This window comes from Shewanella khirikhana, from assembly GCF_003957745.1.
Classification (GTDB): domain Bacteria; phylum Pseudomonadota; class Gammaproteobacteria; order Enterobacterales; family Shewanellaceae; genus Shewanella; species Shewanella khirikhana.
In genome coordinates this window covers 748,546-806,216 of record NZ_CP020373.1, presented here as the reverse complement: position 1 = coordinate 806,216, position 57,671 = coordinate 748,546, and the positions used below count along the sequence as shown (strand labels likewise).

44 protein-coding genes and 1 pseudogene (2 of these 45 only partly in view) are annotated in these 57,671 nt (G+C 55.4%); 20 read left to right on the top strand and 25 right to left on the bottom strand.

The features are described 5' to 3' along the window. The 5 genes from uppS to rpsB all read right to left on the bottom strand — a co-directional run. Positions 1 to 347, bottom strand: the 5' portion of a protein-coding gene (gene uppS, locus STH12_RS03465) for a polyprenyl diphosphate synthase (RefSeq protein ID WP_126166271.1). It extends 454 nt beyond the left edge of the window; the window shows 347 of its 801 coding nt (coding positions 1-347); it begins with the start codon at positions 345 to 347; the stop codon falls past the left edge of the window. Between the two features lie 82 nt (positions 348 to 429). After that, positions 430 to 987 (bottom strand): ribosome recycling factor, encoded by a 558-nt coding sequence (gene frr, locus STH12_RS03460; protein ID WP_126166270.1) that lies wholly within the window; start codon positions 985 to 987, stop codon positions 430 to 432. A 73-nt stretch (positions 988 to 1,060) separates the two neighbouring features. Further along, positions 1,061 to 1,789, bottom strand: a complete 729-nt coding sequence (gene pyrH, locus STH12_RS03455; RefSeq protein WP_126166269.1) for a UMP kinase — start codon at positions 1,787 to 1,789, stop codon at positions 1,061 to 1,063. 69 nt (positions 1,790 to 1,858) lie between these two features. Beyond that, positions 1,859 to 2,710, bottom strand: a complete 852-nt coding sequence (gene tsf / locus STH12_RS03450) for a translation elongation factor Ts (RefSeq protein WP_126166268.1) — start codon at positions 2,708 to 2,710, stop codon at positions 1,859 to 1,861. A 129-nt stretch (positions 2,711 to 2,839) separates the two neighbouring features. After that, a complete protein-coding gene (rpsB, locus tag STH12_RS03445; RefSeq protein WP_126166267.1) occupies positions 2,840 to 3,568 on the bottom strand; it encodes a 30S ribosomal protein S2 in 729 nt (242 codons plus the stop codon). A 314-nt stretch (positions 3,569 to 3,882) separates the two neighbouring features. On the opposite strand from rpsB, the gene map reads away from it, so the two are divergent. From map to STH12_RS03425, 4 genes are all read left to right on the top strand, one after another. Further along, positions 3,883 to 4,683: a type I methionyl aminopeptidase gene (map, locus tag STH12_RS03440; protein ID WP_126166266.1), complete on the top strand. Its 801-nt coding sequence runs from the start codon at positions 3,883 to 3,885 to the stop codon at positions 4,681 to 4,683. An 8-nt stretch (positions 4,684 to 4,691) separates the two neighbouring features. Continuing rightward, positions 4,692 to 7,265, top strand: coding sequence for a bifunctional uridylyltransferase/uridylyl-removing protein GlnD (glnD, locus tag STH12_RS03435; protein ID WP_126166265.1), 2,574 nt, complete (start codon positions 4,692 to 4,694; stop codon positions 7,263 to 7,265). Between the two features lie 27 nt (positions 7,266 to 7,292). After that, complete coding sequence (gene dapD / locus STH12_RS03430) at positions 7,293 to 8,117, top strand: 2,3,4,5-tetrahydropyridine-2,6-dicarboxylate N-succinyltransferase (protein ID WP_126166264.1); 825 nt, start codon at positions 7,293 to 7,295, stop codon at positions 8,115 to 8,117. Positions 8,118 to 8,381: 264 nt separating this feature from the next. Further along, positions 8,382 to 8,729 (top strand): DUF3718 domain-containing protein, encoded by a 348-nt coding sequence (locus tag STH12_RS03425; RefSeq protein ID WP_126166263.1) that lies wholly within the window; start codon positions 8,382 to 8,384, stop codon positions 8,727 to 8,729. Positions 8,730 to 8,838: 109 nt separating this feature from the next. Here STH12_RS03425 and purU read toward each other — a convergent pair whose 3' ends face one another. The 3 genes from purU to STH12_RS03410 form a co-directional block, all read right to left on the bottom strand. Beyond that, the gene (gene purU, locus STH12_RS03420) at positions 8,839 to 9,684 is read right to left on the bottom strand and encodes a formyltetrahydrofolate deformylase (protein ID WP_237158732.1); all 846 of its coding nucleotides are present in this window, start codon (positions 9,682 to 9,684) and stop codon (positions 8,839 to 8,841) included. Between the two features lie 163 nt (positions 9,685 to 9,847). Continuing rightward, entirely contained in the window at positions 9,848 to 11,317 is a 1,470-nt protein-coding gene (locus STH12_RS03415) for a PTS transporter subunit EIIC (RefSeq protein ID WP_126166261.1), read from the bottom strand. Further along, the gene (locus STH12_RS03410) at positions 11,269 to 11,730 is read right to left on the bottom strand and encodes a flavodoxin (protein WP_126166260.1); all 462 of its coding nucleotides are present in this window, start codon (positions 11,728 to 11,730) and stop codon (positions 11,269 to 11,271) included. Before STH12_RS03410 ends, STH12_RS03415 begins: the two co-directional genes overlap by 49 nt. Positions 11,731 to 12,071: 341 nt before the next feature. Here STH12_RS03410 and STH12_RS21400 point away from each other — a divergent pair, with 341 nt between their 5' ends. Then, on the top strand, positions 12,072 to 12,230 hold the full coding sequence (locus tag STH12_RS21400) for a hypothetical protein (protein ID WP_164551134.1): 159 nt from the start codon (positions 12,072 to 12,074) through the stop codon (positions 12,228 to 12,230). A 75-nt stretch (positions 12,231 to 12,305) separates the two neighbouring features. Here the strand turns inward: STH12_RS21400 and truC are convergent, their stop codons facing one another. Continuing rightward, positions 12,306 to 13,115, bottom strand: coding sequence for a tRNA pseudouridine(65) synthase TruC (gene truC, locus STH12_RS03405; protein WP_237158730.1), 810 nt, complete (start codon positions 13,113 to 13,115; stop codon positions 12,306 to 12,308). Continuing rightward, the gene (locus STH12_RS03400; RefSeq protein WP_126169400.1) at positions 13,105 to 13,419 is read right to left on the bottom strand and encodes a YqcC family protein; all 315 of its coding nucleotides are present in this window, start codon (positions 13,417 to 13,419) and stop codon (positions 13,105 to 13,107) included. Before STH12_RS03400 ends, truC begins: the two co-directional genes overlap by 11 nt. 120 nt (positions 13,420 to 13,539) lie before the next feature. Between STH12_RS03400 and STH12_RS03395 the strand changes: the two genes are divergently transcribed. Both STH12_RS03395 and STH12_RS03390 read left to right on the top strand, forming a co-directional pair. Next, the gene (locus STH12_RS03395; RefSeq protein ID WP_126166258.1) at positions 13,540 to 14,553 is read left to right on the top strand and encodes a DUF3549 family protein; all 1,014 of its coding nucleotides are present in this window, start codon (positions 13,540 to 13,542) and stop codon (positions 14,551 to 14,553) included. Beyond that, positions 14,550 to 14,939, top strand: coding sequence for a DUF3301 domain-containing protein (locus STH12_RS03390; protein WP_126166257.1), 390 nt, complete (start codon positions 14,550 to 14,552; stop codon positions 14,937 to 14,939). The genes STH12_RS03395 and STH12_RS03390 overlap by 4 nt, the downstream gene beginning before the upstream one ends. A 2,129-nt stretch (positions 14,940 to 17,068) precedes the next feature. On the opposite strand, the gene STH12_RS03385 is transcribed toward STH12_RS03390, so the two are convergent. Further along, positions 17,069 to 17,371, bottom strand: a complete 303-nt coding sequence (locus tag STH12_RS03385) for an Mpo1-like protein (protein WP_126166256.1) — start codon at positions 17,369 to 17,371, stop codon at positions 17,069 to 17,071. Further along, positions 17,364 to 18,002, bottom strand: a complete 639-nt coding sequence (locus STH12_RS03380; protein ID WP_126166255.1) for a GNAT family N-acetyltransferase — start codon at positions 18,000 to 18,002, stop codon at positions 17,364 to 17,366. The genes STH12_RS03385 and STH12_RS03380 overlap by 8 nt, the downstream gene beginning before the upstream one ends. Positions 18,003 to 18,192: 190 nt before the next feature. Here STH12_RS03380 and STH12_RS03375 point away from each other — a divergent pair, with 190 nt between their 5' ends. After that, positions 18,193 to 18,423 carry a DUF2789 domain-containing protein gene (locus tag STH12_RS03375; protein ID WP_126166254.1) on the top strand — a complete coding sequence of 77 codons (231 nt, stop codon included), beginning with the start codon at positions 18,193 to 18,195 and terminating at the stop codon, positions 18,421 to 18,423. Here the strand turns inward: STH12_RS03375 and STH12_RS03370 are convergent, their stop codons facing one another. Further along, entirely contained in the window at positions 18,424 to 18,780 is a 357-nt protein-coding gene (locus tag STH12_RS03370; RefSeq protein WP_126166253.1) for a DUF3192 domain-containing protein, read from the bottom strand. Positions 18,781 to 18,924: 144 nt separating this feature from the next. Between STH12_RS03370 and STH12_RS03365 the strand changes: the two genes are divergently transcribed. Continuing rightward, positions 18,925 to 19,233 carry a hypothetical protein gene (locus STH12_RS03365; protein WP_126166252.1) on the top strand — a complete coding sequence of 103 codons (309 nt, stop codon included), beginning with the start codon at positions 18,925 to 18,927 and terminating at the stop codon, positions 19,231 to 19,233. Further along, the gene (locus tag STH12_RS03360; RefSeq protein WP_126166251.1) at positions 19,233 to 20,006 is read left to right on the top strand and encodes a Zn-ribbon-containing protein; all 774 of its coding nucleotides are present in this window, start codon (positions 19,233 to 19,235) and stop codon (positions 20,004 to 20,006) included. The genes STH12_RS03365 and STH12_RS03360 overlap by 1 nt, the downstream gene beginning before the upstream one ends. A 68-nt stretch (positions 20,007 to 20,074) precedes the next feature. Here the strand turns inward: STH12_RS03360 and syd are convergent, their stop codons facing one another. Next, positions 20,075 to 20,722: a SecY-interacting protein gene (gene syd, locus STH12_RS03355; protein WP_126166250.1), complete on the bottom strand. Its 648-nt coding sequence runs from the start codon at positions 20,720 to 20,722 to the stop codon at positions 20,075 to 20,077. A 59-nt stretch (positions 20,723 to 20,781) separates the two neighbouring features. On the opposite strand from syd, the gene queF reads away from it, so the two are divergent. Then, positions 20,782 to 21,639, top strand: coding sequence for an NADPH-dependent 7-cyano-7-deazaguanine reductase QueF (gene queF, locus STH12_RS03350; RefSeq protein ID WP_126166249.1), 858 nt, complete (start codon positions 20,782 to 20,784; stop codon positions 21,637 to 21,639). 59 nt (positions 21,640 to 21,698) lie between these two features. On the opposite strand, the gene STH12_RS03345 is transcribed toward queF, so the two are convergent. From STH12_RS03345 to STH12_RS03330, 4 genes are all read right to left on the bottom strand, one after another. Then, a complete protein-coding gene (locus tag STH12_RS03345; RefSeq protein WP_237158729.1) occupies positions 21,699 to 23,009 on the bottom strand; it encodes an FAD-dependent oxidoreductase in 1,311 nt (436 codons plus the stop codon). Positions 23,010 to 23,019: 10 nt separating this feature from the next. Beyond that, positions 23,020 to 23,931: a 4'-phosphopantetheinyl transferase family protein gene (locus STH12_RS03340; RefSeq protein WP_126166247.1), complete on the bottom strand. Its 912-nt coding sequence runs from the start codon at positions 23,929 to 23,931 to the stop codon at positions 23,020 to 23,022. Positions 23,932 to 24,077: 146 nt separating this feature from the next. Then, entirely contained in the window at positions 24,078 to 26,126 is a 2,049-nt protein-coding gene (gene fusA, locus STH12_RS03335) for an elongation factor G (protein WP_126166246.1), read from the bottom strand. Between the two features lie 111 nt (positions 26,127 to 26,237). After that, positions 26,238 to 26,534 carry a hypothetical protein gene (locus STH12_RS03330; protein ID WP_126166245.1) on the bottom strand — a complete coding sequence of 99 codons (297 nt, stop codon included), beginning with the start codon at positions 26,532 to 26,534 and terminating at the stop codon, positions 26,238 to 26,240. A gap of 365 nt (positions 26,535 to 26,899) precedes the next feature. Between STH12_RS03330 and STH12_RS03325 the strand changes: the two genes are divergently transcribed. The 7 genes and pseudogenes from STH12_RS03325 to STH12_RS03295 all read left to right on the top strand — a co-directional run bounded on the left by STH12_RS03325 (position 26,900) and on the right by STH12_RS03295 (position 48,198). Then, positions 26,900 to 27,715, top strand: coding sequence for a transcriptional regulator (locus tag STH12_RS03325; protein WP_237158728.1), 816 nt, complete (start codon positions 26,900 to 26,902; stop codon positions 27,713 to 27,715). Further along, complete coding sequence (locus STH12_RS03320; RefSeq protein ID WP_126166244.1) at positions 27,712 to 35,682, top strand: type I polyketide synthase; 7,971 nt, start codon at positions 27,712 to 27,714, stop codon at positions 35,680 to 35,682. Before STH12_RS03325 ends, STH12_RS03320 begins: the two co-directional genes overlap by 4 nt. 21 nt (positions 35,683 to 35,703) lie before the next feature. Continuing rightward, positions 35,704 to 37,590, top strand: coding sequence for a PfaB family protein (locus STH12_RS03315; protein ID WP_164551133.1), 1,887 nt, complete (start codon positions 35,704 to 35,706; stop codon positions 37,588 to 37,590). A 65-nt stretch (positions 37,591 to 37,655) separates the two neighbouring features. Then, positions 37,656 to 43,430 carry a hotdog fold thioesterase gene (locus STH12_RS03310; RefSeq protein WP_126169398.1) on the top strand — a complete coding sequence of 1,925 codons (5,775 nt, stop codon included), beginning with the start codon at positions 37,656 to 37,658 and terminating at the stop codon, positions 43,428 to 43,430. A 263-nt stretch (positions 43,431 to 43,693) separates the two neighbouring features. Continuing rightward, positions 43,694 to 45,121, top strand: a pseudogene (locus tag STH12_RS03305) (PfaD family polyunsaturated fatty acid/polyketide biosynthesis protein); the annotation flags it as partial. A 368-nt stretch (positions 45,122 to 45,489) separates the two neighbouring features. Next, positions 45,490 to 47,100, top strand: coding sequence for a PKD domain-containing protein (locus STH12_RS03300; protein ID WP_126166241.1), 1,611 nt, complete (start codon positions 45,490 to 45,492; stop codon positions 47,098 to 47,100). A 678-nt stretch (positions 47,101 to 47,778) separates the two neighbouring features. Further along, the gene (locus tag STH12_RS03295) at positions 47,779 to 48,198 is read left to right on the top strand and encodes a hypothetical protein (protein WP_126166240.1); all 420 of its coding nucleotides are present in this window, start codon (positions 47,779 to 47,781) and stop codon (positions 48,196 to 48,198) included. A 390-nt stretch (positions 48,199 to 48,588) separates the two neighbouring features. On the opposite strand, the gene STH12_RS03290 is transcribed toward STH12_RS03295, so the two are convergent. The 4 genes from STH12_RS03290 to STH12_RS03275 all read right to left on the bottom strand — a co-directional run bounded on the left by STH12_RS03290 (position 48,589) and on the right by STH12_RS03275 (position 52,811). Beyond that, entirely contained in the window at positions 48,589 to 49,572 is a 984-nt protein-coding gene (locus STH12_RS03290) for a hypothetical protein (protein WP_126166239.1), read from the bottom strand. A 134-nt stretch (positions 49,573 to 49,706) separates the two neighbouring features. Then, positions 49,707 to 50,375 carry a RipA family octameric membrane protein gene (locus STH12_RS03285; RefSeq protein ID WP_126166238.1) on the bottom strand — a complete coding sequence of 223 codons (669 nt, stop codon included), beginning with the start codon at positions 50,373 to 50,375 and terminating at the stop codon, positions 49,707 to 49,709. An 883-nt stretch (positions 50,376 to 51,258) separates the two neighbouring features. Then, positions 51,259 to 52,257: a lipid kinase YegS gene (locus STH12_RS03280; RefSeq protein WP_126166237.1), complete on the bottom strand. Its 999-nt coding sequence runs from the start codon at positions 52,255 to 52,257 to the stop codon at positions 51,259 to 51,261. A 185-nt stretch (positions 52,258 to 52,442) separates the two neighbouring features. Further along, positions 52,443 to 52,811: a hypothetical protein gene (locus STH12_RS03275; protein WP_237158727.1), complete on the bottom strand. Its 369-nt coding sequence runs from the start codon at positions 52,809 to 52,811 to the stop codon at positions 52,443 to 52,445. Between the two features lie 307 nt (positions 52,812 to 53,118). On the opposite strand from STH12_RS03275, the gene STH12_RS03270 reads away from it, so the two are divergent. Beyond that, positions 53,119 to 55,149: a glycoside hydrolase family 97 protein gene (locus STH12_RS03270; RefSeq protein ID WP_126166236.1), complete on the top strand. Its 2,031-nt coding sequence runs from the start codon at positions 53,119 to 53,121 to the stop codon at positions 55,147 to 55,149. Positions 55,150 to 55,372: 223 nt separating this feature from the next. Here the strand turns inward: STH12_RS03270 and STH12_RS03265 are convergent, their stop codons facing one another. From STH12_RS03265 to STH12_RS03255, 3 genes are all read right to left on the bottom strand, one after another. Continuing rightward, complete coding sequence (locus STH12_RS03265) at positions 55,373 to 55,930, bottom strand: YfaZ family outer membrane protein (protein ID WP_164551132.1); 558 nt, start codon at positions 55,928 to 55,930, stop codon at positions 55,373 to 55,375. 257 nt (positions 55,931 to 56,187) lie between these two features. Continuing rightward, a complete protein-coding gene (locus STH12_RS03260; RefSeq protein ID WP_126166234.1) occupies positions 56,188 to 56,793 on the bottom strand; it encodes a histidine phosphatase family protein in 606 nt (201 codons plus the stop codon). Positions 56,794 to 57,009: 216 nt separating this feature from the next. Further along, a complete protein-coding gene (locus STH12_RS03255; RefSeq protein WP_218567770.1) occupies positions 57,010 to 57,321 on the bottom strand; it encodes a winged helix-turn-helix transcriptional regulator in 312 nt (103 codons plus the stop codon). 175 nt (positions 57,322 to 57,496) lie between these two features. On the opposite strand from STH12_RS03255, the gene STH12_RS03250 reads away from it, so the two are divergent. Next, positions 57,497 to 57,671, top strand: partial view of a glutathione binding-like protein gene (locus STH12_RS03250; RefSeq protein WP_126166232.1) — the 5' portion only. Its footprint extends 530 nt past the window's final position; the window shows 175 of its 705 coding nt (coding positions 1-175); its start codon is at positions 57,497 to 57,499; its stop codon lies off the right edge, out of view.

Sequence of the window (57,671 nt, the reverse complement as noted above, 5' to 3'; positions counted from 1 at the left end):
ACCCCATTTTGGTCGAGCAACTTGAGTTCACGGCGCAGCACTGTGAAAAACAGTTCCATCAGCAGGCTGACTTCGGTATCTGGCCTGCGCCAGTTCTCACTTGAAAATGCAAATAGAGTCAAAGACTTGATGCCAAGCTGGCGCGCGGTACTTACAGCGCGGCGCACCGCCTTCACCCCTGCCTTATGCCCCATCACCCTGGGTTTGCCCTGAGCCTGCGCCCAACGGCCGTTACCGTCCATGATGATTGCGACATGTCGTGGCAGGGACTGATTGACCAGTTCAGAGACCTCTTGAGGCATAGACTCTGTGGTCGGTTCAGCGGTAATTTCCCTGTTGGAAGACATCGATATACAACCCTATAAATAAACAAACGCCGTGTAGTATACCTCTACACGGCGTCTTAACTCTAGCGTGGAGTCCGGAGGCTTAGACCTCCATCAACTCCGCTTCTTTGGCAGCCAGGATTTCGTCGATCTTTTTGATGTGCTGATCGGTGATTTTCTGTACTTCGTCTTCGCTGCGACGTACATCATCCTCGGTGCACTCTTTGTCTTTTTCCAGCTGCTTGAAGTGAGAGTTGGCATCGCGGCGTACGTTACGTACGGCTACGCGGCCCTGCTCGGCTTCGGCGCGAACTACCTTAACCAGATCGCGACGACGCTCTTCGGTCAGCGGTGGCAGCGGGATGCGGATGGTGGCACCGGCAGACATAGGGTTCAGACCCAGATCTGAGCTCATGATGGCCTTTTCAACCGCCTGGATGGCACTACGGTCAAACACGTTTACCGCCAGGGTACGTGCATCTTCAATGCTGACGTTGGCCACTTGCTTGAGTGGGGTCATAGTACCGTAGTAGTTGACATGGATGGTATCCAGCAGGCTTGGGTGAGCACGGCCGGTACGTACTTTGGCCATTTGCGCCTTGGTGGATTCAACACACTTGCCCATGCGCTCCTGAGCGTCTTTTTTGATATCTTCAATCACGATAAATGTCCTTTTCGGTCATTAAGGAAGCTGAGGCATGCTGCAGCTCCCCAATTGTACTCAAACTTGTCACTTATTTTTTGATGATGGTGCCTTCACCTTCTTCACCCATGATAACACGGCGCAGGGCACCGGGCTTGTTCATGTTGAAGACCAGAATAGGCATGTCATGGTCACGGGCCATGGTAAAGGCCGACAGATCCATCACTTTCAATTCTTTGTCCAGAACCTCGGCGTAGGTCAGTTCATCGTACTTCTTCGCCTCAGGATCTTTCATTGGGTCGGCAGAATAGACGCCGTCAACCTTGGTGCCTTTTAACACGACATCGGCTTCAATTTCAATGCCTCGCAGGCAGGCTGCCGAGTCGGTGGTGCAGAAAGGATTACCGGTACCGGCGGCAAAAATCACCACGCGTCCGGACTTGAGCAGGCTGATAGCTTCGGCCCAGTTGTAACGGTCACACACACCGTTCAGGGGAATTGCAGACATCAGACGGGCATTCACATAGGCACGGTGCAAAGCATCACGCATCGCCAGGCCGTTCATCACAGTCGCCAGCATACCCATGTGGTCACCCACCACGCGGTTCATACCCGCCTTGGCAAGACCTTCACCGCGGAACAGGTTACCGCCGCCAATCACTACGCCAACCTGGATACCCAGTTCCACCAGTTCCTTGATTTCCTGAGCCATACGATCCAGTACGCTGGGATCGATACCGAAGCCCTCTGAGCCCATCAGGGCCTCACCACTTAACTTAAGAAGAATGCGACGAAATGCAGGTTTTGGATTGGTGCTCATGATTTTTGTCCTGGTTATAACAAGACCGCAGCGGCTGCTGCGGTCTTGGGGTACTTACCTAAGTGGCGATTAAGCCTTCTGAGAAGCAGCGATTTGCTTGGCCACTTCGGCCGCGAAATCTTCTTCTTTCTTCTCGATACCTTCACCCACTTCCAGGCGGATGAAGCTAGAAACAGAAGCGCCTTTCTCTTTCAGGAATTCGCCAACAGTCTTCTTAGGCTCCATGATGAATGGCTGACCGGTCAGAGATACTTCACCGGTGAACTTCTTCATACGGCCTTCAACCATCTTCTCAGCGATGTCTTTTGGCTTGCCTTCGTTCATGGCGATTTCCACCTGAACTTCACGCTCTTTGGCAACCACTTCAGCAGGAACGTCTGAAGGGTTTACGTATTCAGGCTTGGAAGCCGCAACGTGCATGGCCAGGTGCTTCAGAGTTTCTTCGTCAGCTTCACCGGTCACAACCACACCGATACGGTCGCCGTGACGGTAAGAGGCAGCGTTGGCACCGTCGATGTACTCAACGCGACGAACGTTGATGTTTTCACCGATTTTGGCAACCAGAGCAACACGAGCTTCTTCGAACTGAGCTTTCAGATCTTCAACGGTTACTTTACCGGCGGCAGCTACGTCCAGAACTTCGTTAGCGAAAGCCAGGAAGTTAGAGTCCTTGGCAACGAAGTCAGTCTGACAGTTCACTTCCAGCAGCGCAGTGAAACCAGCACCCTGCTTGATCAGGATGGTACCTTCAGCAGCGATGTTACCGGCTTTCTTAGCAGCTTTGGCAGCACCACTCTTACGCATGTTATCGATAGCCAGCTCGATATCACCGTTGGTCTCTTCCAGAGCTTTTTTACAATCCATCATGCCGGCGCCAGTGCGCTCGCGCAGTTCTTTAACCAGGGCAGCAGAAATTGCCATTGTTAAATTCCTCTATAGATAGTCGGCAATCACTTGCCGAGTCAGCAGGTATGAAACAGGGGCCCACGGGCCCCTGTTAACCAATCATAGATCTTGGTTAATAAGGGAGATGAAACTCATCACGCCTTATTATTCGGCTTCTACGAAACCGTCTTGCTCAGCTTGTACAGCCAGATCCTGACCACGGCCAGACTTGGCAGCAGTAGCAGCAGCTTCGGTGTACAGGCGGATAGCACGCATAGCGTCGTCGTTACCAGGAACGATGTAGTTCACGCCATCAGGAGAAGCGTTGGTATCAACAACGGCAACCACTGGGATGCCCAGGTTGTTGGCTTCTTTGATAGCGATGTGCTCGTGGTCGGCACCGATCACGAACAGAGCATCAGGCAGACCGCCCATGTTCTTGATACCGCCCAGAGACTTCTCAAGCTTTTCCAGCTCGCGAGTGCGCATCAGAGCTTCTTTCTTGGTCAGCTTGTCGAAAGTACCGTCAACAGACTGGGTTTCCAGCTCTTTCAGACGCTTGATTGACTGACGAACGGTTTTCCAGTTGGTCAGCATGCCGCCGAGCCAGCGGTGGTCAACGTAGTACTGGTCACAAGAAACAGCGGCTTCTTTGATAGCTTCGCTAGCAGCGCGCTTGGTACCAACAAACAGGATTTTACCTTTCTTGGAAGCTACGTTGCTGATGAAAGCCAGAGCTTCGTTGAACATTGGTACAGTGTGCTCGAGGTTGATGATGTGTACACCGTTGCGGGCACCGAAGATGAATGGCTTCATCTTAGGGTTCCAGTAACGGGTCTGGTGACCGAAGTGAACACCGGCCTGGAGCATGTCGCGCATTGAAACTGTAGTCATTTTGAATACCTTAAAAGTAAAAAAGGGGTTCTACCTCCACGTATCCCATGACCTCGACCCCTGACCTGTTGACCAGAAGCACCCCGAGGCATGTGTCGACACGTGTGCGATTTAGTATTTACAGATTAGCCATGTATAATGGCCGCCATATTTCACTCACCACTGCCCAGGATTTCCCGCCGCAGTGATTTTGAGAGTCAAACATAACGGCGCGCTTTATACCATAATTCCGGCCAAAGCACAAATTTTTGCAGGCCAAATTTGGCAACCAAGCGCCCCGAATTCCCTGTGATACTAGGTGAGATAACAACTGCATGAGTATAGTCATCAAGACGCCCGCTGAAGTAGAAAAAATGCGCGCCGCCGGCAAACTGGCCGCCGAGGTGCTGGAAATGATCGCCCCCTTCGTCAAGGCAGGCGTCAGCACCAATGAGCTGAACGACATTTGTGCCAAATACACCGAAGAGCAAGGCGCCATCTCCGCGCCGCTGAACTACCACGGTTTCCCCAAGTCCATCTGCACATCGGTAAACGAGGTGATCTGCCACGGCATTCCGTCTGACTATGTCCTCAAAGACGGTGACATCCTCAATATCGACATCACAGTCATCAAAGATGGCTACCACGGTGATACCTCCAAGATGTTTTTCATCAGTGAAGTGTCTCCCAAAGACAAACGCCTGTGCCGCATCGCCCAGGAAAGCCTGTACGCCGCTATCCGCAAAGTACGCCCTGGCCTCAAACTCGGTGAAATCGGCACCACCATCGAAAAAGTCATCAAGGGCGCCAAGAGCGGCCTTGAAAAGTACAGCATCGTCCGTGACTACTGTGGCCACGGCATTGGCGCCACCTTCCACGAAGAGCCGCAGGTTGTTCACTACAAAAACAGCGACAACACTGTGCTGCGCCCCGGCATGTGCTTCACCATCGAACCGATGATCAACGCCGGTCGTCACCAAACCGTACTGGATAAAGATGACGGTTGGACTGTGACTACCATCGACGGCAAAAACTCTGCCCAGTGGGAACATACCCTGCTGGTGACCGAGACCGGGGTGGAAGTTCTGACCCTGCGCAGCGAAGAAGATTTTCCCCGCGTAATCAATCACAAATAAGGCACGCCATGACGACGGCTCAGCAGGCCAAGGCGTCTTTGCAGGCGCTGAATCAGCAACTGGCGCTGGCCTTTTCGGCCCGCGAAAACGTGGTCGAACTGGTACGCCGTCGTTGTCTGGGGGTGGATGAGCTGCTTATCAGCGCCTGGGAGCACCATGGCCTGGGCAACTATCCGGTGGCGCTGATTGCCGTGGGTGGTTATGGCCGTGGCGAGCTGCACCCTCATTCAGATATCGACCTTTTGTTTTTGGTCGACGAAAAACTGCCCAAAGAAGCCGAGTTCGTGCTCGGCTACTTTATTGCTTTCCTGTGGGACGCAGGCCTTGAAATCGGCCACAGCGTACGCAGCGTCAAGGAGACCCTGTCTCAGGGGCGCGGCGATATCACCATTGCCACCAACCTGTTGGAAGCCCGTTTTCTGGCCGGCCACGAGCCGTTGTTTGACGAGCTTTACGATGCCATCCGCACCGAAGACTTCTGGCCCTCGAGCGACTTTTTTGTCGCCAAACGCGACGAGCAGCAAGCACGTCACACCAAGGCCAGTGCGTTTGATTTGGAACCCAATGTAAAAAGTTGCCCCGGTGGCCTGCGCGACATTCAGACCGTTGCCTGGGTGGCCATGCGCCACTTCAATGCCTCACGGCTCGAAGAACTGGTCGGCCACGGTTTTCTTGAACCCATAGAGCTTGAAGAGCTGCTTGAGTGTCAGCAATACCTCTGGCAACTGCGCTTTGCGCTGCACATCGCCTCAGGCCGCGATGAAAACCGCATGCTGTTTGACCTGCAACGTCAGGTGGCCCAGCTGATGGGGTATGAGGATGACACCCAGCTTGCGGTAGAGCAGATGATGAAGCTCTACTACCGCACAGTACGGCGGGTGATGGAACTTAACGAGATGCTGCTGCAGCTCTTTAAGCGTGCCACCCTCGGCCACATCAAAGCGCTGGAAATCGTGCCTATCAATGATAACTTCCAGCGTCGTGGTGGCTTTATCGAAGCATTGGCCGAGGAGCCATTTGGCAAGCCCGAAGACATCATGGGGCTGTTTTTGCTGATTGCCCGTAACTCCAATATCCGCGGCATCTACGCCCCTACCCTGCGCTCGATGCGCCAGGCCCGCAAGGCGCTGACTCAGCCTTTGATGGAGTACGGCGAGTGCCGTCAGGTGTTTATGGAGATCCTGCGCCACCCGCGCGGGATTTCGGCGTTTTCACTGATGCATAAACACGGCATCCTCTCGGCCTATCTGCCTGCCTGGCGCGCCATCGAAGGTCAGATGCAGTTTGACCTGTTCCACGCCTACACGGTGGATGAGCACACCCACAGGTTGCTGCTCAATATCGAACGCTTCTCACAACCTGAGCAGAAAGATGAGTTTCCGCTTGGCTCTGTGCTGATAAACCAGCTGCCGAAAAAAGGTCTGCTGGTGCTTGCGGCCATTTTCCATGATATCGCCAAGGGCCGTGGCGGCGATCACAGTAAGCTTGGCGCAGTGGACGCACTGGCATTCTGTAAGGCCCATGGCCTTAACGACCACGACGGTCGTTTGGTGAGCTGGCTGGTTGAAAACCATCTGGTGATGTCGGTAACTGCCCAGCGGCGGGATATTTCCGATCCGGACGTAGTAGCAGACTTTGCCGGTAAGGTGCGCGATGCAGTGCATCTGAGTTACCTTTATTGCCTCACGGTGGCCGATATCTGCGCCACCAACGAAAAAACCTGGAACAACTGGAAAGGCTCGCTGCTTCGGGATCTGTACTTCTCGACCCAGCGGGTGCTGGCCCGCGGCACCGAAAAGCCAGTGGATATCCGCGCCCGGGTGCGGGAATATCAGGCCAAGGCCAAAAAAGAGCTGCTGCGCCGCGGCGTGAAAGAGAAAGATCTCGATGCGCTGTGGGCCAGATTCAAAGCCGACTACTTCCTGCGTCATCAGCCAAGCCAAATCACCTGGCACGCCGAAGGCATTTTAAAACATCGCCAGGACGAGCCTTTGGTGCTGATTTCAAAACACACCACCCGCGGCGGCACCGAGCTGTTTGTTTACTGCAAAGACAGGCCCAAGCTGTTTGCCACCGTGATGGCAGTGCTGGATAACAAGAACATCAACGTTCACGACGCCACCGTAATGACGTCCAGGGACAACTATGCCCTCGACAGCTTTGTTATCCTTGAGCAGGATGGCGAGCCTTTGACTCAGCTGTCCCGGATCCAGAGTATCCGCAAGGGGCTTGAAAAGGCGCTTTCGAGCGAAAATCCCAAGCCGCCGAAGTTTCGCAAGCTGTCCAGAAAGATGAAACCTTTTAATGTACCGACACAGGTCAGTTTTCTGCCCGGTAGCCGTCATGGTACAAGTATGATGGAACTCATCGCGCTGGACATGCCGGGCCTGCTGGCCCGGGTCGGCGACATTTTTTACCGCTGTGAAATCACCCTGCTGGCTGCCAAAATCACCACCATCGGTGAACGAGCGGAAGACTTTTTCGTGCTGCAAACCCGAGAAGGTCAGGCCCTCAGCGAGACTGAACAGCAAAAACTCCGGGAAGCGCTGGTTGGCGCCCTGTCCCAGAGTGCGATTTTTTAACCCTTTACTACACACGGGAGATCCCAAATGGAGGCTTTACGCCAGCGTATCGAGGCGGCTTTTGAAGCTCGCGCAACCATCACCCCTAGCAGTGTCGATCCCAGCATCCGCGCCGATGTAGAGACTGTGATCAATATGCTCGACAAGGGCGAAGTCCGTGTGGCCGAGAAAATCGACGGTCAGTGGCATGTTAACCAGTGGCTGAAGAAAGCCGTGCTGCTGTCATTCCGCATCTTCGACAACGGCGTTATTGAAGGCGCTGAAACCAAGTACTTCGACAAGGTACCCATGAAGTTTGCCGACTACGACGAAGCACGTTTTCGTGCCGAGGCCGTACGTGTGGTGCCACCTGCCGCCGTGCGCAAGGGCTCTTTCATCGGTAAAAACACCGTACTGATGCCATCTTACGTAAACCTTGGCGCCTACGTTGACGAAGGCACCATGGTTGATACCTGGGCCACCGTTGGCTCCTGTGCTCAGATTGGTAAAAACGTGCACCTGTCCGGCGGCGTAGGCATTGGCGGCGTACTCGAGCCACTGCAGGCCGGCCCAACCATCATCGAAGACAACTGCTTTATCGGTGCCCGCTCTGAAATCGTAGAAGGCGTGGTAGTGGAAGAAGGCTCGGTGATCTCCATGGGCGTTTACATCGGCCAGAGCACCCGCATTTACGACCGTGAAACCGGCGAAATCCACTATGGCCGTGTACCGGCAGGCTCCGTGGTGGTATCAGGCACCCTGCCCTCAAGCTGTGGCAAGTACAACCTGTACGCCGCCATCATAGTGAAGAAAGTCGACGAGAAGACCCGCGGCAAGGTGGGGATCAACGAACTGCTGCGCATGGTTGACTAACACGCGCACAATCTAAAAAAAGCAGGCTTAGGCCTGCTTTTTTTATTGAAAACTTATCCACCGCAACGTAATGGCGGTGCATTACATCACGCCGATTTCAAGCGCTTGCAGCAATGGATACAAAAGTGTCCCCCTTCGATGCATCCCAGTGTCAATCAGCGGTGGATAGTCACACACAGATACAGAATGACATACTTTTGGTATCGATTTTGTGCAAGGAGAGGGCTGTAATTCAGGGGCGTCTGTACAACGAGGAGAGTACTTATGAAAACGCAGCATGTCCTGACCGCCCTGGCACTGGCAACCGCTTGTTTTGGTGCGTCGGCGGCCATGAGCCCCAGTGTGGAAAACGCCCTGATTGCCGTATGCAAAGCGGGTATGAGCAATAATATGGTTCGCTTTTACGACACCATGAAAGACTACCGCATCAATGAACAGCGGGTTTTTCCCCGATTGGTGTGTAATGGCGAGAGTTTCCACGAATTTGCGCTGTCCCACGGTGCCGACCGCACAGCAAAGCGCATTGCCCACTATCTACCCGGGCAGGTAACCATTAAAGATTTGGCTATGACCGGCGCCGACGAGCGCATATACGTGAGCTTCACTGAATGAGCGTTGATACAATATAGACCGCACAGTTGCACTCTGAGTAACAAAAAGGCGCCATGGATCACGAAGGCGCCTTTTGGATTTATGGATTTATGGATTTGTGCTCAGCAAATCAGAACACTACCGTCTTATTGCCGTACACCACTACTTTGTCGGCAAGCACCAAGCCCAACGCCCGGCTCAGCACGGTTTTTTCAACGTCACGGCCCGCACGCGCCATTTCCAGCGCACTGTAATTATGATCTACGTGAATAACATCCTGCTTGATGATGGGTCCTTCATCGAGGCAGTTATTCACAAAATGCGCCGTGGCACCGATGATTTTCACGCCGCGCTCCCAGGCCTGCCGATAGGGATTGGCACCGATGAAGGCTGGCAAGAATGAGTGATGAATATTGATGATGCGGTTTGGATACTGGGCCACAAATTCCGGGGTCAGTACCCGCATAAATTTGGCCAGTACCAGATAATCCGGCGCATAGGGTGCAATCACCTCAAACAGCGCGGCCTCATGCTGATGGCGGTCAAGCCCTTCATGGCTGACAAAATGATAGGGAATATCAAATTTTTCAGTTAACTGGCGCAGGTTATCGTAGTTACCCACCACGGCGGCAATGTCCACATCCAGCGCGCCATAGTAAGCCTTCATCAGCAGGTCGCCCAGGCAGTGCGCCTCTTTGGTCACCATGACCACTACCCGCTTGCGGCCACCGGGCTTAAGCACGGTATGGTTTTGCTGTGGCAGCACATCATAAAGGGCCGACAACAACTTAGGCTCTTCAAAATCGCCCTCAAGTTCGGTGCGCATAAAGAAGCGCCCCTCGGTGTTATCGACGAATTCGTCATTTTTGATGATATTCAAACCATGGTCAAAACAAACCCCGGTTATCTTGGCTATCAGCCCCTTGGCATCGGCACAATCGGTGATAAGTACTCTACGTTGCAGCGCTTGCGACACTCTGCGTTCCCCCAATCAAAGACACATAGCCCATGAGCATGCCACAGGCAGGCGCCAAACAGCAGAATTCACTTAATAAATTTGATTGATGGTTAAATCATCGGGAGGGAATAAACAAATCGGGAAAAAAACCGCCTGGATATTGCCGAAACACCAACAAGCCCTAGTTTCGACTATCCAGATAACGCTGCAGCAGCTTGCGTAAGGTCTCGGCCTTGGTACCGAACACCACCTGAACGCCACTGCCGACAACAATGACTCCTTTGGCGCCGAGGGACATCAGCCGGGCCTTATCCACCTGCGAAGGGTCAAGCACGCTAATTCGCAGCCGCGTCAAACAGGCGGAGAGGTCAGTGACATTGGCGCTGCCCCCCAGAGCCGAAATCATCGCCAGCAGATTGCGCTGCTGGCCGGTATTGGCTTCAAAACGGCCCGGGGTCTTTAAGTTAAACGCCAGAATGCAGCCTCGAAACAGTACGTAATAGACCACAAAGGTCAGTGGCCCCAAAAACCAGAACCAGTGGATATTACTCGACTGGGGCAACAGGAGCACAAAGTCCACCAGCCCGTGGGAGAACACCACGCTGTGGTGCACATCCAGCAAAATCGATGCGCTGTAGGCAAGGCCGGTCAGCAGCGCATGCAGCAAATACAGCAGCGGCGCCACAAACAAAAAGGCAAATTCCACCGGCTCGGTAACGCCGGTAAGCCAGCTTGCGGCGGCGGCCGACAGCATCACCCCGGCCACCCGGTTGCGCTGCTCTTTGTCGGCGCAGCGCCAGATAGCCAAAGCAGCCGCAGGCAGGCCCCACATCTTGATAAGGTAACCGCCGGCAAGGTTGCCCGCGGAAGGGTCGCCAGCAAGATACCTTGCCATTTCGCCGCGAACCAACTCATCCCCTACCTGATACTGCCCAACCTCCAGATAAAAGGGCGCGTTCCAGATATGGTGCAACCCAAGGGGGAGCAGCAGCCGCTCAATCATGCCGTAAAACCCAAAGGCGATGGCGGGCTCCTGATACACAGCCCAACTGGAAATGCGTTCGATAAGGTGCTCCAGCGGCGGCCAGATAAAGGCAAGCATCATGGCCAACATCATCACCAGTGGGATCATGATAAGGGGCGCACTGCGTCGTCCTTCAAAAAATGAGAACACGGCTGGCAATTTAAGCCGCTCACTGAGGCGCACCGCAATGCAGGTGACCGCCCCCACCGCCATACCACCGGCAATACCGGTATCTATGGTCGGCATGCCCCACACCACCTGAGTGGGCAGGTGGTACACCTTGGCAGCGGCTGCCAAAGTCGACAGCAGCACGCCGTAACCGAAGGCGGCGGAAAACGCAGCAATGCCCTGGTCGCGGCAAAAACCTATGGCGACCGCAATGGCAAACAGCATCGGCATGATATCGAAAATCAGCTTGCCGACGCTCAGCATCAGCACATTCAACGCATCGGGAATAAAGGGCAGCGGATTGGTGGCAAGACCAATCATGACCCCGGCGGCAGGCAAAATGGCAATAGGAATAAGCAGCGTCTGCGACAGACGCTGGGCGAAGCGAAACCAGTGCCGATTAAGTCGGCTTAAGCGGCCTGGCCGCTCTGAACCTGCTGATGCCACTGCGACAGCCATGTTTTGGCCTCTGTCTCCGGTTCCATGGTTTCCATTGCATCGATACGCAGCAGCGGCAATACAGCCCTGGCGCCGAGTTCGGCAAAGAGTTCGTTGAGCTTTTCACCGGCACCGCAAAAATCGGTATAGCTGGAATCACCCAGACCTATCACGCTGTAATTGAGCGAAGGAAGGTAAGGCGCCTGCGACTTGAGGCGGAAATACCAGGGCTGGATATCATCGGGCAAATCGCCGCTGCCGGTGGTGGACGACACAACAATCAACAAACCGGCTTCAGGGGTGAATGCAGATAACTCGTGGGCCTGCCACAGCCGCGGCTGGTAGCCGAGCGCTGTTAATTCATCTGCGAGCGTTTCGGCCACAAACTGGGCGCTGCCGTAAACAGTACCAAAAACCAGATCCACATGCTTCATCCGAAGACTCCCTCCGCGCTTATTTTACATTTTTCAATCATATGGCGCTCAACATAGGGGATCAGGCATAAGCCATGCAAGACTTTTCGCCCCAGTGAACTGACGGCAGCTCACCAACCGTTGTCGCAAAGTTGCCCCTGCCGGGGGCAACTAATGTCACAAATAAACCGCACTTTTTACCGGACTATTACTGGTCACTTTAGCAGCTTTCGTGGTACCTTGAGACCGAGTTCTGCTTTCACTCCCCGTGCAGACCTGCCGCGGCAAGTCATTGGGGCAGAAAAGGATGCTGAGAGCGGCGAACACCAGGGACGGGGAGCCGTGCTACGGGAAATAACGCCATGCAACCAAGCTGCCGCAAAAAGCAACACAGGGCCTGTAAACACAGGCGAGGCCAATATTTTCAAAGCCAGCGGCTGTGGCCCGATATGCCCCATACTCAGGTAGCCGGTTTTGTCAGCCTGGCCGAACTGAAAGCCCGGATAAAAAATCAGGGCTGATCCCAGCCAAAATCGCATAGTCCGCATAGTCAGGCAGTTACGAAAGAATCAGGCGGTTACGAAAGAATCCGGCAGTTACGCAATAATCAAAGGTGAGTCCGGTGACAGACTTGCCTCATCCCAGCCAAGCCCCTCAAAAATGCTGAGCCACTCGGGCTCGAGTTCCGTTTCTATTGCCAACGGCAGTCCTGTCAGTGGATGAGTAATTTCCAGCCGCTTGGCAATCAACCACAGCCGGTTTACTCCAAAATGCTCCCTGAAGAAGCGGTTTTGTTTGCCATCACCGTGGGTGGTGTCGCCCACAATGGGATGACGCAGATGCGCCATATGGCGTCTTAACTGATGCTTGCGCCCGGTTTGGGGCTCAAGGTGCATCAAGGCAAAACGGCTACTCGGGTAACGCCCCGATGAGTAAGGGATTTCACTGTTCAGCAGCGGCCGGTAGGCGGTGATGGCATCCTGGGCCGGTTTGTCAGGGTCGACATCTTTATCGGCCAGCTCATCCAGTTCCTCTTTAAGCGGGTAATCCAGCAGTCCGGCTTCATGCATATTGCCACGCACCAGCGCCAGATAGTGCTTGCGAATACTGTGGCTGGCGAACTGACCACAGAGGTGATTTGCCACAGCGCTGGACTTGCCAAACAGCAGCACGCCAGAGGTTGGACGGTCGAGACGATGCACCGGAAACACATGGCAACCCACTTTATCCCGGGTCAGCTGCATCGCAAACCAATGCTCCTTACGGGCAAGATAGGTGCGATGCACCAGTAAGCCCGCAGGCTTGTGGATAGCCACCAGCGCCTCATCTTCGTATAGGATTTCAATCTCGGGGGCGATATCAGCAAAGGCAAGCTCGGCGCTACCGGGTGGAACATCATGCTGCATTGACGGCGTCATCCAATCGGGTAATTACAGAAATTAACTCAGCAAATTCAATCTGCTGGCCCCATACATGTTCAGCCATTGGCGCCAGTGCCATGGCTGGCAGTGGCTGGCCGCTTTCAACCAGCGCGGTGAATCTGGGCAAAAAAATAAACTGCAACCAGGCATCAAAGCTCATGGTGTCGCAGCAAAAAGGTGCTGTGCTTGCCAGGGCTTGTGGCTCAGGCGCTTCCGAGTGCCACAGCCCCGCCCGGTGCAAAGCATGCTCAAGCTCATTCAGCAACAACAAAACAGACGTATAAGGCATAAGGGCAAACCACAATGAAAACGGCAAGTGTACCATCTTGAGCTGCTTATCCCTATAATGGCGCCTTTGCGAATTTACTCTCCGTCAACCGGCGCAACATACAGCAAGGGCCGCAGTCTCATGGCAGAAATCACCAGCATCAGTCAGTTTCTTTCTACCGCCAAAACGCAGTTCCAGGTTTACGACCTTGGCCGCCGGGTTCAGCATATTGATGCCATGGCTTTTGCCCAAATTGAAGCCTTACAAGCACCCTACCCTTACCCCATTCAAGGTCATGCCAAGATGGCCCTGGTATTCTGGGATGCCAGCGAGCAGCATTTTGTCTGGTTTATCAGCTTGCCTCTGGACGAGCGCGGCCTGTTGAGCCCAGCACCGCGCAGTCAGTTTATTCGAATGATTTTGGAAGCGCTTGGTCAGGATTTGACCCGTACCCTGAGTGAGGAAGAGCAGCAGAAGATGGCCAACCATCCTTTCAGCTTCAAGCCCACCCAGGAAAAGCTGGCGGTATTTAACGCCTTAGTGCGTCGGCATCTGGGCCGCCCGGCCTCGGCGCAGTATGAGTTTGCGGCACAATATTTAAGCGGCCAACTGCCCGCTGAGCACTGGCCAAATGTAGGCTTTCAGGGGCTTGCTGATATCAGTGTCAGGCTGTCTGAACTCGATCACGAGACGATGGTAGTCCGCTCACTGAAGGGGGCTCCTGCCGAAGTGCAAATCGCCCTGTGTCAGTGTCTGGAACATGTGCTGATCCCGGAGGCGGTGACTGAGGCACTGCTGGAGGGGTTGGCAGAGCATAGAGATGCACGGCAGATTTTTTTCCTGCGCGCCCTTGGCAGCCAAGCTGATGCATCGATTCAAGCCGTGACACTGCTGGCAGCCAAAAAACTGCTCACTGAAGAAGTGCTGGTGTGCATTGCCGGTCGCAACTGGCTGGCGCTGCGGGATGACAACTGTCGCAAAACCTTCCTTGAAGCCCTGGCTCTGACACAACAAGACTTTTTCAATCAAGTCTTTGCTGATATTGTGGCTATCCCGGCGCTGCGCACTGCGATGCTGACGGCCATTCGGGACCCCAATCGCAGCGATGCCCTGTCCCGGGCTATCGGTGGACTGTTCAAGGCGACCAAATCATGATGACAGATTTGCTTTTACTTCTTGGTGTTGCCCTGGTGGCGGCTTTTTTCTGGCAGCTACGGCAAATGGCTGAGCTGGCCAGATTGTTTGCAGAAAAGGAGTGCAAACGCCAAAAGGTGCAGCTGCTGGCGGTGGCACAACTGAGTGCCAGGCCCACGCTGGGTGCCAGCACAGGTATTGGCTGGAAGGCAACATACCTGTTTGAGTTTTCAACCGACGGAATCAATCAATACCCTGGTCATATTCAGATGCTGGGTAAAAAGATCCAAAAGATTGAATGGCCTATTTTTCCTGAGCCCGAGTGGCATGAGGCTCCTACGGCGAGGGGATCACTTGGCGGCGGCTGTGGCTCGAAGAGCAGTTGCAATTCCGGCAGCTGCCGATAACAACATCAAGCGGGCTCAGGCCCGCTTTTTTGTATCTACAGTCCTTATCTACTACACATAGTGAGGCTTAGGAGCTGCTCCCAGGCACGGAGTAGTAGCAAACTTATAAGCAGATAAGTGCCGACAACTCACGGGCAGAAATTCACTGCAGACCAAGCAGCTTTAGCACCACAACATCCATGCACTGGCAGCGACGTATAACAGATAAGTACCGACAAATTGCCGGCAGAAATTCACTGCAGACCAAGCGGCTTTGGTACCACAACATCCATGCACTGGCAGCGACGCATAACAGATAAGGCGCAGAAATAAGAAAGGGTGCGGCTCTTTCGAACCGCACCCATCTGTTTCTCTGTTAAGCCATCCAGCTATTGTTGTGCTCCCTGCACCATCCATGCGTATGAGTCGCGTCCTGCGTCGTCCTTGTCTTTCCCTTGCTTGTCCCTGTACTTGCGTACTTTCCTTCTCACCCGGTTATCCCTTGACCGAGCCTGCTCCATCCGTGAGCGTGTCCTTCATTCATCCCTGATGAGTATCCATACTCAACAATCCATGTCTTGCGCCATCCGGGGCACGTAAACTTTCCTTCCTGGAGAGTTCTGGCTTCCTTTGCCGCTGCTCCGACATCCTGTCGGCACATCCTGTCGGCACATCCTGTGATAATCTTCCCTGGCTGATACTTCCTGTACCAGTTCCCCCTTTCCGTGGAGGAGTCCTGTCGTCATCCTGACTCAGCATCCTTTGCCGTTGTCTGTCCTTCGACAATTTGAATTCTACGGTAAGTGCCGAAACCTTGTTGCTCAAAAATCACACTGAATTTACATCTGCCAATGTAATCCACGACACATTCAACCATAAGTTGTTGTATATAAATGGATATAACCTACTCGGACGAGATGTAGAGCAAAGGTTAATCCCTATGTCTTACGCAAGATGTGAGAAATGTCTCACACGGGTTGTAGCAAAGCTGACAGGCTCTCGAATCTCGTCGGCAAATTCGCCGTTAATCCCAGCGAAAGCCCGCTCCTTTGGCAACTTGCAGCCTTCAAAGTTCTTAGGCGTTAACCGTACGAAGTATCAAGTTTGCAACAGCTTGACTCCTCAGTCTGCACTCCCCCTGTTTACCCAAGGATTTGCCCGCTTTAGTCCAGTGCTTATGTGCCTGTGACCGGCTGTACTCGTACAGCTTTGTCGATATCACCGATACACTCTCATGCGCGATGTAAACAACCCAGGAGAGAAATTCAGACATGGGCAGACCCCGGGCTTTTTGCTTTGGCGCTTTGGCGCTGTGGAGTTTTGGAGCTTCTGTACTTCTGTGCTTTAGCAATTTGGAAACCCTAGGCAGCAAAGCGCGGGTGTCTTTGTACTGATGAGCCCAGGAGGTTAAGACAAGGCAGATAGAGCCGACATCACACTATGCCAATCAACGGCCGTTACAGCGTAGGAAGTTTGAACATCACAGAAAAGAAAAAGGGCGCGTCTCTTAAGGCGCGCCCCATTTTTACCTTGTTAGCCATCCCGCTAATTTGTGCTCCCTGCACCATCCTTGCGTCTGTATGCGTCCAGCATCTCCTGGCTTCCAGCATCTTGTCCCTGTACTTGCGTACTCAATCCTTTGACCGGCCACTCCATTGTGCCGAACCGGCTGCATCCATGAGCCCTTTCCTGAATCGCATCCTGCAAGCTGATCCCTGCGTTACTGACTCCCTGTACCGATACGTCCGTTATCGGTAGATGTTCATCCTGAACCTGTCCTGTGCCGTCCCTGATGTCATCCTGACTAAGGCATCTTGCCTTGTCCTATCAGCCTTGATCTCCCGAACGTCCTGCCGGGAAGCGGAGCCGTCACTGGCTCCCGAAAAACTGACCATCCTTGTCATCTTTGCCGTCTTTCCCTCGACTGCAAATACAGTTTACCAAAGGAGGACTACTTTAGAGGTATTACAGAATATTTCTGTTTGTAAGCACGAGGTCGATTGAGGAAGGAAATTCAGGAATGAATTTGATTTAATTACACTTTTACACTTTGATGCAGAGCGAACACCCGTTATCTTTTCATGTTGTCCTACAGTGCGTGTGAGATATATCTCACACGCACTGTAGGACAAACGGTAACCGGTAAAATCTTACCGCCTTTTGGCGGTGATAAACTGCCACCACATCAGCCAATCGCCCAAAAAACTGTACCAGGGATATCGGAAGGTAGCTGGGCGATTCTTCTCAAAAACAAAGTGGCCAACCCAGGCAAAACCGTAGCCAATCAGGGGCAGCATCCACCACAGTCCCCAGTTACCGCTGATGAGCAAATACCCGAGCGTCGCCAGCACCAGCGAAGACCCCAGATAATGCAACGCCCGGCAACGGGGATCTGCGTGTTCGCTCAAATAATAGGGATAAAACTCCCGAAACGATTTAAATCGCTCAGGCATAGTGTTGCCTGCGGTAAAACAGCAGCTCTCCGTCAACCTTTCCAAGGCTGAGAGGGCCCAGGCTTTCGAATCCCTGACTGACGAAGAGATGCTGATGCGCATCCTGGCTGACAAACACACCAATTCCATCAAGCTCAGGTTGATCGTCACACCAGGACTGCACCGCTCGCAGCAGTTGTGCGCCATGGCCTTTGCCCTGCTCGCTGGGAGCCAGTGCGATAAACTGTAAAATGCCGCAGGCTTTGCCCGGCAAATGCTCCACAATACTGGCTTCTTTTTTCAGCATCATCTGGGTGGACTGCCAGCCGGTTCCCAGCAGCATTTTCAGCCGCCAGTGCCAGTTTTTGGCTTCGCCAAGGCCCACTTGCTGTTTAACCACACAGGCCACACCGATAAGACGTTCTTCATCGAACCATCCCACCAAAGTCTGTTCCTGTTGCCACAGCTCGTTCAGTTCTTCACGGATTGCGGCACGCAATTTCTGCTCGTAAGACACCTTGTCTTCGTGTCCGAGCGCCTGCATAAAAAAGGGGTCATCGTGGTAGGCGTTGTAGAGAATGGACGCCGCTACCCGCAGGTCTTCTGCGGTAAGATAAACGGCTTTGTAGCTGTCCTGAGTCTGGTTTTCCATTATTGTTATTCCTTGATCCAGATCAAACCTTACCCAATGTAGCAATCCACACAAAAAGTGCAATTATTAATCAGAGTTGCCTTTTGTCCCCCGCCAATCAATGATTAATACAGCAGGCAGCACAAACACTGAATAGAGTGGATCAGTCGCTGTTGGTCAGCTAACGAAAGGAAATTCAGGGGGATAACGCATGGACACCACACCGGTGGATTTAGGCCATTTATTCGAACAGCTCGGGCTGGATAACACCGAGCAGGCCATCAACGAGTTTATTGCATCACATCAGCTGGCAGCCGCCGACACCATCTGGCAAGCCAGCTTCTGGAGTCCGGCGCAGGCTACTTTTTTAAAAGAAGCGTTGGAAGCCGACAGCAATTGGTCAGAGCTTGTCGACCTCCTGGATACCCAGCTCAGGAAGTAATTATCCTTTGGCCAGGGCGGTAGCGCCCCATCCGACCAGACGGTCGTTGTGGAAAACCACCGGCGTGCACTCTTCCTTGGTAGTGGTGCCGTCACCATGAATGCGATTGGTACGGAAGTAAAACACCTGCACCTCCTTGCCATTGTCACTCCATGCCTCGTGGAAGTCGGCACGGCCCATCAGCGTCAGTGCATCAGCCTTGGCCATCCCCAGCGACAAACGTGACAAGTGCTCGCGGTTTTGCTGCTCAACTTGCTGCCAATCCTGATAAGCATCGTTGCCATCCTTCACATTCACCACACATCCACCCAGCGCCAGAGTCGTGGCCAATACTGCACTTAAATAAACCGCTTTCATTCCTTTCTCCTTATAGTAAGGGCTGTGATAAAATCACCGCCATTGAGGCCGGATTACAGCAAAAAGCAGGCCAAAACATAACTAACTGAATATTAATGACTTATCAAATCACCCTCTGAGTGTGGTTGAGGAATTTCACCAATTATGAGTCAAATCGAACAGGTACTTGCGGCCGCGCGCATGCTGGAAGAAAAGGGCCAGGAGCCCAGCATCGCCCTGATAAAGGCCAATTTGCCGACGCCATTGCCACTGCCTGTTATCGTAAAAGGGCTGCAGCAGTTCAAAAACCTGTCTCAGGACGAAAAGGCCAGACTGCAGGCCGTACAGATGCTGGCAAAAACAACCGAAACGCCCGATGAACTCACCGCCCTTACGCTGCGTGTTACCGAGCTTGAAGCCCTGTGTCAGACCCTGGCAGCCAGGCTTGAGCGTCTCGAAGGGAGCGGTAACTGATGTTCGTCACCGAAGTGCGATTTGAGTGTTTTGCCGACACCACCCTCAGCGCCGCCCAAGGTGCGATTAACCATTTGCTGGAAGCCTGGCGCGCCAATGGTCAGGTGCTGGGCCGCGAATTTGCGGTGAGTTTTCACGAGGGTGAGTTTCGTGCCAGGCTGATGCTGCCTGCGCCGGACAGCCTCGCCAACCGCCACAACAGCCCCTGGGCCAAGGCCGCATTAAAAGCGCTGACCGATGCCAAGCTGTTGCCTCCACGCGAAAAACTGCAGGGGCAGGACATCAATGCCAACGAGAGCTTCGAAGGCGAGTCCAGCTGGCAACTGCTGTACACCAGCTATGTGCACATGTGCTCGCCGGTGCGAAGCGGTGATAATCTGCTACCCATTCCCCTGTACCAACTGCCCGCCAGCTTTAATGGCGATCATAAGCAGCTCATTCGTTGGCAAACCGAATGGCAGGCCTGTGATGAACTGCAAATGGCCTCAGGCACCAAGGCTGAATTTGCCGCACTCGAGGAAATCAGCACCACAGAAAGCGACCTGTTTCGCCGTGGCTGGGACTTGCGTGGCCGGCTTGAGTACCTCACCAAAATCCCCACCTATTACTATCTGTATCGGGTAGGCGGAACCAGTTTGGCCAGCGAGCGGGAACGTCCCTGCCCCCGCTGTGGCAGCCACGAGTGGCGCCTCGATGAGCCACTGCTCGACATGTTCCACTTTCGCTGCGAGCCCTGCCGTATTGTGTCCAATCTTTCCTGGGATTATCAGTAACGGGCCTGCGTCAACGCAGTCACGCTCAATAAATAAGGCGCCCAAAGGCGCCTTATTTCATCACGGCTTCAGCGGCCAACAAGATTGCGCCACATGCGTTTCATGCTGGCGAAAATACCTGGATGATCGGCAATCATTGGCTGCGGCTCGACAAACACGCTTGGCGGTGCAACCCGGGGGCTTAACTTAGCGATAAACTCCGCCAGGTTATCTGCCAGACGCTCATGGGGCACATTGCCCGCCACTTCTCGCCAAACGCTGCCATCGTCGTTATTTACGGTCAGCATTTCTTCATCATCGCCAATCAGGCCAACAAACCAGGTTTGCCCCTGCTTAAGCTGCTTTTTCATCATCAGATGCCCCAGCAGATTTTGCTGCAAAAGCACAAAGTCATCTTCACTCCAGGGCTGGATCAGCTCGCCTTCCCCCCACGGAGAATCAAACTGCAACGGGCCTGCAAAGCCGTGGCCGTAGAAATCATTGATATCGCCATGAAGCTCAAACTCCATCGCATGGCTTAAATTGTCGAAGTTAGCAGCCGCTTCCCGCGACGCCCATTGCCACATCACGGGCTCATCGCTGTCCAGATCCTGCCCGTCAACCAAACAGGGCGATGGTCGACCATGGGCATAACAACGGGGTTGCTCCCCCAGCCCGTCCAAAAACGCCTGGGCGTAGGATTTATGAAATTTTGTCAGAGCTGCCAGACAAGACACTTAAGAACCGTCCAAATTAGGGTATAATGTGCGCCTATTTTGACACGGAAAGATGTTTGATGACACGAAATCACGATCCCTATAGCGGGGCCGCCGAGCTTGCGGGGCTGACTCTGGGTCAGGCTACCGAATATCAGGCCGAGTACGCTCCTTCGCTGCTGCAAGGGGTTCCCCGTAAACTCAATCGGGATGCCATCGCCCTCAGCGGCGAACTGCCTTTCCACGGCACCGATCTGTGGACCGGCTATGAATTGTCCTGGCTCAACGCCAAAGGCAAGCCCATGGTGGCGCTGCTTGAACTGCAATTGGACGTCAACAGTGAAAACCTGATTGAGTCCAAGTCATTCAAGCTGTATCTCAACAGTTTCAATCAGACCCGTTTCGAGTCCATTGAAGCTGTGGCCGAAACCCTGGAAAAAGACCTGGCAGCCTGTGCCAAGGGCCTGGCCAAGGTGAAGGTGATTGAGCCCAAGCAGTTTGGCCTTGAGCGCATCGTTGAGCTGCCCGGTACCTGCATTGACGATTTGGACATCGAAGTCGAAGACTATGAATTCAACCCTGATTATCTGAACGACAGCACAGACGACAAGCAGTTGGTGGCGGAGACCTTAAACTCCAACCTGCTGAAGTCCAACTGCCTCATTACCTCCCAGCCCGACTGGGGCAGCGTGATGATCCGTTATCAGGGGCCGAAAATTGACCGTGAAAAACTGCTGCGCTATTTGATTTCCTTCCGCCAGCACAATGAATTTCATGAGCAATGTGTCGAGCGGATCTTCACCGATCTGAAGCGCTACTGTGGTTGCAGCAAACTGACCGTGTTTGCCCGCTATACCCGCCGTGGTGGTTTGGATATCAATCCGTTTCGCAGTGACTTCGAGCAGTTGCCGGAAAACAATCGTCTGGCACGCCAGTAAGATTAAACCCCATCAAAAAACGCAGCCAAGGCTGCGTTTTTTATTTCCGTGGCAGACGGCTAACCCACAGCCGCGAGTCTGGATGCCAGGCGCTCGCCAAGACTCATCAGGGTCAAGCTTGGCGGCACCCCCCAGGAGCGCGGGATAACCGAGGCATCGCAGACATAAAGCCCTTGCAGTTCAGTCTCAAGCTCGCTGTCGACCAGTTTGCCAATGGCAGCGCCGCCACCCGGATGCGCCGCAAAATGATGGCTTTTAAATACATTGTCTGCGCCTGCCGCTTTCAAAATGTCCGTTGCCAGCGCCACGCCCTGGCTGAATTTGGTTTTATCTTGCTCCGTCAGCGGCTTATTCAGCCAATGTTTGCCAATACGGCCACCTAAGTCATCACGAATTTTCACCATGATGCTTAAGGTGTTGCCATGACTTGAAAGCTTATCGAGCCTTCCCATTTGAGCACAAAAGGCCTGAAACAGCGGCTTTGGCAGCGCCAGATCGGCAAGGGATACCCCGGCTTGATGCAGGTACATCCCCTGGGTCATGGGCACTTCACGGCCGCTGGCGCCTATGTCCCCGGCAATTGATGCAGGCAAGCTTCCCATCACCGCAATTACAGGGTCAACAAAGTAGCCGCGGCCTGCCTCGCTAAAGCCTGCCTGCTGCAACAGCTGGACTGAGCCTATGCCGCCCGCGGCCAATACCACCTTCGGAGCCTTCAAGCGCACACTGCGGCCCGCCTGGCGACATTCAACACCTGTGACTTGTCCATTCTGCTGCAATATCCGGGTGACTTTGGCATTGGCATGCAAAACGGCACCAAGCTGCGCCGCCTCATGGGCAAAATCCCTCGCGCTCCACTTGGCGCCGTATGGGCAGCCATAGCCGCAGCGGTGGCAATCGGTACGGCAAAGTGCTGGTCGGATAAGCTTTTCCAGCTTCTGCCATGACTGCCCGAGAGAAGCGGCCCCCTGGGCAATACGTTTTGCCAGCGGGCCAATCAGCTCATCCGGCAACAAATGCGCAGGCAAAAGCGAACGTACCCTGGCCACATGGGGCTTAAGATCAATGCCATAGTCGTTAAACCAGTCGGGCGGGTCCATGATGGTGGCGAAATTGATGGCAGAGCTCCCACCCAGGGTGATAGCCCGCAGCAACAGCGACCCGTCAGCGTGGAAAAACGCGCCCTTACCGGGCACAGCCGCCATGGCCGCCATTTGCGAAAAACTGCCGTTAAGGGGCGCCTCGCTGCCCCACTCCAGCAGACATACCTTAAGGCCGCGCTCGGCAGCCCCACGGGCAACGGACGCACCGCCGGGGCCGGAGCCCACCACCAGCAAATCAAACTGAGATACGTTTTCCTGGCTCGTCACAGGTGCAGCCTCACCGCTCATTCAGCATGGTATTGACACCTGCATGGGATGCATCGCTATTCGCTACATCCTGCAGCAGGCTCTGCCATTGAGGTTGGGCAAGGGTTAACCTGCACCGCCGCGGCGTTGGGGTCGCCAGGGTGTAAGCCAGTCTGAACTCTGAATCGATTTGGCCCACCGCCGACTGCCAGTGCCATTTCGCATAGGGGGCCATTTGGGTTTCGGCACTCGCCGCCATGTTCGAATCGGTGCTCACTTGCGTTTCAGAACCAGTGAAGCGCTGAACTTCAAGCCCATCTTGAAAACGGATGAAAGCGCCGTCCGGACAGCACTTTGCAGTCGCCAAGTCGAAACCAAAGGTTTTCAGGCCTTCTGCGAGCCCCTTGCCGGTGGCTTTGATGTAGGACTCTTTCAGCGCCCACAAATCAAAAAAGCCGTCCCGTTTGGCGTCGGCGGCAAGACGCTCGAGATACTGCTGCTCAGGGGCCGAAAAATAATGGCGATAAATGGCGTCGATATCCGTGTTGGCGCGGTTACGTTCTATGTCGGCACCAAGCAGCAGCTCAGTTTCATTAAGCGTCGAGGCAATCAGCAGATAATCACCACTGTGACTTAAATTAAACTGGATGCCCGCCTGGGTTAATGAAGGTTTGCCCTGGGGGCCGTAGTCGAATGTCAGCGACGCGGGATGCTGGCCTGTTCGCCTTGCAAGCTCAGCCCTTAAGCAAAGCCGCACCAGCAATTGCCGCGCAGCCAGCCCTGGCAATCTGGCCCTTTGGCTGCGCTCATGCTCATCGGCGCTGAGCCAATGCAGATAAGGAGCAAGGCAGGCGTCAAGCTCCCCGGGTGACCCATCGAGTGGTGGCAGGGCTATCAGGGTCAGTAACAGGTTGATTTGCAGAGCATCTGAGTCAGCAGACATCCAAAGGCCATAAGAAGATAACAATTGCCCTTATTGTGGCAAGCTTTGCCCGGATCCCCAAGCGCGAAACGCTCAGCCATAAAAAAGCGGCGCATGGGTTAACCATAGGCGCCGCAAAGGTTTTGGGAAGGAACCGAATACTGCTGTTAATCCTCTTTATCTTCGATAGTGCGCAGCAAGCTTTGTTGCACTGCCGGCGGCACTATGTCGTAGCGGGCAAAACTCAGGGTAAATTCGCCCTCGCCCGAGGTCATTGATTTAAGCCGGGTAGCGTAGTTGTCCACTGTCGCCAGCGGCGCTTCGGCCATCACCCGCACCTTGCCATCGCGTCTGGCTTCGGTACCGCAAACCATGGCACGGCTGGAGCTGAGATCGCCTGTGATGTCACCCACGTCCTCGGCACTGACCAGAATATCCATGGCTACCATGGGCTCCAAAATCACCGGACTTGCCTGCAAGAAGGCATCAAAGAACGCCTTTTTACCGGCCATCACAAAGGCAATTTCCTTGGAGTCCACGCTATGGTGCTTACCATCAAGCAGGGTGACCCGCACATCTTCTACAGGATAGCCGCCGAGGCGACCGACCTTCAGCGCCTCACGCACGCCCTTTTCAACCGCAGGAATAAACTGAGTCGGTACAGAGCCGCCCACCACTTTGGAGACAAACTCAAAGCCCTTGCCCCTTGGCAGCGGTTCGACGGTCAGCTCCACTTCGCCAAACTGGCCGGCACCACCGGACTGTTTCTTATGGCGATAACGGGCGGTGGCCGCCTTGCACACGGTTTCGCGGTAAGCGACCGCTGGCTTACAGGTATCCATGTCGACCTTAAACACACTCTGGGCTTTTTCGAGCGCAATTTGCAGGTGCAAATCACCCAGGCCACTCAATACCGTCTGGCCCTCGGCCTCGTTTTGGGATACCGCCAGGCTTGGGTCTTCAGCAATTAACTTAGCGAGCACTTCAGCAATTTTTTGCTCATCACCACGGCGCTTGGGCGACACCGCCAAACCGAAAATGGGCTGTGGCAGCTTAAGCTCCGGCAAGTGAAATTCGTCTTCATCGTGGCTGTCGTGCAGCACCGAGCCTACTTCCAGCTCGTCAATTTTACACAGAGCGCAAATATCACCCGGCACGGCGGTGCCCACTTCGGCTGTTTCGGCGCCCTGTAACTTCAGGAGGTGTGCCACTTTTACCTGCTTGCGATCACCGCCGATAAAGAGCTTCATGCCACTTTGCATGGTGCCCTGATACAGACGGAAGACTGCAACCCGGCCAAAATAAGGGTCTATCCCGACGCGAAATACCTGCGCCAGAACGTGATCATCAGCCTTTTGCGTAACATCAACCGGCGTGGCGCCCTCGCCAAAACCGCGCACAAACTGTGGCGGATTGGCTTCCAGCGGGCTTGGCAGCAACTTCACCATCAGCTCAAGCAGGGAGGCTATACCCACTTCCTGCTCGGCGCTGGTGAAACACACAGGCACCAGATGCCCCATCCGCAGCGCGGTTTCCAGCGGTTCGTGCAGCTGCTCAGCACTGAGCATTTCGCCCTGCTCCAGATACAGGGTCATCAGCTCTTCGTCTTCTTCGAGTACAGTGTCCACCAGCTCATCACGGGCAGACGAGGCAGAGGAGAACAGCGTCGGACGGTTTTCTTCACAGTGCAGGTAGCAATCGACCACATCATTGCCATCGGCCGATGGCAGATTGACCGGCAGACAACGCGGACCAAAGGTGGTTTGCAGCTCTTCGATAATAGCGGGCAAACGGTCGAGGTGGCCGTCGATATGGTTGACGCACACACACACGACCTTGCCCTGAGCGCGGGCGGCCTCGAAGGCGCGGGCGGTTACCGGCTCAATACCGGTGGCAGCATTGACCACCAGCAGCACAGACTCTACCGCCGGCAGCGGCAACAGTGCGCGGCCAAAGAAATCGGGCAGTCCAGGGGTGTCTATCAGATTAATGTGGTGAGCGTCGAAATCGAGATTGAGGAAGGATGGTTCGAGACTGTGTTGGTGGGCTTTTTCCTGGGCAGTGAAATCAGCATGATTTGTGCCCTTATCCACCCTGCCACGTTGACTTATCGCCTTGGCGCCATAGAGAAGCGCCTCGAGTAGCGAGGATTTGCCCGCTCCGGTATGCCCAAGCAGGGCAAGGTTGCGGATCCTCGCGGTCTGATACTCAGCCATAACGGCCTCCTTGTGTCACATTTTATCCGGGTACACACGCAGTATAGAACCGACAAAGGAGGCTAATTTTGACAGCGGTCACAAGTTCAACCGACTCGAGATACTAATCCGCTATTTTACTTCTTCGGGTACGGTATTGCGGATCACATCATCAACATAAGTTTGCGCGCTCTCTTGCTCTTTTTCCCGCTGCTTTCGGGTCGTACAACGCTTTTGCGGCAAGTTGGACCCTGTCACTTTCACTACATCACATCTGTAGCCAGCTTTGTCCATAGCTTCTTTTCTTTGTTCGGCCAGCTGAATTTCTTCATCGGTCAACTTGGCATCACTGGAATTCGCACATCCCAAAAGCTGCGTTGACGTCAATAAAAGGCCGATGATTATCCCATTCCGTCTTGATACAAACATAATTCCTCTCCATAGAAAGTTGTTCCAGCGCCAGCAAGTCGCCAGCGCAAACCCCAATAGCAACACATAAAATTTTCATTTACAACAAATCAAACAATTAGAAACAATTAGTATTAAGCAACCAAACCCAGTCCCGCCTGATTGTATCTTTTGCCATCCTCAGGTAATCTGCTTCCCCATTGACTGAGGTATCCCCAACCGGGCGTATTTTGGGTTAGCTGCCATCTCGCAGTACTGCCGCCCCGGTTCCGCCAGTTTGTATCTGTTTGCTGCATGACGATGCCCACGGATGCACTCTTGGCCACAGCATACGGATACACACCCTCTTTAAGGATAAAAAACAGCAATATGGGAAGTCAGGCCGCGTGAGTGCGGACAAAGTCAAAGGCGCCGCCAAGGGTGCCCGCCACCGCAATGCCACTACCACGGTGGAGATGCGCCGTTTTATTCAGGAGTCACCGCTGCCGGTGGCTGAGCTTGCCCGTGTGCTCAACATTACCCCGGCAACAGTCCGAAAGTGGAAAAACCGCGCCACAGTTACCGACAGCTCCAATCTGCCCCATCACCTCAACACCACCCTGACACCGGTGCAGGAATACGTGGTGGTAGGCCTCAGGTATCAGCTCAAACTCACCCTGGATAAGCTGCTCGAAGTCACCCAGCGCCATATCAATCCTAATGTGTCCCGCTCAGGCCTCGCCCGCTGCCTCAAGCGCCACGGCGTCTCCCGCCTGGGTGATATCACTCCCAACGAATCGCTGCCGGAAAAGCACTTCGCCAGCCTGCCGATTTGCCGTGATGCCGGTACCGAGCGCTACACCCTGAACAGCCACACCCTGGCGCAAACCCTCAAACTGCCGGCGGAAGACGAGCAAACCGTGGTGCAAATTGAAGCCATGCATGTGCCACTGGAGGACGAAGGCTCCTTCTCGGTACTGATTGGCATGGCGCCCGCCCACGACTGGGTTTATGTGGACATCTACCCCGACGAGCGCGGCGATGCCGACATCGAGGCCGCCGACCGTTACATCACCCATGTGCTGCACCATGGACCCTTCAGGCTCAGGAAAATCCTGGCCCGTAACTATCAAACCTTTCTGGCGCGCTTTCCCGATGCAAAGAGCGCCAAAAACCGTAAAAAGTCGCCGCCAAACCCGGCGCCCACAGGAGTTGCCCCATGAGCGAGTCCCAGACTCACGACGCCAAGGATCTGCGCCTTAACAAGCGTCTCAAGGACACCCCCATCGCCATCGTTGGCATGGCGAGTCTGTTTGCCAACAGCCGCTATCTGAACGAGTTCTGGGATCTGATTGTCGATAAAATCGATGCAATCACCGAGGTGCCCGCCGATCGCTGGCAGGTGGACGACTACTTCGACAGCGACAAAAAGGTCGCCGACAAGAGCTATTGCAAGCGTGGCGGCTTTATTCCCGAAGTGGATTTCAACCCGATGGAATTCGGCCTGCCGCCCAATATTCTCGAGCTGACCGACAGCGCTCAGCTTTTGTCACTGGTGGTGGCGAAAGAAGTACTGGAAGATGCCGGTATCGGCGAAGGCTCGGGCCATGACCGCGACAAAATCGGCATCACCTTAGGCATAGGCGGCGGCCAAAAAATCAGCCAGAGCCTCAATGCCCGCCTGCAATATCCAGTGCTGAAAAAGGTGTTTCGCGAGAGCGGCTTAAGCGACGCTGACAGCGAGATGCTCATTAAAAAGTTCCAAAGCCAGTACATCCACTGGGAAGAAAACTCCTTCCCGGGCAGTCTGGGTAACGTGATTGCCGGGCGCATTGCCAACCGCTTCGATTTGGGCGGCATGAACTGCGTGGTGGATGCGGCCTGTGCAGGCTCCCTCGCCGCGGTGCGGATGGCGCTGACCGAGCTTACCGAAGGCCGCGCCGACATGATGCTCACCGGCGGCGCCTGTACCGACAACTCCGCCTACATGTACATGAGTTTCTCCAAAACTCCGGCCTTCACCGTGGATGAGAAAATTAAGCCCTTCGATGCCGACTCCAAAGGCATGATGATTGGCGAAGGCATCGGCATGATAGCCCTTAAGCGCCTGGAAGATGCCGAGCGCGACGGCGACAAGATTTACGCTGTAATCAAAGGCGTAGGCGCTTCAAGCGACGGTAAATTCAAGAGCATTTACGCCCCGCGCCCCGAAGGTCAGGCCAAGGCACTGCACCGCGCCTACGATGATGCCGGTTTCCCCGCCTACACTTTGGGTTTAATGGAAGCCCACGGCACAGGCACAGCCGCAGGCGATGTGGCCGAATTCGGTGGCCTGAATATGGTGATGTCCAAAGGCAACGACGAGCGCCAGCACATTGCCCTTGGCTCAGTAAAATCCCAGGTGGGCCACACCAAGTCCACCGCGGGCACCGCGGGCCTTATCAAGGCGGCGCTGGCACTGCACCACAAGGTGCTGCCGCCCACCATCAACGTGGTCAAACCCAACCCGAAAATGGCGATAGAAGAGTCGCCGTTTTATCTGTCCACCGAGCCGCGCCCCTGGATGCCGCGCCCCGACGGCATTCCACGCCGCGCTGCTGTCAGCTCCTTCGGCTTTGGTGGCACCAACTTCCATCTGGTGATGGAAGAATACCAGCGCGATCACGCACGCACGCCCTATCGGCTGCGCACCGCCCCCGTGCCATTGCTGTTTGCCGCTCCCAGTGTGGATGCCCTGCTTGGCGAGCTTAAATCCTTAAGTCTTGAGCTGGGCAGCAGCAATGAGCGCTTCGAGTCGCTGGTGGCTCCTTATACCCTCAAGGGTGAAACCATTGATGCCAACTGGCCCCGCCTTGGCCTGCTGGCAGCAAGCACCCAGGAGCTCAAAGACAGCCTGGATGAGGCCATCGGCAAAATCAGCGCTGGCGCAGCACACTGGCGCAGCCTGGATATGAGTTTCAGAGCCGCCGCCATGGACAAAAAGGCCAAGGTCGCAGCCCTCTTTGCCGGACAAGGCAGCCAGTACCTCAACATGGGCGGCGAGCTGGCCATGCTCTACCCCGAGATGCGCGCCGAGTTCAGCGCGGCTGATGCCGAATTTGCCCGCCGCGGCTATGCCGGTCGCCATGGCTTTGGTGAGTTATCAAGCCTGGTGTTTCCTATCCCTAAGTTCAATACTGAGGCGCGCAAAGCCGATGAAGCGGCGCTCACTAACACCCGCTTCGCCCAAAGCGCCATTGGCGCCGTGAGCCTGGGTCAGTTTGAAATATTAAAGGCCGCCGGTTTTAGTTTCGATGCGGTGGCAGGCCACAGCTTTGGCGAGCTCTCAGCCCTTCGCGCCGCCGGCGTTATCGATAAAGACAGCTACTACCGACTTGCATTCGAGCGCGGTGATGCCATGGCCTCGGTGCCTGAAGGCAAAGATGCCGGCACCATGGCAGCGGTTATTCTGCCATCGCCCCAGCACAGAAATGTGCTCGACAAGCTGCTTGAAAAAGACCCGGCCGTGGTCATTGCCAACCACAACAGTCCGACCCAACTGGTGCTGGCAGGCCCCACAGAGGCCGTAAAGGCCCTGGTGTCCAGCCTTGCGGCTGAGGGCATTCGTGCCATCGAGTTGCCGGTGTCCGGCGCTTTCCACACTCCGCTGGTCGGCCATGCCCATGCGCCCTTCGCGGCCGCCATCGATAAAGAGCGCTTCATTGATGCCAAGGCCACCCTGTACGCCAACGCCTCCGGTGACAAACGGCCGCTGGATGGCAAAAGCCTTAAGCAAAGCCTCAAGGCGCAAATGCTGGAGCAGGTACAGTTCGAGTCGCAAATCGAGAGTCTGTACCGCGACGGCGTGCGGGTATTTGTGGAGTTTGGCCCCAAGAACACTTTAAGCCGTTTGGTGGAAGCCATCCTGGGTGAGCGCAGTAAAGACTGCCTGATTGTGTCCCTCGATGCGCAATCGGCGCAATCGGCTGGCAGCCACCGTGCCGACAGCAAACTCAAGCTGGCGGCGTTGGAGCTGGCACTGGCCGGCTTTGCCATCGGCAACCCCGACCCGTACCGCGAGCACCTGTCCCACAAACCAACGGCCAAGTCAGCGCTGACCATAAAACTCAGCGCCAGCAACTACATAAGCCCGGCTACGGCCGAGCGTATGGCCGCCGCCCTCAAGGACGGCGAGGTCAGCAAACAAATTGAAATCGTAGAGAAAATCGTGGAAAAAACTCAATACGTCGCGGCGCCCGCAACCCAGGCTGGAGCACAGGCTCCAGCAGTTCAAGCCCCTGTTGGCCAGGCGCCGCAAGTGACCCAAGGCGGTCTGGATGCCCTGTTTGCCGCCCAGCAGCAATTGGCCGCCCTGCACCAGCAGTTTTTGGCCATTCCCACCCAATACGGTGAAGGGGTGCAGGCGCTGATCCAAAAGCAGCTGGAGCTGGCTGCCGCCGGTCAAAGTGTACCTGCCGCCACCGAGCGGGCGCTGGAGCTGTTCCACCAGCACCAGGCGGAAACCTTACGTATTCACACCGAGTTTATGCGCACCCAGGCAGCCAGCAGCGAGCAGATGCTGCGCTCCCTTGCCGGTCAGGCATACCTGCCGTCAAACGTTGCCGCTGCAGCTGTAAGCGCTGCGCCTTTAAGCCCAGTGCCTATAAACACAGCGCCGGTAAACACTGCGGCCGCAGTGATGCCAGCGGCAACTGCCCAGAGCGCTGCTTCGGCTCCAGTCCAGAGCACAGCTACTCAAGTACAGAACATGTCGACACCAGGCACTGTTCAGACGCAGGTTCAGGCTCAGACGACAGCCACTGTGCAAACAGCGCAGGCCGCCGGCACAAATGCGGGCACGAACATTCAGCGGGTCATGCTGGAGGTCGTCGCCGAGAAAACCGGTTATCCCACCGAGATGCTGGACCTGTCCATGGACATGGAAGCCGATTTGGGTATCGACTCCATCAAACGGGTAGAAATTTTAGGCACAGTACAGGACGCCCTGCCGAGCCTGCCGGAGCTGGATGCCGCCGCCATGGCTGAGTGCCGCACCCTGGCCAATATCGTTGATTTGATGCAAGCGAGCTTGCCTGCCAACGCAAACGTTTCTGTCCCTGTTCAAGCCCAGCCCCAGGTTCAAGCTCAGGCTGCTGCGCCAGCGCATCAAAGCGCTGCGGCGGACATCACTCAGACCATGCTCTCCGTGGTGGCCGACAAGACAGGCTATCCGGTCGAGATGTTGGATTTGGCCATGGATATGGAGGCGGACCTGGGTATCGACTCCATCAAACGGGTAGAGATTTTAGGCACAGTGCAGGACGCCCTGCCAAGCCTGCCGGAGCTGGACGCCGCGGCCATGGCCGAGTGCCGCACCCTGGCCGACATCGTCAATCTGATGAGCGCCAGCCTGCCTGCGGCAACTGCAACCGCAGTAACCGCCGAAGCACCACAACAGCAGAGTCCTGCAGCTGACGTGACTCAAACCATGCTGGCCGTGGTGGCCGACAAGACGGGTTATCCCGCCGAGATGCTGGATTTGGCCATGGACATGGAAGCAGATCTGGGTATCGACTCCATCAAGCGGGTGGAAATTTTAGGCACAGTGCAGGACGCTCTGCCAGGCCTGCCGGAGCTGGACGCCGCCGCCATGGCCGAGTGCCGCACCCTGGCCGATATCGTCAACCTGATGAGTGCCAGTCTGCCGCTTGGGACTGAGGCGGCTGCTCAAGCGCAAGCTCCCGTATCAACGCAAGCCTCTGGCTCAACGCAAGCCTCTGGCTCAACGCAAGCTTCAGGCTCAACGCAAGCTCATGCTTCTACTCAAGCTCCAGTTTCAAATGGCAGCGCGCAAACGGCACCTGCTGCGGCTGATATCACCCAGACTATGCTAGCCGTAGTGGCGGACAAGACTGGCTATCCCGCAGAAATGCTGGAGCTGTCGATGGACATGGAGGCAGATCTTGGTATCGACTCCATCAAGCGGGTAGAAATTTTAGGCACTGTGCAGGATGCCCTGCCGAGCCTGCCTGAACTCGACGCCGCCGTGCTGGCAGAATGTCGCACCCTGGCCGATATCATCGGCTGCTATAGCGCGGCGCCGCAAACGGCACAGGAGCCAGCGGCTGCCGACGCAACAACCGACACCGCAGCTGCAATTACTCAGCCTGTTGAAGCTGTTGTAGAAACTACAGAAAAAACGGCAGCAGAAACGGCAGTAGAAGTGCCTGCAGCAGAGAAAGACTTCAGCGAGCAAACCGCTGCGCTGATGGCCGCTGTCGCCGAAACCTTCCAGCCCGAGGCCATCATTGCAACCGATGCCCTTGCGCCTGAAGCATCCGCCCCAGAAGCCTTAACTGAAGCCTCAGCAGCTGCAGACGCGGCAACCGAGGTCGCCACCGCTGACGTATCAGCGCCAATCCCTGCGCCCAGCCCACAGCAGGTGCTGGACACCATGCTGAGTGTAGTGGCCGAGAAAACGGGCTATCCGGTTGATATGCTTGATCTTGCCATGGACATGGAAGCCGATTTGGGTATCGACTCCATCAAGCGGGTGGAGATCCTTGGCACAGTTCAGGACAGATTGCCGGGCCTTGCCGAAGTGGACGCAGCCGCGCTGACCGAATGCCGCACCCTGGGGCAAATCGTCGATACCTTTTCCCTGCCGAGTGAATTCTCAGGTCAGGCAGACGAGCAAACCGCACTGGAGCTGGCACCGCACACGGGGGTCAGCCTAAAAAAGCTGCCAGCGGCAGATAGACTCGAGGCCGACTCGGCTTCCAGCCTGTTTGCCGCCAATGGCCGGGTGATCATCCTCGATGATGGCCACAACGCCGGTGTGCTGGCTGGTCGCCTGTCAGGTAAAGGGCTTGAGGTGACCGTAGTGCGGGCCAAGGCCCTCGCCACCCAGTCGGTGCTGGATGCCAGCATCGCTGCCCAAACCCTGACCGATGACAGTGACGAAGCCGTTGCCGAGCTGGTGCGCTCCGTGGGTGAAGTCTCAGCCTTTATTCACCTGCAGCCGCAAGACATCGCTGAATCAAAAAATGAATCAAAAAATGCGTCGAAGAGTGAGCAAGCTGACGACTGCTATTTCAGCGATGCCGCCTTTGCCAAGGTGTCACTGGCCTTCCTGTTTGCCAAACATCTGGCCGCCGGCTTTAGCGCAAGCAGCGACAAGCGCCGCGCCTTTATTACCGCCGCACGTATGGACGGCAAACTGGGTCTTGGCGATCGCCCCTTCGAGCTCAATCAGGCGGCGCTGTTTGGCCTGACCAAAACCCTGGCTCATGAGTGGCCCACGGCCCATTGCCGCGCCCTTGATGTTGCGCCCGAGCTGGACGCTGCGGCCCTGGCCGATGCCGTTATCGACGCCCTCTATGGCGTGGACAATGGCAACAATGCTGAACTGGAATGGGGGATCAGCTCAGAGGGCCGCTTTGGCTTAATTGCCAGCGAACTGACTGAAAATCATCCCAAAACCAGCTTAAACAGCACAGATAAAATACTGGTGACCGGGGGCGCGAAAGGGGTCACCCTCGATTGTGCCCTGGCGCTTGCCAAAGAAACCGGCGCGCACTTTATTCTGGCGGGCCGCAGCAAGGCACTGCCAGCAGCCGAGTTTCCATCCTGGGCCAGAGGGCTGGATGCCAAGGCCCTGAAACAGGCGGCGATCCAGGAGCTGCTGGCCAGCGGTAAGCGGCCACTGCCCAAAGATGTTGAGGCCATGATTGCGCCGCTTATCAGCGCCATCGAGATCCAAAACGCCGTTCAACGTTTCGAAGCCGTTGGCGCCAGCGCCGAGTATCTGGCTCTGGACGTTTCAAGTGCCGCTGCGGTTGAGCAAGCGCTGTCGCCTATCCAGGCGCTCGCCCCGATTACCGGGCTTATCCACGGCGCCGGAGTTCTGGCCGATAAACTCATTCAGGACAAAAACCTGGATGAACTGAACCGGGTAGTTGGCACCAAGGTCGGCGGGCTCAGTGCCCTGCTGGATGTGCTTAAGGATCTGCGTCTGGTGGCGCTGTTCTCTTCGGCCGCCGGTTTCTACGGTAACAAGGGGCAGAGCGACTACGCCATGGCCAACGAAGTGCTGAACAAGGCCGCCCATCGTTTGGGCAACAGCGGCAATCGCCGCGTGGTGGCGTTTGACTGGGGTCCATGGGACGGCGGCATGGTCAACGAGAGCCTGAAAAAGATGTTCACGGAGCGTGGCGTGTATGTGATCCCGCGGGATCTTGGCGCCAACCTGTTTGCCGAAGCTGTGCAGCGTCGCAGCGCCTGCCAGATTTTGGTGGGCTCCAGCATGCAGGGCTCTGGCAAGGCTGGCGATCAGCAGGCGCCCTCGGCAAAAAAGCCTGATGGGCACAGCGTCAGTATCGGCTGCAGCATACAGCGCCAGGCATTGGGGATCCTCGCCGATCACCAACTTGGCGGCAACAGCGTTCTGCCCACCGTCTGTGCCCTGAATTGGATCCGCCGCGCCGCCAATAGCAGCTTCCCACAGCCAGACAATGGCTGGCAGATTGCCGACTATCGCCTGCTCAAAGGGGTGGTATTCGACAGCGATGAGAAGCAGCTGACCTTAACGCTGACTACCACTGAGACAGGCCTGAACGCGCAAATCGACTCTGATGGCCGTCCTCAGTACCAGGCCAATCTGAGCCTTGGTGTTGCGGGCACTGAGTCCAGCATCCCAGCCACCGACAAGGCCATCAGCGCCAAAAAGCCGGTTATCACAGGCAGCCAGCTGTACCAGGACGCCAGCCTGTTCCACGGCCCGTCGCTGCAGGTCATAGGTGATGTGCAACGCTTTGATGATTCAGGTCTTTATTGCAGCTATGCCCTGCCGCTGCCATTCAGCGCTGATACCGATGCCGATTATGCCGAGCTTGCCCAGCAGGATGCGCTGTTGCAGGCGCTGCTGGTGTGGGCGCGGCTTAAGTATGATGCAGCCAGCCTGCCAGCCAGCCTTAGCAAACTCACCCAACAGCGGGTGATTGGCCACGGTGAAACCGGCCATATCCGTCTGTGGGTGAAAACGCACTCAAGCCGTCAGCTCAGCGCCGATGTGGCACTCTATGATGGCGCGGGCAAGCTTGCCTGTGCCATGGAAGGCGCCAGGGTGACTATCAGCAAGTCGCTGGATAAAGCCTTTGCCAATGGCAGCAAGGGCACTGAGACTCAGGCTGCCAAACCAGCCAAGGGGTAATCGAAGGGACTGATGACGGATATGAGCACCGACAAACACACTCAGGAAACACCCAAACCGCTGCGTCTGGCGCTGTGTCGATTGGCGAAACTGCCGACAGGCATTGCCAGTTGCAGCGACGCCGAGCCGGACTGGCAAGCGCTGGTCAGCGCTGCTGCCACTGGCCCGGTATCCCTTGGCACCGACACCAATCTGGTGCTGATGCCGGCACTGGATGCCGCCAAAGCCCATCTGCACCCGCTGGCGCTGCTGCAGGGGCTCGGCGCCGGTAAGAATGCCATACATCAGGCGCTGACACAGGCCGGACGCACGCCCGCCGAGGCGGAAATTCTGTTTGATGCCCCAAGCCTTGAGGCTGTCATCAAGCACGCCGAATTGCTGGCGGGCCGCACTCATCCTGTGTATGGCGGCTATTGGAGCCACCCCCGCTATCAGGCGCGGGTACTGGCACTGGTGGGTAACCCGTCCCAGGCTGCAAGTCAGACTCTGGTTCTGACTCAGGGCTCCGCCCGCACGGCCCTTGGACTGAATGGCCACGAACTGCCCTGGCTGTTGCCACTGGCACTGCCGGGCAGCGATTGGTCGGCCATTCAGCGCCGCCTGACCCAAATTCAGGCCGAGCTTGGCGCGGTCGATTCCACCGAGGCACTGGAAGCGCTGATAGCCAATGCCTTCGATGAGATGACCCCGGGCTGCCGCGCGCTGGTATTGGTGGGACAGGATGCCAAAGCCCTTGCCGCCGAAGCTGCGAGCCTGTCCTGGCGCCTTGCTGAAAGCCTGCGTGACGATATTGAGTTATCGACCCCGGCAGGCAGCGTGTTTTCGCCCAATCCCGCAGGCCCAGCCGGGCTTGCGTTTGTCTACCCCGGCGTCGGCACCGCCAGCGCTGAAATGCTCGACTCATTGCACCTGCGTTTCCCCAAAGTGTTCGACGCCCTCGATGAAGCCTGTCGCCAACATGGACTCAGCGGCCTTGACGGCGTGCTGCTGCCACGGGAGCTGGGTGACAGCCCGAGCCTGGCCGAGCTTGCGGTATCCGGCGTTGGCGCCAGCGTACTGATGACCCGAATTCTCGAAGAGGAGCTTGGGATTAAGCCTGCGATCACCCTTGGCTATTCCATGGGTGAAGCGGCCATGGTCGCGGCCCAGGGCCTGTGGCAAGACCCCTTCGCCATGGTGGGTGACACCCTGGCAAGCCCGCTTTTCAACGACGCAATTTCCGGGTCTCTCAGCGCGGTAAGAGGCCAGTGGAAGCTCGCCAAAGAAGCCAACATCAAGTGGAAGAGCCTGGTGCTGAGAGTTCACGCCAGCGATATTCGCCCACTGCTGCAAGACTTCCCCAAGGTGGCAATCGCCATCGCCCAGGGGCCCAGCACAGTGCTGGCAGGCGATGAGACTGAGCTTAAAAAGCTATTGAAACAGCTTGGAAAACGCGGGCTCGACACCAAGCTCGTTACCGCCATGCATACCCCTGCCGCCAAAAAGATTGAAGCAGCCCTTGGCGAGTTCTACCAGCGTCCCCTTGCTGAGGCTCTGCCCTCACAGTTGCCGCTGATGTTAAGCGCCGGCGCAGACAAGCTTGACGCCAATGCCGACAGCATCGCCGCCGCTATCGCCGCCACCTTTGCCAACGAGCTTAAGTTCGATGAGCTTATCGTGCGCGCCTACAAGGCCGGTGGCCGTATTTTTGCTGAAGTGGGCGCCGGACGCGAAGCCAGTGGCATAGTGCAGGCCATTGGCGATGACAAGCTGATGCGCCTTACGGCTCAGCCCACCGATGGCCAGCAGGGCAAGGCACTGCAAAAGCTGCTTGCCCGCCTGATTGCCCACGGCATTCCGATGAATTTATCCCGCCTGCGCCCTGTCGATACCTCAGCGCAGCGCACCGCCCAAGAGACAACACCTTGAGCCATAAAACCAAAAATAACACCCGGCAGACACACTCAGTAGCCTGCCCCATTGCCGTGGTTGCCATGGCGGGCCGCTTCCCGGGCGCCGAGAATATCGATGCCTTTTGGGAACTGATAAAAGCTGGCCGCGATGCCCACACCCAGTTAAGCGATGCCAAACTGGGCGCGCCCGTGGCCGCCTACCTTGGCGAGCAGGGTCAAAGCGATCGCTTCTACTGCGATAAGGGCGGCTATGTTGACGGTTTCCGCTTCAGCCCCGAGGGCTTTGCCAAACCTGCCGGCGACATGGCAGCACTTGCAAGCCAGCTCGATGAACATCAGCTGTGGGCGCTCGATGTAGCCAAACAGGTGAGCCTTGGCGTCAAGCTCGATGCCAGTCGCACCGGGGTTATCATGGGCACCCTGTCGTTTCCGACCAGGGCCTCCAACCGCGCCATGATCCCGCTCTATCACCAGCGGGTCGAGCAGGCGCTCAAACAAAGGTTACCGGGCTTCCCCACGCTGCAGCCCTTTAATGCAGAAAGCCAGGGCGCAGCAGCCCCCTGGCAGCAGGAAACCGCCGCCGATGCCTCGGCCATGATTGCCGAGAGTCTGGGCCTTGAAGGGCCACAGTTAAGCCTCGATGCCGCCTGCGCAAGTTCGGTGTACGCCATCAAGCTTGCCTGCGATTACCTTGCCACCGGCAAGGCCGACCTGATGTTGGCTGGCGCTGTGAGCGGTGCCGACCCCTTCTTTATCAGCATGGGCTTTTCAATTTTCCACGCCTTCCCCGAAGCCGGGTTTTCGGCGCCGCTGGATAAAAACACCGGCGGTCTCTTTGCCGGAGAAGGCGCAGGCATGCTGGCGTTAAAGCGCCTCGATGATGCCATCCGTGATGGCGACACAGTTCACGGCATCATTCGTGGTGTCGGCCTGTCCAACGATGGCCGCGGCCAGTTTGTGTTAAGCCCGGCCAGCAAAGGCCAGGTCAAAGCCTTCGAGCGCGCTTATGATGACAGCGGTATAAGCCCGGCCGAAGTGGAGGTTGTCGAGTGCCACGCCACCGGCACGCCACTTGGCGATAAAGTCGAGCTGAGTTCCCTCGAGCAGTTTTTCGAAAAGCATCTTGATGGCAGCGCGGCCCCCAAGATTGGCTCGGTAAAATCCAACCTGACCCATCTGCTTACCGCCGCAGGCATGCCCGGCATCATCAAGCTGATGCTGGCAATGAAGCACAAGCTGCTGCCACCAAGTGTGCGGCTGCAAAGCCCCATTTCATCCCCTAATGGCCTGTTTGGCGAGGCACAAATCCCGGCTGAATGCATAAGCTGGCCGCAAAAAACCGGCAACAGCGCGCCGCTGGCAGGTCTGTCGGTGTTCGGTTTTGGCGGCTGTAATGCCCATTTGGTGCTGGAGTCCCCCGATGCTCTGACCGAGGCTAATGCAGAATCTGCCGCCGTATCCTCCATACTCAGCGCCCCGCAAGCATTTGAAATCTCAGGCATTGGCGCCCACTTTGGCAAAGCAGACAGCCTCAAGGCGATTAACAGCTTGATTGCTGAAGATAAAACCGCGCTTATCCCCCTGCCCGCCACCCCCGGCAAGAGCCGCTGGAAAGGGCTTGAATCGCTGGTAGCAGACGGCTCCAGCGCGCCAGAGGGCGGCTATATCGACAGTTTTGAGCTGGATTTCCTGCGCTTTAAGCTGCCGCCTCACCCCAATGACAGGTTGGTGGCCCAGCAGCTGTTGCTGATGAAAGTGGCCGACGAGGCTATTCGCGATGCCAAACTCGCCCCCGGCAGCAATGTGGCCGTGCTGGTCGCCATGGAAACCGAGCTTGAGCTGCACCAGTTCCGCGGCCGGGTGAATCTGCACAGCCAGATTGCCCAGAGCCTCGAGGCTGCGGGCATCGCACTTTCAGATGATGAATACAGTGCGCTTGAGAAACTCGCCATGGATGCGGTGCTGCCGTCAGCGAGCCTGAATCAGTACACCAGTTACATCGGCAATATCATGGCCTCGCGGGTCGCAAGCCTGTGGGATTTCAGTGGCCCCGCCTTTACCATTTCGGCGGGCGAGCTGTCGGTGGCCCGCGCCATCGAAGTGGCGCAAAACCTGCTGGCAAGCACTGACTCACAGCTGGCCAACAAACTCGATGCCATTGTGATTGCCGCAGTCGACCTCTCCGGCTCGGCCGAGAAAGTGCTGCATCATCAGGCCGCCCTGAAAGCGATGGGGCTTGCCCCGGGTGAAGGCGCAGGAGCTTTGGTGCTGAAAGCCAGCACTGATACATCACCCGGCACATCATCGCAAAGCTACGCCACCCTTGGCGCCCCGGAATTTGTCGAGGCCGATGCGCTGGACCACAGCTGTTTGATTGAACACAGCCCAAGCGTGCGGGGCGGCTACCCGCTCAAGGCTCCAAGCGCCAGTGCGCGCCTCGGCCACAGCTTTGCCGCTGCCGGTATGGCAAGCCTTATTCACGGCCTGCTGAACATGCAGCAGGGCAAACTCGGCAGCGCCAGGGTGCTGCAGGATGGTGAGCGCCACAGCGCAGTGCTTGGCATGAGCCTAAGCGAGTCGCAGCGCCTTTTGCTGCAGCAGCGCATTGAAAATGGCATAGCCAGTGGCTCAGGTACTGGTACAGAAAAGAATGGTGCTGGAAGCAATGGTGTTGCAAAGCCCCAGACCTGCAGAACCCTTATTCAGCAAATCAGCCTGGGCGGGCGCGACATCGCCCAGCATATTTTAACCGCCGAGCTGCCCTTCGAGGCCGACATTCGCGCCAAGCTGGCCCATGCTCAGGCCACCGCGCCCGTATCAGATAACCTAAGCCCGGCTCAAACAGCCCCTGCTCATAAACTAATGAACAACCAATCTGAGAATAACGCCCAATCCATGGCGCCAGGCCCGCAGGCTGTTGGCAGCCCAGCCCTTGCCAGCCCGTCTCTTGGCACCCCAGCCCTAGGCAATCAGCAGCTAAGCGGCCCAAGCGTGCAGAATCATCTGGCGGCCCTCGAAGCCCATCAGGCATTTTTGCAAAGCCGCGAGGCCGGGCTTAAACTCGCCCGCGCCCTGATGGCGGGCAGCTTTAGTGAGATAAGCAGGGGTGAGATAAACAATGCCGCCATCGCTGCGGCGGTGAGCGAGAATAAGCCGCTGCAAGTTAGCTTGCCGAAGGTGGAGATCAGTCTGCCCAAGGTGGAAGCGAGCCTGCCCAAGGCCCAGCTGGCAACACCAGCCGCAGTTGCACAAAAGCCGCTTAGCCAAGCGGCACAAAAAACAGTAAACCAAGCGGCACAAAAACCATTAAGCCAAGCGGTGAAAGACTGCATCTGGGATTATGCCGATTTGGTTGAGTACGCCGAGGGCGATATCGCCCCTGTGTTTGGCCCCGATTACGCCATTATCGACAGTTACAAGCGCCGGGTACGACTGCCCACCACAGACTATCTGCTGGTGTCGCGGGTGACCAAACTCAATGCCAAGCTTGGCGAATATAAGCCAAGCACCATGACCACCGAATACGATATCCCGGTGGACGCGCCCTATCTGGTGGACGGCCAGATCCCCTGGGCGGTAGCGGTGGAATCGGGTCAGTGCGATCTGATGCTTATCTCCTTCCTCGGCATCGACCTTGAAAACAAGGGCGAGCGGGTTTATCGCCTGCTGGACTGCACCCTTACCTTCCTTGGTGACCTGCCCCGTGGAGGCGATACCCTAAGGTACGATATCTCCATCAATAACTACGCCCGCAACGGCGACACCCTGCTGTTTTTCTTCTCCTACGAGTGCTTCGTGGGCGACAGGCTTATCCTCAAGATGGATGGCGGCTGCGCCGGTTTCTTTACCGACGCCGAGCTTGCCGACGGCAAAGGGGTTATCCGCACCGAAGATGAAATCAAACAGCGCAGCGCCGCCATGGCCAATCCACGTAGCTTCACGCCGCTGATTGCCTGCGATAAAACCCAGTTTGGTTACGATAAGGTGTCGCGGCTGCTCGCCGCCGATGTGGCGGGCTGCTTCGGTCCAAGCCACGATTTGGGCTTCCATCAGCCATCCATCTGTTTTGCTTCTGAAAAGTTTTTGATGATTGAAGAAGTGAGCAAGGTGGATGTCAGCGGCGGCGCCTGGGGCCTTGGCCTTATTGAAGGCCATAAGCAGCTTGAGCCGGACCACTGGTATTTCCCCTGTCATTTCAAAGACGATCAGGTGATGGCAGGCTCACTGATGGCCGAAGGCTGTGGTCAGCTGCTGCAGTTTTACATGCTGCACCTGGGGCTGCACAAACTCACCAAAAATGGCCGTTTCCAGCCATTAAAGGATGCGCCGCAAAAGGTGCGCTGCCGCGGTCAGGTACTGCCCCAGTCCAATCGCCTAAGCTACCGCATGGAAGTCACCGACATAGGCCTTACCCCCTCCCCCTGGGCCAAGGCCAATATCGAAATCATCCTCGACGGTAAAGTGGTGGTGGACTTCCAAAACCTGGGGGTAATGCTCAAGGAAGATGAGGATTGTCATCGTTATGGCTCCGCCAGAGATAACACTGCCGCTAATGTGAACAAGGCACTGCTCGAAGGCCGTCAGGCATCCATCGATGCGCCGCTGATGACCCATGAGCCAGACTTGAGCGCCACGCCAATCAAAGGGGTGGTGCCGGTGAAGCATATCGAAGCGCCGCTGACGACAGACAATTCAGCAAAATCGGCAAATCGCTCCCCGGATTCAGTGCCCTTCACCCCCTGGCACCTGTTCGAGTTTGCCACCGGCAATATCGAAAACTGCTTCGGGCCCGAGTTCGCCGTGTACCGTGGCCTTATTCCGCCGCGCACCCCCTGCGGTGACTTGCAGCTCACCACCCGGGTGGTGGAAGTTAACGGTAAGCGCGGCGATTTCAAATCCCCTGCATCCTGCCTCGGCGAGTACGAAGTGCCACCCAAGGCCTGGTATTTTGCCGAAAACAGCCATCCGGCGCGCATGCCCTACTCCATTTTGATGGAAATCGCCCTGCAGCCAAACGGCTTTATCTCGGGCTATATGGGCACCACCCTGGGCTTCCCGGGGCTTGAACTGTTTTTCCGTAATCTCGATGGCGAAGGCACGCTCATTAAAGACATAGACCTTCGCGGCAAGACCATCAGCAACGACTCGCGCCTGTTAAGCACAGTGATGTCCGGCACCAATATCATCCAGACCTTCAGCTTTGCGCTGGCGGCAGACGGTGAGCCCTTCTATGAGGGCAAGGCAGTGTTTGGTTACTTCAAGGCAGAGGCGCTTACCCACCAGTTGGGGCTGGATAACGGCAAAATCACCACGCCCTGGATTGAAGAAAAGAACCTCAGCCCCGACATCAGCTATAAGCTTCGCGACGACAGCTGCGCCCTGTATCGGGCCGCCCCCGGCAAGCCCCATCTGCGCCTGCCCGGCGGCCGCCTGAACTTTGTCGACAAGGTGGATATCGTTCGCGGCGGCGGCAAGGCGGGCCTTGGCTATGTGTACGGCGAGCGCACCATTGACCCAAGCGACTGGTTCTTCCGCTTCCACTTCCATCAGGATCCTGTGATGCCGGGCTCTTTGGGGGTTGAGGCCATTATCGAGCTGCTTTCAAGCTTCGCGCTGGATGCGGGTCTTGGGAATGAGTTTGCTAATCCGCGCTTTAATCACTGCCTAAGCCGTGTGAAGTGGAAATACCGTGGCCAAATCAGCCCGCTAAACAGGCAGATGTCGCTGGAGCTGCACATCACCGCCGTTGAAAGGGAAACAGGCCGCGTCACCCTCACGGCCGACGCCTGGCTTGCCAAAGATGGCCTGCGCATTTACGAAATCAGCGACCTGGCGCTTGCCATTGAAGAAGCCTGAGGGGCGATGAATACGCCAGCTAAACCGCAAATTTACAAGAATAAACACGGCGCTTCGGCGCCTAAAAGAGAGTACAGATGAGCACAGCCTTTAACTGGCCATGGGCCATAGACCAAGCCTCGGGCATAAGCCATGTGGACGCCTTCAAGTCGGCATTGCTTGAGCTGAATAAGCCCCTGTATGTGGCCAAATTACCCGGTGATGAGCTTTGCCTCAGCCACGAGGCTGCAGCGGCTCAACCCGACCAAGGCCGAAAGCCTGGGCTACTGCCGGTTGCCGCCTTTGCCGCGCCCTTTGCCGCCACCGAGCTTGGCAGTGAGGATTTTCGCCGCTGCCACGGGGTAAAATACGCCTACTACGCCGGCGCCATGGCCAATGGCATTGCCTCGGAAGAGTTGGTAATTGCGCTTGGTAAAGCAGGCATCCTGTGCTCCTTTGGCGCCGCAGGTCTGGTGCCCGCACGGGTTGAAGCCGCCATCAAGCGCATTCAGGCCGAGCTGCCCCATGGCCCCTACGCCTTTAACCTCATCCACAGCCCCAGTGAACCTGCGCTGGAGCAAGGCGCGGTGGAACTCTATTTAAAACACGGCGTACACACGGTAGAAGCCTCGGCCTTTTTGGCGCTGACCCCGCACATAGTACGCTACCGCGCCGCAGGCTTAAGCCGCGATAAAGATGGCAATATCGTCATTAAAAACAAAGTTATCGCCAAAATCAGCCGCACCGAGGTCGCGAGCCACTTTATGAAGAGTGCGCCGAAAAAAATGCTCGATGCCTTGGTAGCCGAGGGCCATATCAGCGCCGAGCAGGCCGAGCTTGCCCTACTGGTGCCCATGGCCGATGACATCACCGCCGAAGCCGACTCCGGCGGCCACACCGACAACCGCCCGCTGGTGACTCTGCTGCCCACCATTCTGGCGCTCAGAGACGAGCTGCAAGCCCAGCACGCCTTTGCCACCCCCATCCGCGTCGGCGCTGGCGGCGGTATAGGCACCCCGGATGCGGCGCTGGCGGCCTTTAACATGGGCGCGGATTTTATCGTCACCGGCTCCATCAATCAGGCCTGTATCGAGGCCGGTGCCAGCGAACACACCCGAAAGCTGCTGGCCACCACAGAGATGGCCGATGTGACCATGGCTCCTGCCGCCGACATGTTCGAGATGGGCGTGAAGCTGCAGGTGGTCAAACGTGGCACCCTGTTCCCGATGCGCGCCAACAAGCTGTATGAGATTTACAGCCGCTATGACAGCATCGAGGCCATTCCAGCCGATGAGCGTACCAAGCTTGAAGCCCAGGTGTTTCGCGCCAGCCTAGATGATATCTGGCAAGGCACGGTGGAGCACTTTATGGCCCGAGACCCAAGTCAAATTCAGCGCGCCGAGGGTAACCCGAAGCGCAAGATGGCGCTGATTTTCCGCTGGTATCTGGGGCTATCCAGCCGCTGGTCGAATACCGGCGAGGCTGGCCGCGAGATGGATTATCAAATCTGGGCAGGCCCAGCACTGGGGGCCTTTAACGGCTGGTCGAAGGGAACTTACCTTGATGATTACCGCGAGCGCCGCGCAGTGGATTTGGCGCTGCACCTTTTGACCGGTGCGGCCTATTTACATCGGGTAAATAGCCTCAAGGCACAGGGCGTTGTGTTACCTGCTTCGGTGGCACGCTATCGACCTTTGGACCCTCTAGCCTAAGGCGGAGGCTTTTGGCAGCTATGCCCGTTGCCAGCCAAGCTAACATACGAAAACCAGCCATAAGGCTGGTTTTTTATTCCCAATACCTCTATCAGCTTAGGTTCCCGGGACTGTGGCAACCCCTGAATTAAACCAGCAGCCATAAAGAGCAGCAAATAAGTAGATTAAAGGACAAATCCAACAACAAGCCCACCCAATACAGCACCATCAACCAGAAAAAGAGAAATAAACGACCTAAAAACGAGGTTGGATAAATTTACAGCGTCTGCTCTCCCATGTCAGATGAAGCATCGGGCACGCAATCACAAGGCGACATAACCATAACAAGCGCCAACTCACCCTGATGAACGTTGACAGAGGAATATCCAGTGGAACATTTACGCTCAAAAATCGTGGCACTCGCTGCCCTGTGCGCAGCGGCTGGTGCAGCGCATGCCGCCCCCACTCAAAACAGCCCCATAAGCATCCGCTTTTTGGTGGCCGCAAAAGATAAAACCGGTACAGAAGCGCAGGCCACACAACAGATGCTTCAGCAAGGCATTGACCAGCTGAATCAGGGGTTTGCGCCTATGGGGCTGCAGTTTATCCATGGCGATACTCTGTATATCACCAATGAGGATGTGCCCGGCTTTCACAATCCCGAAGACGGCTGGGACACCGACGAAGAGGAGTTACTGCGGCCCTTCTTTGCGCTGAACAGCTACAACATCATAGTGACCGAGCTTGAAGGTAAGAATGGCCATGCCTGGTGGCCCTACGAAGCCACCGACGCCATTGAGGTCGACCCATCGGATCTGGTGCGAACCACCCCGGTGCACGAAATTGGCCACAACTTAAGCCTGCTGCACACCTACCAAAGCAACAGCGACGGCCCCATCTCGCTCCACCAAGGGCCGGAAGGCTGGAAATACGGCGACAAAATCATAGATACCCCGGCCGATCCGGACAAAGACGAATACATTCAGAACTGTGTTTATCAGGGCGATCTGCTCGACAGCGAAGGCGTACCCTACGCCCCGGACGCGGCAAACTTTATGAGCGGCGGCAGCAACCGTTGCCGCACGCACTTTTCTGCCCAGCAACAGCGGCGAATGCAAAAAATCGTCGCCACCGACAAGTACCATCTGCTCAATACCTACGGTGCCAACCGCAGCGTGCCCACCTGTGCCAACTCAGGCGCAGTTACAGGCTTTCCCCATCATGAAGGCTTCAATCTCAACGACGCAGTTGCCGCCTTCCCCTGGGTGCAGGACGTGAAAAATAACCGCTTCAACTGGCGCTTTGACAGCGATACCTCATCCTCCCGCACCGGCGCCGACGAGCCGGTGGATGGCCACAGCTTTATTCACGTCGATACCAGCAATATGGACGACTTCATCAGCGCCGGCGACCATGTGGTGATGTTAAGCCCCTGCTTCGACTTCACCGCCGTTGCCGCACCCGGCATGCGCTTTCATTTCAATATGTATGGCGCCGATATGGGTAACTTGTCGATGCAGGCCTCGGTGGACGATGGCCAGTCGTGGCAGACGGTTTGGCAAATGACTGGGCCGCAGCATACCGACGGCAACTGGGAGCTGGCCGAGGTCGATTTGGCTGATTTTATTGGTCAAAAAGTGCAGTTTCGTCTCGACTATCAGGTCGATGGAGAAAAAGGCGATGCCTCAGTCGATGCCATCACCCTGGACGCCGACTATCCCCCCAGCTCCGACTTCAGCTTTGTCTCCCTAGGGCTCAGGGCACGCTTTGTCAGCCAGGCCAGCGACAAAGATGGCAATCGCCTCAGCTACAGCTGGGACTTTGGCGATGGACACAGCGCCAGCACTGCATCCGCGCTGCACAAATTCCCCCGGGCAGGCAGCTACCGCGTCAGCCTGACAGTCACCGATGAGGACGGCTACTCCGACACCTACACCGAAACCATCACCCTGCCCCAGCGTGGGCACAAGGGGAAACCGGCGTTTTTCACGCTTCGCTGAAGCAAGGTTTGTTGTGCAAAGGTGGGCGTTGCGAGCGGCTTTAAAGCCAAGCCTTCCAGGCTTCACCTGGGGAAAGGACCGAAGCGGCTTTTAAGGTAAGTGACAGAACCCTTCTGTCACTTGCTGGCGCCGAAGCGCTCTGCGCGGCACACGGAGGATTGCAGGGGAAAACCTGCGTGTTTTTATCAAATTAAGTCGCTTTGCAAGCGACTGGAAATCGAAGCCTTCCAGGCTTCACCCGGGGAAAGGGGGCAGTATCGACTTGCCCCCTTGTCCAATCCCCCAGCGACCCCCGACGAAGCCGAGCACTTTGGTCTTATGGGCTGAAAACGGCCACCGCGACCGATTCGCTCCCAGCTCAACGGTCGCTGCCTCGATATCCCTATCTCGGCTTGCCCGTTTCACTCAACCCAACAACCAAAGCGGCTTCGATGGGGAGCATCTAGTGCAACCTGAAAGTGTTGTGCCTGCCCTCTTTTTTAGTCCATCCATTTTGAAGGACGACAGGAAGCATATATCGAACTGTGATTTTTAACGTGACACAGAATGTTGAACACCTTCTGAAAATATCGCGGTTTACCCTTACTAACACACTCTTCTATTCCAAACCCGCTCTGGTACTATGGTTTGAGCAGATCTTGTTTCGATTAAAGACTTAAGGCTACATAGGAAAGATATATGACGTTTGAACAGTCAAGGTTCCAAGACTTTTTCTCAAGGTGTTATGAAGTACTTATCTACGGCATCTACTTCATCGCCGCGTTGATATTCCTGAGTTTCTTAGGCGTTAATATCGATTTTACTTTCGAAATTCTTCTCGGACTGGCTATCCCAGCGCTTGGGCTTGTCTATATTTACACCAGGTTCAAGTCGGGGACACATCTGCTACGGATAGAAGAACAGGGGATCAGCTTCCAGGATGATAAATATGTCTCACATATAAAGAGGGGTGATTATGAAGGCTACAACATCACTCGACTACCACCACAAAAGGTCGTCATAAAAAATAAAGTCTATGGTGAAACCTCTTTTAGCTACTACACCTTTTCCCCCAGCCAACGCAAAGTGATTTTTTCCCTATTGGACAAGTACAAGTAATTCAACGGGGAATAATTTTACCTAAAATCGCGGCCTTCCAGCCCGCCTCCAGGCAAGGGGTGTTGCTTGTCCAACACCCCTTGCAACCCCAAAGACACCCCTGACGGTGCCGAAAGCCCCTTCGGGTTTATGCTGAAAATTGGCTAACGCGCCAGACGCTCATCCCTGATTCGACTGACGCTGCTTCGGCATCCATGCCTCGCTACGCCATTTTCAGCAACACCCTCAGCGGCACCGATGGGGTTCAAAAGCGGCTGCAATCTGTACGTGCAGTGTTGTGCCTGTCCGATCTTTCTTTCCAATCGAAAACTTGGTCATCTCAATCGCTGGCGACCTTGGCCTGGTAAAGCGAATGAGTATTTAATTCACTCCGACCCCTTTATCTCATTGTTAAACGGCAACTTCTTCTAGTCTGAAAGAATCAGAAATAGTTAAGTCTCCTGTAAGTTTAATCCTTTTGCACATATGGTTTGTCAAATCATCATTCAATGGTTCTATATGAAACAATTCATCAACACACCAACTTTCAGCGTCCAAGTTTGTAGACATAATTGGATATCCCATTGTCACATCTTTTCCACTGTTATTTACTACAACCCAGCCCGTAACTTGTAAATTTCCAAAAGTCTCAACATGATCAATTTCATTTCCATTGACATCAACAAACTTGGTGTTGCAGAAAATTGACTCTTTTTCAGTACCAATTTGGGTATAACCCAATTTATGACCTTTAAAATCAAATGTAGCATTGTGCATCAAAAGTAATGTGCAAAGAGTAATCTTATCTGATTGAGCAAGAAAAAGATCTTTCTCAATTTCAAGCTTATTTGAAACAATTACACTTAAAAGCTCAGATATTAAATCTTCTTGCGTAAACGCAACATTAGAAACTAGATAACTCATAATATGTTGAATAGCTTCTAATGTCTGATGAGATAACTTACCATCTTTTAATGTAGCTAAATTATTTTTCTTATCCTCTTTAAAAGCATTATCAATCCGACTCTTTAATCTTTGTTGAGTTACATTGAATTTCTCTTTCAAAACTGAGTCCTTAAACTTACTCACTTGAAGAAGCATTAGCCTTTTTATCCACAGAGGAAAAGGAGAAGATATATCTAAAGTTTTTTTTGGAGAGTTATACTCTAGAAAAAGCTTAATTCTTAAGTACATTGTTTCTAATGATTGATTCGCTAATCCACGATCCCTTTGATCATTATGAGCAACAAAATCAGCAATTTCTCGAAAAACAGGCATCTTGCTTGAGTAAGGTCTCATTCTCATAAACAAGCTATCTATATCATTTTCATCAAATTGACCGTTTTCAATTTTTTTAATCAATTTTTGAGCTTTGTTTTTTTCGATACCTTTCATCTTGACCGATGCTCCTTGCCGTTTAACGCCAAATTAAGGTGAGGACAACGCTACCACCTTACCTAAATCATTGTGCCATAAACACTAAACTGGCTTGAAGTGAGGGCGCCAAGCGTTGTGAATCACTCTTAAATTTATTGATAGCCATTATTGATTTTCGTGGTTCGGATTGTAGCATTGTGCCAAAAGCCACCTTGATACGAGCGAGCCAACCATAAAAATGAAATGCATGCCAAAATGCTAAGAAAAATAACACCAACATAAAACCAATTCATATCTGCATTTCGGTTGAATTCCGGTAAGGAGTAACACACTAAAATTCCCCAGAGTAGAGAGACATAAAGACTAATTAACTGGTTTATTTTAGAAACGGACAGTGGAGAGGGACCTGTCATCCAATGCCGCAAGTGCTCACGTTTTCCTGTAGGCTTACCACGAGTAAGGACAACTTTGTATAGTGGGCCAGATACTTTGTCTTCAAGCATGTCTACATGCTTTTCCCAATTTTCTTGCCAATGTTTACTGCCACGATTTACGCAAAACCAAGCGAAAGAAAATACAAACCCGACACATGACAGAACAACCGATAGATCAGTTTTGTTCTCAATACTTGATGCTTGAACTGCGATAAAGCCAGCTAATGTCGCGCCAATAAACGTCCAAAAGTAAGTTGCCCTCTTCCAATACAGCTCTATTTCAAATTTTCTAGTATCGAGAGCTCTATCTAAAGCCTGTCTTGTTACACATTTATTATCCAAAAAATCAGCTTGATACTCTTCCTGAGAATAATCACTTTGAGGCATACAATCTCCTATGATGGCTAACATTTTACTCATACGACCTTGTAAGGTTATCCAAGCTTGTAACCTTGTCCTACCTTGCAAGATCCTCTTTCTACCACCCACAACTCTTTCACTACTAAACACCTATGCCAAAGGATTGCACCAATCCCCGCGTGGCGGCCGGAGGCATTCGGGAAACGCTAGTGAGATGAAATTGTTCATCTCACTGTCGGACGACACGCTTATTCCCCTTCGAAGCCGCTTTGGGTGTTGGGCTGAGTGAAACGGGCAAGCCGAGGCATGGATGCCGAGGCAGCGTCAGTCGAATCATGGATGAGCGTCTGACGCGGTGGCCGTTTTCAGCCCATAAGCCCAAAGTGCTCGGCTTCGTTGGGGCGGCGCGGGAGTTCCAAGAGGGGAGTCGCTGTAGATCCCCTCTTGGCCGGGTGTGGGTTGGAAACCCACGACTTCCCGTCGCTTGCAAAGCGACAAACCAAACGACAACCCCGTTGGGTTAAACCCGAGCAATCACAAACCAAAAACGGTTCAAGGCAGCGCCTTGGAAAACACATATAGAAGGGAGTAAAGGAAGGAGAAACCTCTGCAATCCTTTGCTACCAACAATCCACCGTCACGGCGTTAAAAAGCATTAAATCAGTTATGCCTTAACCATTGTTTTACTTGGTTATTAACCAATTCGCTCAAATGTACAGCATACGACTAAAGGTGGCAATCTTTGCCGAAAGCTATCGGGTATGAAAAACCCAATGACACCCGCGACTGAGAGTAAACCCCGCCGCCAGGCATTCAGCGGCCGCTGATGTGGGTGGGTGCTGCTAACGTGCAAACAACCAGCATAAACGGCAGGCGCACATCTCCTGAAGGATGAAAGGCTGCGAAATCCCTATCGCAGCAAAGGACACAGTGTTGGCAGCACCAACTTGATGGCAGCAGGAATCGCCTCGAAACGGATACGGCGGGCAGCTATGGGTTCGCCATCGAGATTGATAGGCATAACCTCATCCGAGTGCCACTCAACCCAGGGGGTGCGGATGCGGCGCACGTACTCGCCGTCGGTGTCCTGATTGGCAAGCTCGCTCAGCACCTGGGGCAGCGCCTCCATTGGGAAGTGACGCAGGGCAATGGTATCGAGTAAGCCGTTGTTTAACATGGCCTTGGGCGCAAGCTGCTGGCCACCTCCCGCCTGACGGCCATTGCAGATGGCGCCCACAATCACATGCTCCTGGGAGTGCTGATTGGGTAACTTGATAGTGCCCTGATAGGGGGCAAAGCTCAGCGCCTGCACTATGCCGGCCAGGGTATAGGCGCCGCCGCCCAAAAAGTTTTTCAGTGCCACCGGGGTTTCGGCGGTAACCTTGGCGCCAAAGCCGCCGCTGGCGACATTGATAAAGTAGCGGGCAGAGCCTTCAGTAAGCGAAGAGCCGTCAGCAGGAGAAGATCCGTCAGCATGAGAAGAGCCTTCAGCAAAAGAGCAGCCGTCAGCGTGCTCAGCGCCTTCTACGCCCGCTGTCACCTTCACGCAATCAATGGCACGCGCCTCGCCGGTTTGCGCAAGCCTCAGAGCCTGTTCAAGCTCAATGGGAATGCTGCAAGCCGTGGCAAAGTCATTGGCAGTACCAAGGGGCATGATGGCAAGCTCGGGCCGCTTCGCCTCATCGAAGCGCATCAGCGCCGAGACACATTCGTTGACCGTGCCATCGCCACCGGCCGCTACCAGCCTTGGGCAGGCATCGGCAACGGCTTCAGCCACCAGACGGTCGATATCACCGCCCTCAAACGTGACCCGTACTTCGACATTGCCGTGCTTCCTCGCGGCCAGAATCGCGGCGCGTACCGGCTCCAAACCGGCCTTTTTACCGTTAAGCAGAATGCGGATGGTCATGGTGTCTCCTGCGGGGGCTGCTGCTTTATCAAACACTGTCGCGGCGCTGGTTTCAATAGTTAAAGGAGGTAATCGTGAGCTGTTGCAACAGCCTCTCGATTTCAGCGGTGCGGCAGTGCGGATAGCAAAAAGCCAGCGCTCAACAACATGAGAGCTGGCTTTCGAGCGAGAAGCAGGGCTGCAAATTAGCCGTTAAGCGCGCCTATCCACTCCTGCGGGTTGGCAACAATAAACTCCAGGCTGTCGCCACTGCTTAAGGTGATGCGCATGGCATCTGTGGTCACGGGCAAAAAGCCGCCGCCTTTGCCGAGGCACTTTTCAGCCCTGACAATCTCGGCGCGCGCCACCTGATAGGGGCCAAGGCCCAACTGGTTGTTGTAGGGGGTAAATTCGAGGCTTGCTGCGGTTAAACTAAGCTTGCCATCGGCCCGGGCTACGCCGCGCTGAACTGCGGCGTTCGCCGATTTGATAACGCTGCCCTGCTGGGATAATGCTTCGGCGCTGCTGGTCTGCGCATCGCTGATTGACGCAGTGCTGTTTTGTACCTGACTCATTCTGGCCTCCTGATTGCCTGAGTCCCCCTGTTATACAACAAGCGGCGGCATAGTTTCAGCAAAGCTTAAGCAAAGCTGAAAATTCACTGCAAAATCACAACCTTTGACTTACTCGGCCATTCCCTTGGTGGCGCGCGGCCTTTACTGTTTATAGCCGGTATCAGCGCATGCACGCAGCTACAGCGGGTCGCTTCACATCAGCATCACATCTGCTTCAATGGCTGAATACGTATGCAGCTTATGTCCCCCATCCCTCGCCTCGGCTAAGGTGGTCACAAACAAAAATACACCTTACAAGGACTCCCCCATGCGCTATTCACTGCTGCTGATGGCACTGGCTGCCAGCCTGCCATTGCAGGCCAAAACCTTAAGCCTCAAATCCCCAAATGGCGAGATTGAACTCAGGGTAAGCGACGAAGACGCCCCCCACTACGCGGTGCTGTTTCAGGGTAAGCTGGTGATAGGCTCCTCCAGACTGGGATTTGACTTCAACAATGCCGCCAACTTTCGCGGCGGTTTTGATATCTCAGACAGCCAAAGAGCCACAGTGGACAGCAGCTGGGAGCAGCCCTGGGGCGAGGCGCGCATCATTGAAGATAAACACAATGAGCTGCTGGTAAGCTTTAGCCATCCAGAAAGCAAACAGGCCTACAAGGTACGCTTTCGCGCCTTCGACGATGGGGTGGGCTTTCGCTACGAGGTGGATGCCGATACCCCGCTGAATATCACCCGCGAGCTGACCGAGTTTGCGGTGGAGGATGCAGACAAGGCCGACGCCTGGTGGATCCCCGGCCGTGGCTGGAACCGCTATGAGTATCTCTATCAGCACAGCAAGCTTGCCGATGCGGCGCTGGTGCAAACGCCTTTTACCTTTAAAAACAAGGACGGGGTGCATATTGCCATCCACGAAGCGGCTCTGGTGGACTACGCCGCCATGACCCTGAATCAGCGCCGCCCCGGCACCTTTGTTGCCGAGCTCACGCCTTGGTCAGATGGGGTGGCGGTCAAAACCAACGGCAAATTCAACACCCCCTGGCGCACGCTGCAAATTGCGCCCAAGGCCACAGGGCTGATTAACTCGCACCTTATTCTCAATCTTAACGAGCCCAACCAGCTTGGGGATGTCTCCTGGGTGCAGCCCGGCAAATACGTGGGTATTTGGTGGGGCATGCACATTAACCAAAACACCTGGGGCAGTGGCAGCAAACATGGCGCCACCACAGCTGAGACCAAAAAATACCTGCGCTTTGCCGCCGACAATGGCTTTGATGGGGTGTTGGTAGAAGGCTGGAATATCGGCTGGGACGGCGACTGGTTCCACAATGGCGATCTGTTCAGCTTTACTGAGCCCTTTGCCGACTTTGATATTCAGGCGATTGCCGATTATGGCCGCGAGGTGGGCGCCAGACTTATTGGCCACCACGAAACCTCCGGCAGCGTCAGCAACTACCGCAAACAGTGGGATGGCGCCTTTGACCTGTACCAAAAGATGGGGGTCAGCCAGGTGAAAACCGGCTACGTGGCCGATGGCGGTAACATCAAGCGCATCGATGAAAACGGCCTTGAGCGCTTCGAGTGGCACGACGGCCAGTTTATGGTGGGCGAATACCTGGATAACGTGAAAACCGCCGCCAAATACCAGATAAGCATCAACACCCACGAGCCCATCAAGGACACGGGGCTAAGGCGCACCTACCCCAACTGGCTTGCCCGCGAGGGTGCCCGTGGTCAGGAATACAATGCCTGGGGCACGCCGCCCAACCCGCCAGAGCACATTGCCATGCTGTCGTTCACCCGCATGCTGGCAGGGCCGATGGACTTTACCCCCGGCATTTTCGATATGAGCTTTAACGGCCTTGGCGACAACACAAACCGTCCACAAAGCACGCTCGCCAAGCAGCTGGCGCTGTATGTGGTGCTCTACAGCCCGATTCAGATGGCGGCCGACCTGCCTGAGAACTACTTAAAACGCCCCGACGCCTTTCAATTTATCAAAGACGTACCCACCGACTGGGAGCAGAGCATTGCCCTCGATGGTGAGGTGGGCGACTTTGTGGTGATGGCCCGTAAAGAGCGCAAGGCGCGCCAGTACAGCGGCAACGACTGGTATCTTGGCGCAGTGACCGACGAGCAGGCCCGCGATGTAACAGTGAAGCTCGATTTCCTCGAGCCCGGCAAAACCTTTGAGGCGCAGATTTATCAGGACGGCAAAGACGCCGAATGGAAATGGCGCCCCTACGAGATTGACATCAAAAAGCAAAAGGTGCGCAGCGGCGATACCCTCATCCTGCATTTGGCCGAAGGTGGCGGCGCGGCGGTACGCTTAAAGGCGCTCTGAGCCATTTGCGCTGAATCGATGTCTTTACACTGAGTCGATGTCTTTAAGCGACTGTTTGTCAGCCAAGGCCTGTTAGCGACAGCCTGTTCGCCGCTGCCTGTTCACCGCAGCCTGTTTACCGCTGCTTATCTACCGCTGCCTGTTTACCAAAAGCGCTAAGCTCAAAACAAAAACGCCGCAGGCAAAACCCGCGGCGTTTTTTATTAACGAACTGATTAATCGACTAAAAGCGGAAGTTGGCTCCCACATAAAAGCCGTCTTCGAGGTCGCGGTTTCTGTGGTCATCGTACTGAATATGGATTTGCCGATAGCCGGCTTCAAAGCCAAGGTTCGGGTTCAGCTCGTAACCCACGGCCGTGCTCCACTGATAGTGGCCATCGACACCGGAAAAACTCAGCACCGAAGGGCTGATAAAACCGGATGCCTTCAGCGCCAGGCCATTACCCAGGGCCAGCTGATACTTGCCGCCCAGCGACACCATGCTGCCATTGGGGCTGTTATCCATCCACACGCGGGAGGCCATGGGGCCAAATTCAAACTGGTGCGGCCCGGCGTTGTGGGTAAACAGCATGGCGCCCTGCAGCAGATGATTGCCGCTGTCCACGTACAGATACTCGCCTTCCAGCCTGGTGTGCGGGTTGATATGGGCGCCAAGAGCCACGGAGGCGCGCTCATCGTTCAGCCCCAGCGACACATCGGCGCCACTGGCGGAGGCAGACACGGCGCCAAGGCCCAACAGGAACGGGGCAGCGGCGATTGAAAAAGTGCGTTTAAAGGTCATGGATGTCTCCTTTGCCTTGGGAAATACCCGCCGCAACGGCTGCGGTGGGTGTTTTGGCCCAAGTGTGGCGGCAACATCCTTAACGAAAGATGAATAAATGCCTTGTTTAATCATTTATAAACAAGGCATTACATTTTTACCTCAGCCGATTAACCAGCCTGATGCGCTGTCAGATGTGCTGTGTAGTTGCGGCAAATAGCTCCAGGGCGTGCGACTCATGGCTGAGGGCGCTTATTCATCCGCTGAGGGCTTTTAGCTCAGGCCACACCCAGCTCCACATCAACAGTGCAGTCGATGCGGGTCACCTTACCCTCTGCAATGATAAAAAACGCATCCTGGGGCAGATCCTGACGCCAGCAGTCTTCGTAGCTTAAATCCAGCAGCATGCCCCGCAGCGCTATGCCGGTCAGGGCGTGGCTGACCACCACTATGTCGCCCTGTGGCGGCAGCTGCGCCAGCCAGCTTGCAAGCCGACTCCTCACCTCATCAAAGCTTTCGGCCTCGGGAGCATGCAAATACCAGTCGCCTGCCCCGGCAAGCTCGGGGTGCTGACTCTTGATACTGGGTACGGTTCTTTGCTCCCACAGCCCCAGAGAAAACTCCATCAGCCGCGGCTCTTTGATGATGGGCGTATCGGCGCAGCCAAGGGCGGCGCGCACAATCTCGGCGGTCTGCACCGCGCGGCCGAGGGAACTGGCGTAAAAATGAAACTCTGGCCCCAGATAGGCTTTCAGCGCCGTGCCCACCGCCCGGGCCTGGGCGCGCCCCTTTGGCGTCAGTGGCGAGTTGCAGTGGCCCTGCAATTTCTGCTCAACGTTAAAATGGGTTTCCCCGTGCCTTAATACAAAAAATCGTCTGCTCACGGTCGGCTCCTGCTTTGACATCTCAGCCAAAAATTAACCGAATCGAGCGGCGGGAACAAAAACCGGGTTTTGGGTCATTTCTGACCCCAAGCCGGAGACCGCCAGGGCACAGCTCGAGGGGTAGCGCAAGCTTCCCGCACAGTTTCGGCTGGGGCTTGAATAAAGTATGGCCTGAAGCTTGTTGTGAGTCTTGACCTGCGTCTTACAGGCAACGCCTCAGCTTTGCTGCACCAGATAGCCCTTGGTCTTGAGTTTGTGGCCCACCTCGACAATGGCATCCAGCGCCGGGATCAGCTCCCGACCAAGCTCGGTAAGCTCATATTCCACCGACGGCGGCGAGGTATCCCGCACATGACGGCTGACCACGCCGCGCTCGGTAAGCTCGGTCAGACGCGCCGACAGCACCTTGGCCGACACCGGCGGAATATCCACTCTGAGCTCATTAAAGCGCCTCGGGCCCATCCGCAAACACCAGATCACATTGGGCGCCCAGGCGCCGGAAATCACCGCCATACACTCGGTAAGCATGCAGGGCGCCGGGGGGGATGGGCTTTTATTCAAACGCACTTTCAAAGACATACAAGTAACCAGGTTTCTTCGGGGTAACCCGATTCTACCCGCAAAACAAGGTTACTTCTAGTAATCTACTTTCTGATGGATATTATCAGAGAGCACTCAAACTGCCTTAAAGGATTAATTGCATATGAAGCTGTATTTCAAACCCGGCGCCTGCTCCATGGCGTCTCACATTGTGCTCAACGAACTCGGTCTCGCCTACACCCTGGAACAGGTGGATACCGCCAGGGGCGTTACCCAGACCGGGCAGCGATTTCGCGACATCAACCCCGGCGGCTATGTGCCTGCGCTGGCGCTTGCCA

Bases quoted from the DNA above. Each gene is read 5' to 3' on its own strand.
- pyrH (WP_126166269.1), bottom strand. From the start codon at position 1,789: ATGAGCACCAATCCAAAACCTGCATTTCGTCGCATTCTTCTTAAGTTA.
- tsf (WP_126166268.1), bottom strand. From the start codon at position 2,710: ATGGCAATTTCTGCTGCCCTGGTTAAAGAACTGCGCGAGCGCACTGGC.
- rpsB (WP_126166267.1), bottom strand. From the start codon at position 3,568: ATGACTACAGTTTCAATGCGCGACATGCTCCAGGCCGGTGTTCACTTC.
- map (WP_126166266.1), top strand. From the start codon at position 3,883: ATGAGTATAGTCATCAAGACGCCCGCTGAAGTAGAAAAAATGCGCGCC.
- glnD (WP_126166265.1), top strand. From the start codon at position 4,692: ATGACGACGGCTCAGCAGGCCAAGGCGTCTTTGCAGGCGCTGAATCAG.
- dapD (WP_126166264.1), top strand. From the start codon at position 7,293: ATGGAGGCTTTACGCCAGCGTATCGAGGCGGCTTTTGAAGCTCGCGCA.
- STH12_RS03425 (WP_126166263.1), top strand. From the start codon at position 8,382: ATGAAAACGCAGCATGTCCTGACCGCCCTGGCACTGGCAACCGCTTGT.
- STH12_RS03415 (WP_126166261.1), bottom strand. From the start codon at position 11,317: ATGGCTGTCGCAGTGGCATCAGCAGGTTCAGAGCGGCCAGGCCGCTTA.
- STH12_RS03410 (WP_126166260.1), bottom strand. From the start codon at position 11,730: ATGAAGCATGTGGATCTGGTTTTTGGTACTGTTTACGGCAGCGCCCAG.
- STH12_RS21400 (WP_164551134.1), top strand. From the start codon at position 12,072: ATGCAACCAAGCTGCCGCAAAAAGCAACACAGGGCCTGTAAACACAGG.
- truC (WP_237158730.1), bottom strand. From the start codon at position 13,115: ATGCAGCATGATGTTCCACCCGGTAGCGCCGAGCTTGCCTTTGCTGAT.
- STH12_RS03400 (WP_126169400.1), bottom strand. From the start codon at position 13,419: ATGCCTTATACGTCTGTTTTGTTGTTGCTGAATGAGCTTGAGCATGCT.
- STH12_RS03395 (WP_126166258.1), top strand. From the start codon at position 13,540: ATGGCAGAAATCACCAGCATCAGTCAGTTTCTTTCTACCGCCAAAACG.
- STH12_RS03390 (WP_126166257.1), top strand. From the start codon at position 14,550: ATGATGACAGATTTGCTTTTACTTCTTGGTGTTGCCCTGGTGGCGGCT.
- STH12_RS03385 (WP_126166256.1), bottom strand. From the start codon at position 17,371: ATGCCTGAGCGATTTAAATCGTTTCGGGAGTTTTATCCCTATTATTTG.
- STH12_RS03380 (WP_126166255.1), bottom strand. From the start codon at position 18,002: ATGGAAAACCAGACTCAGGACAGCTACAAAGCCGTTTATCTTACCGCA.
- STH12_RS03375 (WP_126166254.1), top strand. From the start codon at position 18,193: ATGGACACCACACCGGTGGATTTAGGCCATTTATTCGAACAGCTCGGG.
- STH12_RS03370 (WP_126166253.1), bottom strand. From the start codon at position 18,780: ATGAAAGCGGTTTATTTAAGTGCAGTATTGGCCACGACTCTGGCGCTG.
- STH12_RS03365 (WP_126166252.1), top strand. From the start codon at position 18,925: ATGAGTCAAATCGAACAGGTACTTGCGGCCGCGCGCATGCTGGAAGAA.
- STH12_RS03360 (WP_126166251.1), top strand. From the start codon at position 19,233: ATGTTCGTCACCGAAGTGCGATTTGAGTGTTTTGCCGACACCACCCTC.
- queF (WP_126166249.1), top strand. From the start codon at position 20,782: ATGACACGAAATCACGATCCCTATAGCGGGGCCGCCGAGCTTGCGGGG.
- STH12_RS03340 (WP_126166247.1), bottom strand. From the start codon at position 23,931: ATGTCTGCTGACTCAGATGCTCTGCAAATCAACCTGTTACTGACCCTG.
- fusA (WP_126166246.1), bottom strand. From the start codon at position 26,126: ATGGCTGAGTATCAGACCGCGAGGATCCGCAACCTTGCCCTGCTTGGG.
- STH12_RS03330 (WP_126166245.1), bottom strand. From the start codon at position 26,534: ATGTTTGTATCAAGACGGAATGGGATAATCATCGGCCTTTTATTGACG.
- STH12_RS03320 (WP_126166244.1), top strand. From the start codon at position 27,712: ATGAGCGAGTCCCAGACTCACGACGCCAAGGATCTGCGCCTTAACAAG.
- STH12_RS03315 (WP_164551133.1), top strand. From the start codon at position 35,704: ATGAGCACCGACAAACACACTCAGGAAACACCCAAACCGCTGCGTCTG.
- STH12_RS03310 (WP_126169398.1), top strand. From the start codon at position 37,656: ATGGCGGGCCGCTTCCCGGGCGCCGAGAATATCGATGCCTTTTGGGAA.
- STH12_RS03295 (WP_126166240.1), top strand. From the start codon at position 47,779: ATGACGTTTGAACAGTCAAGGTTCCAAGACTTTTTCTCAAGGTGTTAT.
- STH12_RS03290 (WP_126166239.1), bottom strand. From the start codon at position 49,572: ATGAAAGGTATCGAAAAAAACAAAGCTCAAAAATTGATTAAAAAAATT.
- STH12_RS03285 (WP_126166238.1), bottom strand. From the start codon at position 50,375: ATGCCTCAAAGTGATTATTCTCAGGAAGAGTATCAAGCTGATTTTTTG.
- STH12_RS03280 (WP_126166237.1), bottom strand. From the start codon at position 52,257: ATGACCATCCGCATTCTGCTTAACGGTAAAAAGGCCGGTTTGGAGCCG.
- STH12_RS03275 (WP_237158727.1), bottom strand. From the start codon at position 52,811: ATGAGTCAGGTACAAAACAGCACTGCGTCAATCAGCGATGCGCAGACC.
- STH12_RS03270 (WP_126166236.1), top strand. From the start codon at position 53,119: ATGCGCTATTCACTGCTGCTGATGGCACTGGCTGCCAGCCTGCCATTG.
- STH12_RS03265 (WP_164551132.1), bottom strand. From the start codon at position 55,930: ATGACCTTTAAACGCACTTTTTCAATCGCCGCTGCCCCGTTCCTGTTG.
- STH12_RS03255 (WP_218567770.1), bottom strand. From the start codon at position 57,321: ATGCTTACCGAGTGTATGGCGGTGATTTCCGGCGCCTGGGCGCCCAAT.